Annotated in this window: 52 protein-coding genes and 1 pseudogene (1 of these 53 cut by a window edge); 29 read left to right on the top strand and 24 right to left on the bottom strand. The window is 58.0% G+C overall.

Annotated features, from left to right (window positions below; genetic code table 11):
* Window positions 1-559 carry the 3' portion of a TetR/AcrR family transcriptional regulator gene (locus CK911_RS16290; RefSeq protein WP_098971249.1) on the top strand. The gene continues 8 nt to the left of window position 1, outside the view, so 559 of the gene's 567 nt are visible here — the last part of the coding sequence; its start codon lies off the left edge, out of view; its stop codon occupies window positions 557-559.
* Between the two features lie 124 nt (window positions 560-683).
* Window positions 684-1,778 (top strand): porin OmpA, encoded by a 1,095-nt coding sequence (gene ompA / locus CK911_RS16285; RefSeq protein WP_098971248.1) that lies wholly within the window; start codon window positions 684-686, stop codon window positions 1,776-1,778.
* A 79-nt stretch (window positions 1,779-1,857) separates the two neighbouring features.
* On the opposite strand, the gene CK911_RS16280 is transcribed toward ompA, so the two are convergent.
* From CK911_RS16280 to CK911_RS16260, 6 genes are all read right to left on the bottom strand, one after another.
* On the bottom strand, window positions 1,858-2,967 hold the full coding sequence (locus CK911_RS16280) for a YeeE/YedE thiosulfate transporter family protein (protein WP_172954038.1): 1,110 nt from the start codon (window positions 2,965-2,967) through the stop codon (window positions 1,858-1,860).
* A gap of 123 nt (window positions 2,968-3,090) precedes the next feature.
* Window positions 3,091-4,710: a methyl-accepting chemotaxis protein gene (locus tag CK911_RS16275; RefSeq protein ID WP_098971246.1), complete on the bottom strand. Its 1,620-nt coding sequence runs from the start codon at window positions 4,708-4,710 to the stop codon at window positions 3,091-3,093.
* Between the two features lie 187 nt (window positions 4,711-4,897).
* Window positions 4,898-5,794, bottom strand: coding sequence for an EamA family transporter RarD (rarD, locus tag CK911_RS16270; protein ID WP_098971243.1), 897 nt, complete (start codon window positions 5,792-5,794; stop codon window positions 4,898-4,900).
* Between the two features lie 125 nt (window positions 5,795-5,919).
* A complete protein-coding gene (locus CK911_RS21390; protein WP_005341999.1) occupies window positions 5,920-6,090 on the bottom strand; it encodes a hypothetical protein in 171 nt (56 codons plus the stop codon).
* 125 nt (window positions 6,091-6,215) lie between these two features.
* On the bottom strand, window positions 6,216-7,712 hold the full coding sequence (locus CK911_RS16265) for an aldehyde dehydrogenase (RefSeq protein ID WP_098971241.1): 1,497 nt from the start codon (window positions 7,710-7,712) through the stop codon (window positions 6,216-6,218).
* Between the two features lie 124 nt (window positions 7,713-7,836).
* Complete coding sequence (locus CK911_RS16260) at window positions 7,837-8,379, bottom strand: cupin domain-containing protein (protein WP_068978255.1); 543 nt, start codon at window positions 8,377-8,379, stop codon at window positions 7,837-7,839.
* Between the two features lie 186 nt (window positions 8,380-8,565).
* On the opposite strand from CK911_RS16260, the gene CK911_RS16255 reads away from it, so the two are divergent.
* The 6 genes from CK911_RS16255 to CK911_RS16230 all read left to right on the top strand — a co-directional run bounded on the left by CK911_RS16255 (window position 8,566) and on the right by CK911_RS16230 (window position 15,178).
* Entirely contained in the window at window positions 8,566-9,897 is a 1,332-nt protein-coding gene (locus tag CK911_RS16255; protein ID WP_098971239.1) for an aspartate aminotransferase family protein, read from the top strand.
* A gap of 91 nt (window positions 9,898-9,988) precedes the next feature.
* A complete protein-coding gene (locus CK911_RS16250) occupies window positions 9,989-11,485 on the top strand; it encodes a CoA-acylating methylmalonate-semialdehyde dehydrogenase (protein WP_098971236.1) in 1,497 nt (498 codons plus the stop codon).
* 83 nt (window positions 11,486-11,568) lie between these two features.
* Entirely contained in the window at window positions 11,569-12,297 is a 729-nt protein-coding gene (locus tag CK911_RS16245; protein WP_098971233.1) for a glutamine amidotransferase, read from the top strand.
* A gap of 181 nt (window positions 12,298-12,478) precedes the next feature.
* Entirely contained in the window at window positions 12,479-13,450 is a 972-nt protein-coding gene (locus CK911_RS16240; protein WP_042018083.1) for a LysR substrate-binding domain-containing protein, read from the top strand.
* Window positions 13,451-13,555: 105 nt separating this feature from the next.
* Window positions 13,556-14,395, top strand: a complete 840-nt coding sequence (locus CK911_RS16235; protein WP_098971231.1) for a PfkB family carbohydrate kinase — start codon at window positions 13,556-13,558, stop codon at window positions 14,393-14,395.
* A gap of 330 nt (window positions 14,396-14,725) precedes the next feature.
* The gene (locus tag CK911_RS16230; protein ID WP_042018020.1) at window positions 14,726-15,178 is read left to right on the top strand and encodes an Rrf2 family transcriptional regulator; all 453 of its coding nucleotides are present in this window, start codon (window positions 14,726-14,728) and stop codon (window positions 15,176-15,178) included.
* Window positions 15,179-15,251: 73 nt separating this feature from the next.
* On the opposite strand, the gene CK911_RS16225 is transcribed toward CK911_RS16230, so the two are convergent.
* On the bottom strand, window positions 15,252-15,773 hold the full coding sequence (locus CK911_RS16225; RefSeq protein ID WP_068978258.1) for a ferredoxin-type protein NapF: 522 nt from the start codon (window positions 15,771-15,773) through the stop codon (window positions 15,252-15,254).
* A 140-nt stretch (window positions 15,774-15,913) separates the two neighbouring features.
* Here CK911_RS16225 and CK911_RS16220 point away from each other — a divergent pair, with 140 nt between their 5' ends.
* The 3 genes from CK911_RS16220 to CK911_RS16210 all read left to right on the top strand — a co-directional run bounded on the left by CK911_RS16220 (window position 15,914) and on the right by CK911_RS16210 (window position 18,706).
* Entirely contained in the window at window positions 15,914-16,129 is a 216-nt protein-coding gene (locus tag CK911_RS16220) for a hypothetical protein (protein WP_005339659.1), read from the top strand.
* On the top strand, window positions 16,126-17,466 hold the full coding sequence (rmuC, locus tag CK911_RS16215) for a DNA recombination protein RmuC (protein ID WP_098971229.1): 1,341 nt from the start codon (window positions 16,126-16,128) through the stop codon (window positions 17,464-17,466). Before CK911_RS16220 ends, rmuC begins: the two co-directional genes overlap by 4 nt.
* 205 nt (window positions 17,467-17,671) lie before the next feature.
* Window positions 17,672-18,706, top strand: coding sequence for a virulence RhuM family protein (locus CK911_RS16210; RefSeq protein WP_098971226.1), 1,035 nt, complete (start codon window positions 17,672-17,674; stop codon window positions 18,704-18,706).
* A gap of 91 nt (window positions 18,707-18,797) precedes the next feature.
* Here the strand turns inward: CK911_RS16210 and add are convergent, their stop codons facing one another.
* The 5 genes from add to glnA form a co-directional block, all read right to left on the bottom strand.
* Window positions 18,798-19,799, bottom strand: a complete 1,002-nt coding sequence (gene add / locus CK911_RS16205) for an adenosine deaminase (RefSeq protein ID WP_098971224.1) — start codon at window positions 19,797-19,799, stop codon at window positions 18,798-18,800.
* Window positions 19,800-19,940: 141 nt separating this feature from the next.
* Window positions 19,941-21,359, bottom strand: a complete 1,419-nt coding sequence (gene glnG / locus CK911_RS16200; protein ID WP_098971221.1) for a nitrogen regulation protein NR(I) — start codon at window positions 21,357-21,359, stop codon at window positions 19,941-19,943.
* A gap of 9 nt (window positions 21,360-21,368) precedes the next feature.
* Complete coding sequence (gene glnL / locus CK911_RS16195) at window positions 21,369-22,424, bottom strand: nitrogen regulation protein NR(II) (protein WP_098971219.1); 1,056 nt, start codon at window positions 22,422-22,424, stop codon at window positions 21,369-21,371.
* A 58-nt stretch (window positions 22,425-22,482) separates the two neighbouring features.
* On the bottom strand, window positions 22,483-23,085 hold the full coding sequence (locus tag CK911_RS16190; protein ID WP_098971216.1) for a DUF4124 domain-containing protein: 603 nt from the start codon (window positions 23,083-23,085) through the stop codon (window positions 22,483-22,485).
* A 115-nt stretch (window positions 23,086-23,200) separates the two neighbouring features.
* Window positions 23,201-24,610 (bottom strand): glutamate--ammonia ligase, encoded by a 1,410-nt coding sequence (gene glnA / locus CK911_RS16185; RefSeq protein ID WP_042018012.1) that lies wholly within the window; start codon window positions 24,608-24,610, stop codon window positions 23,201-23,203.
* Window positions 24,611-24,961: 351 nt separating this feature from the next.
* Here glnA and typA point away from each other — a divergent pair, with 351 nt between their 5' ends.
* Window positions 24,962-26,773, top strand: coding sequence for a translational GTPase TypA (gene typA / locus CK911_RS16180; protein ID WP_068978264.1), 1,812 nt, complete (start codon window positions 24,962-24,964; stop codon window positions 26,771-26,773).
* A gap of 219 nt (window positions 26,774-26,992) precedes the next feature.
* Here the strand turns inward: typA and CK911_RS16175 are convergent, their stop codons facing one another.
* The 5 genes from CK911_RS16175 to def form a co-directional block, all read right to left on the bottom strand.
* Window positions 26,993-28,435, bottom strand: coding sequence for a TrkH family potassium uptake protein (locus CK911_RS16175; RefSeq protein ID WP_068978265.1), 1,443 nt, complete (start codon window positions 28,433-28,435; stop codon window positions 26,993-26,995).
* Between the two features lie 90 nt (window positions 28,436-28,525).
* Window positions 28,526-29,902: a Trk system potassium transporter TrkA gene (gene trkA, locus CK911_RS16170; protein WP_042018008.1), complete on the bottom strand. Its 1,377-nt coding sequence runs from the start codon at window positions 29,900-29,902 to the stop codon at window positions 28,526-28,528.
* An 87-nt stretch (window positions 29,903-29,989) separates the two neighbouring features.
* Window positions 29,990-31,282, bottom strand: a complete 1,293-nt coding sequence (rsmB, locus tag CK911_RS16165) for a 16S rRNA (cytosine(967)-C(5))-methyltransferase RsmB (protein WP_098971213.1) — start codon at window positions 31,280-31,282, stop codon at window positions 29,990-29,992.
* A 50-nt stretch (window positions 31,283-31,332) separates the two neighbouring features.
* Window positions 31,333-32,277 (bottom strand): methionyl-tRNA formyltransferase, encoded by a 945-nt coding sequence (gene fmt, locus CK911_RS16160; RefSeq protein WP_098971211.1) that lies wholly within the window; start codon window positions 32,275-32,277, stop codon window positions 31,333-31,335.
* A gap of 12 nt (window positions 32,278-32,289) precedes the next feature.
* Entirely contained in the window at window positions 32,290-32,802 is a 513-nt protein-coding gene (gene def, locus CK911_RS16155) for a peptide deformylase (RefSeq protein ID WP_068978268.1), read from the bottom strand.
* A 109-nt stretch (window positions 32,803-32,911) separates the two neighbouring features.
* Between def and CK911_RS16150 the strand changes: the two are divergent.
* From CK911_RS16150 to CK911_RS16110, 9 genes and pseudogenes are all read left to right on the top strand, one after another.
* Window positions 32,912-34,002, top strand: a pseudogene (locus CK911_RS16150) (LysM peptidoglycan-binding domain-containing protein).
* A 1-nt stretch (window position 34,003) separates the two neighbouring features.
* Window positions 34,004-35,119 carry a DNA-processing protein DprA gene (gene dprA / locus CK911_RS16145; RefSeq protein WP_098971209.1) on the top strand — a complete coding sequence of 372 codons (1,116 nt, stop codon included), beginning with the start codon at window positions 34,004-34,006 and terminating at the stop codon, window positions 35,117-35,119.
* Window positions 35,112-35,585 (top strand): DUF494 family protein, encoded by a 474-nt coding sequence (locus CK911_RS16140; RefSeq protein WP_042018000.1) that lies wholly within the window; start codon window positions 35,112-35,114, stop codon window positions 35,583-35,585. Before dprA ends, CK911_RS16140 begins: the two co-directional genes overlap by 8 nt.
* A gap of 55 nt (window positions 35,586-35,640) precedes the next feature.
* A complete protein-coding gene (locus CK911_RS16135; RefSeq protein WP_042017999.1) occupies window positions 35,641-36,198 on the top strand; it encodes a topoisomerase DNA-binding C4 zinc finger domain-containing protein in 558 nt (185 codons plus the stop codon).
* 73 nt (window positions 36,199-36,271) lie between these two features.
* Window positions 36,272-36,778 carry a 5-(carboxyamino)imidazole ribonucleotide mutase gene (gene purE / locus CK911_RS16130; RefSeq protein ID WP_098971207.1) on the top strand — a complete coding sequence of 169 codons (507 nt, stop codon included), beginning with the start codon at window positions 36,272-36,274 and terminating at the stop codon, window positions 36,776-36,778.
* 140 nt (window positions 36,779-36,918) lie between these two features.
* Complete coding sequence (locus CK911_RS16125; protein WP_098971205.1) at window positions 36,919-37,479, top strand: Sua5/YciO/YrdC/YwlC family protein; 561 nt, start codon at window positions 36,919-36,921, stop codon at window positions 37,477-37,479.
* A 97-nt stretch (window positions 37,480-37,576) separates the two neighbouring features.
* On the top strand, window positions 37,577-38,485 hold the full coding sequence (hemF, locus tag CK911_RS16120; protein ID WP_098971202.1) for an oxygen-dependent coproporphyrinogen oxidase: 909 nt from the start codon (window positions 37,577-37,579) through the stop codon (window positions 38,483-38,485).
* Between the two features lie 103 nt (window positions 38,486-38,588).
* Window positions 38,589-39,410: a shikimate dehydrogenase gene (gene aroE, locus CK911_RS16115; protein ID WP_098971200.1), complete on the top strand. Its 822-nt coding sequence runs from the start codon at window positions 38,589-38,591 to the stop codon at window positions 39,408-39,410.
* Entirely contained in the window at window positions 39,407-39,667 is a 261-nt protein-coding gene (locus CK911_RS16110; RefSeq protein ID WP_042017991.1) for a DUF1488 domain-containing protein, read from the top strand. Before aroE ends, CK911_RS16110 begins: the two co-directional genes overlap by 4 nt.
* A gap of 775 nt (window positions 39,668-40,442) precedes the next feature.
* On the opposite strand, the gene yihA is transcribed toward CK911_RS16110, so the two are convergent.
* Window positions 40,443-41,099: a ribosome biogenesis GTP-binding protein YihA/YsxC gene (yihA, locus tag CK911_RS16100; protein ID WP_042017989.1), complete on the bottom strand. Its 657-nt coding sequence runs from the start codon at window positions 41,097-41,099 to the stop codon at window positions 40,443-40,445.
* Window positions 41,100-41,241: 142 nt separating this feature from the next.
* On the opposite strand from yihA, the gene CK911_RS16095 reads away from it, so the two are divergent.
* The 4 genes from CK911_RS16095 to hemN all read left to right on the top strand — a co-directional run bounded on the left by CK911_RS16095 (window position 41,242) and on the right by hemN (window position 45,138).
* Complete coding sequence (locus CK911_RS16095) at window positions 41,242-41,859, top strand: cytochrome c (RefSeq protein ID WP_162511937.1); 618 nt, start codon at window positions 41,242-41,244, stop codon at window positions 41,857-41,859.
* 837 nt (window positions 41,860-42,696) lie between these two features.
* Window positions 42,697-43,281 carry a Der GTPase-activating protein YihI gene (yihI, locus tag CK911_RS16090; RefSeq protein WP_098971193.1) on the top strand — a complete coding sequence of 195 codons (585 nt, stop codon included), beginning with the start codon at window positions 42,697-42,699 and terminating at the stop codon, window positions 43,279-43,281.
* 11 nt (window positions 43,282-43,292) lie between these two features.
* Window positions 43,293-43,733, top strand: a complete 441-nt coding sequence (locus CK911_RS16085; RefSeq protein WP_042018081.1) for a DUF2489 domain-containing protein — start codon at window positions 43,293-43,295, stop codon at window positions 43,731-43,733.
* A 31-nt stretch (window positions 43,734-43,764) separates the two neighbouring features.
* Window positions 43,765-45,138, top strand: a complete 1,374-nt coding sequence (gene hemN / locus CK911_RS16080) for an oxygen-independent coproporphyrinogen III oxidase (protein ID WP_098971190.1) — start codon at window positions 43,765-43,767, stop codon at window positions 45,136-45,138.
* A gap of 723 nt (window positions 45,139-45,861) precedes the next feature.
* Here the strand turns inward: hemN and CK911_RS16075 are convergent.
* The 3 genes from CK911_RS16075 to CK911_RS21385 form a co-directional block, all read right to left on the bottom strand.
* Complete coding sequence (locus CK911_RS16075) at window positions 45,862-46,230, bottom strand: hypothetical protein (RefSeq protein ID WP_042017982.1); 369 nt, start codon at window positions 46,228-46,230, stop codon at window positions 45,862-45,864.
* A gap of 1 nt (window position 46,231) precedes the next feature.
* The gene (locus tag CK911_RS16070; RefSeq protein ID WP_042012296.1) at window positions 46,232-46,879 is read right to left on the bottom strand and encodes an AAA family ATPase; all 648 of its coding nucleotides are present in this window, start codon (window positions 46,877-46,879) and stop codon (window positions 46,232-46,234) included.
* Between the two features lie 97 nt (window positions 46,880-46,976).
* Window positions 46,977-47,153: a hypothetical protein gene (locus CK911_RS21385; protein ID WP_172954037.1), complete on the bottom strand. Its 177-nt coding sequence runs from the start codon at window positions 47,151-47,153 to the stop codon at window positions 46,977-46,979.
* 748 nt (window positions 47,154-47,901) lie between these two features.
* Between CK911_RS21385 and arcA the strand changes: the two genes are divergently transcribed.
* The 4 genes from arcA (at window position 47,902) to CK911_RS16050 (ending at window position 52,724) form a co-directional block, all read left to right on the top strand.
* On the top strand, window positions 47,902-49,122 hold the full coding sequence (arcA, locus tag CK911_RS16065) for an arginine deiminase (protein ID WP_042017980.1): 1,221 nt from the start codon (window positions 47,902-47,904) through the stop codon (window positions 49,120-49,122).
* 62 nt (window positions 49,123-49,184) lie between these two features.
* A complete protein-coding gene (arcC, locus tag CK911_RS16060) occupies window positions 49,185-50,111 on the top strand; it encodes a carbamate kinase (protein WP_042017979.1) in 927 nt (308 codons plus the stop codon).
* Window positions 50,112-50,189: 78 nt separating this feature from the next.
* A complete protein-coding gene (gene argF, locus CK911_RS16055) occupies window positions 50,190-51,194 on the top strand; it encodes an ornithine carbamoyltransferase (protein WP_042017978.1) in 1,005 nt (334 codons plus the stop codon).
* A gap of 123 nt (window positions 51,195-51,317) precedes the next feature.
* Window positions 51,318-52,724, top strand: a complete 1,407-nt coding sequence (locus CK911_RS16050; protein ID WP_042017976.1) for a YfcC family protein — start codon at window positions 51,318-51,320, stop codon at window positions 52,722-52,724.
* 326 nt (window positions 52,725-53,050) lie between these two features.
* Here the strand turns inward: CK911_RS16050 and clpB are convergent, their stop codons facing one another.
* The 3 genes from clpB to rluD form a co-directional block, all read right to left on the bottom strand.
* Window positions 53,051-55,624: an ATP-dependent chaperone ClpB gene (gene clpB, locus CK911_RS16045; protein ID WP_098971188.1), complete on the bottom strand. Its 2,574-nt coding sequence runs from the start codon at window positions 55,622-55,624 to the stop codon at window positions 53,051-53,053.
* 171 nt (window positions 55,625-55,795) lie between these two features.
* On the bottom strand, window positions 55,796-56,533 hold the full coding sequence (gene pgeF / locus CK911_RS16040) for a peptidoglycan editing factor PgeF (protein ID WP_098971186.1): 738 nt from the start codon (window positions 56,531-56,533) through the stop codon (window positions 55,796-55,798).
* Window positions 56,534-56,665: 132 nt separating this feature from the next.
* Window positions 56,666-57,646 carry a 23S rRNA pseudouridine(1911/1915/1917) synthase RluD gene (gene rluD / locus CK911_RS16035; RefSeq protein ID WP_042017969.1) on the bottom strand — a complete coding sequence of 327 codons (981 nt, stop codon included), beginning with the start codon at window positions 57,644-57,646 and terminating at the stop codon, window positions 56,666-56,668.
* Window positions 57,647-57,671: the final 25 nt, after the last annotated feature.

Raw genomic sequence — 57,671 nt, 5'->3', positions numbered from 1 at the left:
GAAGCGTCAACAACTGGTGGCGACGGCCTACCGTCTGTTCAACCGTCATGGCTTCCATGCCACCGGCATAGATCGCATCTGGGCCGAGGCGGGCAGTACCAAACGCACCCTCTATCGCCACTTCCCGACCAAGGATGCCTTGATTGAGGCGGTGCTGCTCGCGCGTGACCGGGAGTTCTTCGCCCTGCTTGAGCAGCGGCTGGCCGGCGTGACCGGACGCGAAGCCCGCCTGCAGGGGCTGTTCGATGGGTTCGCAGAGTGGTTTGGCCGCAGCGATTTCTATGGCTGCAACTTCATCAACGCCAGCGCCGAGTTTGCCGAGCCGCGCCATCCGGTGCGCAAGCTGGTGATGGCGCACAAGCAGGCGTTGCTGAGCTGGGTGATGAACCAGCTCGAATGCTCTCTGGTTCAGGCGACCGCGCTTTGCTTGCTGCTGGAGGGGGCGATTGTGATGGCTCACAGCTATCAGCAGCCGCTGGCTCTGGAGCAGGCCAGAACGCTGGCAAAGACCATTTTGGCCGACGATGGCGCGATAATGCAGGCAGCTTCACACTCCTGAGCTGCTGGTCATTTGAGGCTGCGTTCGGATGAGATACTCTGGAATGCGGGAAGCTGCCTGACGGCTTCACACAGGGAGAGTGCGCACTCAGGCGCCCATAACGACTTATTGCAGAGGCGAAAATATGAATAAATCCATGCTTGCCGTATTGGTCAGTGGTTTGCTGGCGGCCGGGGCCGTACAGGCCGCCGCGCAGGACAACACCTGGTATGTCGGTGGCAAGGCCGGTTGGTCCAATTACTATGGCGTTGACCACAACCAGTATGCCGAGTCGATTGCCCAGACGTTGGGTAATACCAGCGAGAACACGGATGATCTGGGTCTGGGCCTGTTCGCCGGTTATCAGCTCAACCCCAACCTGGGTTTCGAGCTGGGTTATGACTGGCTTGGCAAATACGACACCACCTCGGGCACTGGCGCCAATACCCTCAATACCGAAGCCAAGAGCCAGATGATTCAGGCCACCATGAAGATCAGCTTCCCGGCAACGAATGTGCTCGATCTTTATGGCCGACTGGGCGGCGCCTATGCATGGACGGATAGCGAGATCAGCTTTGCCAATACCAGCGAGACCGGTAAGAAGCATGGCGCCGCATTCGTTGGTGCGCTGGGTGCCGAATACGCCATCGATCGTGACTGGGCTGCCCGTCTGGAGTATCAGTACACCACACCGCTCGGCGATGCGTCTCTCGATCGCTCCGGTATCGAGATGGATAACGGTCTGATTTCGTTCGGGATGCTCTATCGCTTCGGTCAGCAAGGTGGTGAGGTTGCCGCACCGGCGCCAGCACCAGCAGTTGAACCAGCTCCGGTAGCGGTGGTTGAGCCCAAGACCTTCAGTCTGAGCTCCGATGTGCTGTTCGAGTTCAACAAGGCGACTCTGAAGCCTTCGGCCAATCAGGCGCTCGACGCCCTGTTCAGCCAGATTGTGGCGGCCAATCCGAAGGATGGCGTCGCAACTGTCATCGGTTATACCGACCGCATCGGCTCCGACAACTACAACCTGGCCCTCTCCGAAAAACGGGCCCAGAGCGTGGCCAGCTATCTGGTCTCCAAAGGCTTGTATGCCGACAAGGTGCGGGTCGAAGGTCGTGGCAAGGCCAATCCGGTCACTGGCAGCAACTGCGCCAGCCGCTCCAAGCAGGAGCTGATCGTCTGTCTGGCACCGGATCGCCGGGTGGAGATCAATCTGGAAGGGGTCTCCCAGCCAGTCCAATAAGCAGAGCGACGGGATCGATAGATGCAACAACGGGAGGCCAGGCCTCCCGTTTTCTATGGTGTGCTTGCGATGTCGCGTGTCAGAGCCCAAACAGCGGGCGCAGGCGAATGCCGATCAGGCTGCCTGCCAGTGCCATCAACATCCAGACCCAGCCGTGCAGGCTGCCAGACGCTGTGCCATCAAAGAAGCCGCCGAGGTTGCAGGCGGCGTACATGGCCCCCATCCCCATCAGCAGGCCGCCAATGATGGATGCCAGACTGTTGCCGAGCCGCATCGGGGCGAAGTTGCCGCCACCGCTCAGGCAGCGCGCCAGCATGGCCCCCAGAATGCCGAGCCAGAACATGCCGACCATGGGGTTGATAAAGAGCGGCTGGGCCAGTTTCGGGTTCCCCTCGAACAGGCCAAACAGGGAGGCGCCGCGCAGCGCCATGTCATAGACGGCGCCGGTGATGGTCCAGGCCGAGCCGTGCAGGGCGACCACTGCCGAGTTGAGCAGGGCGATGATGATGCCGCCGGTCAGCACGGTGAAGCGGCCATCGCGCCAGAACAGATTGCCACCGCTGAAGAGAGGCTTGAGCTCGCCGGTGCGCTTGAGTTCGCTGTTGCGAAACAGCATGAACAGCACGGCGACCAGCGCCAGGTTGAGCAGCATGCCGCTCCAGATATTGCCGGTCAGGTCTTTGGCCAATACCACATGACTGGAGAAGGTGGCGGTCAGTTCAGGCCGGAACTGGTTGCTGATGAGGGTGCCGATGCCGTAGCAGATCAGCACCAGCCAGAAGCGGGGTTGCCCCTCGCCACAGCAGTAGAGAGTACCGGTGGCGCAGACGCCTGCCAGCTGCATGCCGATGCCGAACAGGAAGGCTCCGACGATGAAAGGAATGCCGATAGCCATCACGTTGCCCACCATGGCATCGCCAAACAGGGCGTGACTAAAGGAGAGGAAACAGGTGAACAGCAGAATTTCGATGGCGATGGTGAGCAGGTGAACCCGCACATAGTAACTGTTGCGCTTGGTCAGCATTTCGCGCCAACCGAAGACGATGCCGAAGCGGCTGAAGGAGAGGGTGAAGCCGAAGCCGAATCCGATCAGGGCCATCAGAGCCCATTTCATACCAAAGGTGTTGCCAAGCCAGAGTAACGCTCCCCCCGCGAGTGCCACGATGGGGAGCGACCATTTTCGATTCATGTCAGTTGATCCTTGCAGTTGGTTTTTTAGAGGGGCGGATCCTATTCCCTCATGGAGTCCAATGCTACCCATTTTGCTAACGCAGAGGAAAATGGCGGCGCTGACTCCCGTCAGCACCGGGGATCAGTGGCGGGTGGTGTCGAGATGGAAGTGGCGAGTCTGCTTGGTCAGGATGCGGGCGTGCTGGGCGACCATGGTCGCCTCTTCGGCGGCGTGACTGGCACTCTGGTTGACCTCGGCCGCCAGCCGGGACATCTCGCTGACCTGATGATTAATCCCCTGAATGAGACGGGTCTCATCGCTCATTAGCTGATCGACCTGGGCAATGCGCTGATTGATCTCCTCGCAGCTCTGTCCGATCCGGGCGACGCTCTGGCGCGCCGTCATCGCGTGGGTGACCGCCTGTTCGACTCGGGCCAGCTCGGCATCCATCTCGCTGGCGGCGCGCAGGCTGACATCCTGGATCTTGCCGATGATGGTGTTGATCTCGGTGGTGGCGCTGCCGGTGCGGGTCGCCAGCGAGCGGACTTCATCGGCAACCACGGCAAAACCACGCCCTTGTTCGCCAGCCCGCGCCGCTTCGATGGCGGCATTGAGCGCCAGTAGATTGGTCTGTTCCGCAATGCCGTGGATAGCGCCAGCCAGCCCGGCAATTTGCTGCGAGAGTCCGGTCAGATCCGAAATGGTGCGAGATACCCGCTTCACTCCCGCAGCTTGCTCCTCGATCACCTGTTCAACGGTGTGAATGGCGTGAGTGGCTTCTTGTGCGCGGGTGGCGGACTGCAGGGTCTGCTCCCCCACTTGATGCAGTTGGCTACCTGCCTGCTCGATGGCGTGGGTGAGCTGTTCGATGGCCTGCTCGATATGTTGGGCCGCCCCAACCTGTGCCTCACTGTCATCGGCATGGCGCTGTGCCATGGCTGTCAGGTTGGTGGCGCGATCATCCAGCGTGCTGGCGCTGCGCTGCAGCGACGCCACCAGAGTGGCAAGCTGGTCGCGCATTGCCCCGATCTGGCGGATCAGTTCACCGATGGCATCAAGACCCGGCTCCGGCATGGGGCGGTTCAGCTCTCCTTTGGCGATGGCTGCGGTGGCTTTGCCGGCGGCCAGCAGTCGCTGCTGGGTCGGCCGTCCCAGCCAGAAGATGAGCCCGGCACCCAGCAGTGCGGCGCACAGCAACAGGCCGTAACAGAGTTGGGTGGTGCTGGCGAGATGGACCATCTGTTCGGCGGCATACTGGTTGCCGCTGATGACGGTGGCATCCACTCCCAGCCGGTGGGCGTTATAGAGGGTGTGCAGGCGCGCGGCAATCGCTCCCGCTTGCATCAGATCGCCCGCCTTGATGGCGGGGACAAACTGGGCGTTGAGCAGTTGCCAGAACAGCTCCCCCTGCACTTTTTGCTCCCCCAGCAGCAGCTCCCTGAGGGGGTCGTTCAGGTTGCTCTCTTGCCAGAAGCGGTTGCGGCTCTCGAACTCTTGCTGCAGCCGTGCGAGGGTTTGCAGCAGTGCCTCCCGCTCCTCCGGTTTGGCATGGAGCAGGGTGTAGACCTGCAACTGTGATTCGATGAGGTAGAGGGGCGGCGGCAGAATATCGGCCACCACGTCCTTCCCCTGTCCCATCTGGTCTGCTGCGCTCCGGACCGAGTAAAGTCCGAAAAAGCTGATGGAGATCAGCGTGATAATGACCATGATCCCCAGAACCTGGCCAAAAAGCAGGGATCTGTCGTGAATTTGCTTGAGCATGCTGCCTCCATTCGGCTCCGTTCATGGATAGCATAGCTCTCTGTGAGGAGGATATGACTCGGATGTGGCCTTTGGATCGTCAGGTAGCTGGCTGTCGGCGCTGGTGCGCGGGAGGTAGTTGTCAGTAGGGGGCGGGTGGCACAAAAAAGAACCCCGGCAGATGAGCCGGGGCACAGGGTAGGTGGCGTTATGCCTGTTTTGGCACAGCTCTGCCTCGACGCAGGCCATCAAGGCTAAACAGCACCAGCGCGCTCCAGATGCAGGCGAAGGTGAGCTGCTTGTCTATCGCCAACTCTTCCCCGTAGAGGGTGACCGCGAGAATGAACATCAAACTGGGGCCTATGTACTGAAAGAAGCCCAAGGTGGAGAGCTTGAGCCGGGTCGCGGCGGCAGTGAAGCAGAGCAGGGGAGCCGTGGTGACGGCACCGGCGGCGATCAGCAGCAGATTGAGGTGCCAATCATTTTCTGTGAGATGGCTGGTGGGACTGTCGGCGAAACCCCACAGATAGATGGCCGCTGGCGGCAGCATGATCATGGTTTCGATCAGCAGACCGGTGAGGGCATCGAGGGCCAGTTTTTTGCGCACCAGACCATAGATGGCGAAGCTCGACGCCAGCACCAGCGCAATCCAGGGCAGGGAGCCAAAGGCGATGAGCTGGATCGCCACTCCGGCAAAGGCCAGTGCGACGGCCCACCACTGCAGGCGGCGCAGCTTCTCGCTCAGAAACACCATCCCCAGCAGCACGTTGAACAGCGGGTTGATGTAGTAGCCGAGGCTGGCATCCAGCATGTGGCCGTTGTTGATGGCCCAGATAAACAGCAGCCAGTTGCCACCGACGGTGACCGAGGTAAACGCCAGAGTGAGCAGCACTTTTGGCTGGCGCAGCACTGCCTGCACCTTGTGCCACTGGCGACCGAGCAGGGTCAGCACCATCAGCAAGGCGCAGGACCAGATCATCCGGTGGGTCAGGATCTCGGCGGCCGGGACGGCAGAGAGGGTCTTGAAATAGATGGGGGCTATGCCCCAAAGGGTATAGGCGCACAGGGCGTAGATGACGCCCTGACGCTGGATCTGTTGCGGCATGGGGATGACCTTTACTGAAGCGTTGGATGCGGGAAAACATCGCAAAAAATCAGTGTAGCGATCCTTTTGCGGGGAAAGAAGCGAATAAACGAAGTTTGAGGAGAAGGAAAAGCGTGGCTGGCCGGTCAGCCTTTACCGCGGCGGATCTTGTCGACGTCCATCAACAGCCACAACATCAGGGCGATGGCGGAGATCCAGGGGCCCCAGGTCACGTAGGCCTCGCCGTGCCCCAGCACGAAGAACAGCAGGGGCAAACCGATCACCAGAAAAAGTACGCTTCCCAGAAAAAATAGCATTTTGTCTTTATATTTAACATGTTGGCTTTTTTATCATTATAAGGATTGAGCTCTGTGATGGAAGGCCAAAAATGCAAAAGGGGGATTTCTCCCCCTTTTTGATCCGATAGCGCTGCTTTGTCGTGCTATTCCAGCTGAATCCAGGTGCTTTTCAGCTCGGTGTACTTTTCCAGTGCATGGAGCGACTTGTCGCGGCCATTGCCGGACTGTTTGAATCCGCCGAATGGCATGGTCATGTCGCCACCATCCCAGTTGTTGACGAACACGGTACCGGCGCGCAGGGCGCGGGAGCCTTTCACTGCCTTGTTGAGATCCGCCGTCCAGATCGCTGCCGCCAGCCCGTAGTCGCTGTCGTTGCCCAGTGCAATGGCCTCTTCGAGGGTATCGAAACCGGTCACTGCCAGCACCGGGCCGAAGATCTCCTCACGGAAGATCCGCATCTGCTGGGTCACGTCGTCGAAGATGGTGGGCTCGATATAGAAGCCGCCGCTCGCGCTGTTGGTGCGGTTGCCGCCGAGTATCAGTTTGGCTCCCTCCTGCTGGCCAATCTCGATATAGCGCAGCACCTGCTCCATCTGGATGTGGTCCACCATGGCGCCGATGCGGGTGGCTGGATCGAGCGGGTCGGCTGAAATCCACTCCTTGGCGTGGGCCAGCAGCCGCTCCATAAATTGCGGTTTGATGCTGTTTTGCACCAGCAGGCGAGAGGCGGCGGTACACACCTCGCCCTGGTTGTAGAAGATGGCGCCAGCGGCGCTCTTGGCGGCGGCGTCCAGATCCGGCGCATCCGCCAGTATGATGTTGGGGCTTTTGCCGCCGCACTCCATAAAGGCGCGCTTGAGGTTGGATTTGCCGGAGCACTGCACCAGATGTTTGCCGATCTTGGTGGAGCCGGTGAAGGTGATGCAGTCCACATCTATGTGCATGGCCAGCGCTTCGCCCACGGTATGGCCAAAGCCCGGCAGCACGTTGAACACCCCGTCCGGAATGCCCGCCTCTTTGGCCAGACCTGCGATACGCAGGGCGGTCAGAGGGGATTTTTCGGAAGGCTTGAGGATCACCGAGTTGCCGGTGGCGAGCGCCGGGCCCAGCTTCCAGCAGGCCATCACCAGCGGGAAGTTCCACGGCACTATGGCGGCGACCACCCCGAGCGCTTCGCGGGTCACCAGCGCCAGGGCGGACTCCTCCACCGGGGCTACCTGATCGTAGATCTTGTCGATCGCTTCGGCGTTCCAGGCGATGCAGTTGGCGGCGGCGGGGGCGTCATAGCCCATGGCATCGCCGATGGGTTTGCCCATGTCGAGCGACTCCAGCAGCGCCAGCTCCAGCTTGTTGAGGCGCATCAGCTCGGCGAAGCGCTGCATGATCAGTTTGCGTTGCTTCGGCGGCAGGCCGCTCCAGCGTTTGTCGTTGAAGGCATCACGGGCGGCCTGCACCGCCAGTTCGGCATCGGCAGCATCGCAGGCCGCCACCTTGGTCAGCAGCTTGCCGTTGGCCGGGTTGATGCAATCGAAGGTGGCGCCATTGACGGCATCCCGATAGCTGCCGTTGATAAAGGCTTGCGAGGGCAGGGTCAGATGGGCGGCCTTGTGTTGCCACTGGGCCAGGGTCAGGTCACTCATGTTCACTCCTTGAACCGGCAAAAGTCAGTTTCCGCGTATCAATATGCTAAACATCCTGCCGCTTGTAAATCCATCTTGTAACAATTCATTAAACATTGGCCCCCTGCCGACGCGCGTCCGAATGTCAGAAACTGGCGGGGGTGTTGGCTGAAATCAGCATGCACTCCTGCTCGCCACTATTGCGAAAACGGTGGGGGGTGCGGCTGTCGAAGTAGTAGCCATCCCCGGCGCCCAGCAGGTAGATCTGTTCGCCCACGGTCACTTCAACTTCGCCCTTGATGACGATGCCGCATTCTTCACCTTCGTGGCTCAGCATGTCGTCGCCGGTGTCGGCTCCCGGTGGCAGTACCTCCTGCAACATGCCGATGGCGCGGTTGGCACGGCTATGCCCGACCAGCCGGTAGCTGATGGGGTGAGTGCCGAGATCCGGCATATCGGCGGCACGGAAGATCACTTCGGTGCTCATTTCGGTCTCTTCGGTGAAGAAGCTGGCCAGCGACATGGGGATGCCTTCCAGCACCTTGCGCAGGGAGGAGACAGAGGGGCTCACCTGATTTTTCTCGATCTGGGAGATAAATCCGTTGGTCACACCGGAGCGCTTGGCCAGCTCGCGCTGGGAGAGGGCTGCCGTGGTGCGAACCGCCTTGAGGCGGTGACCGATATCCATCTATAGACACTCCTTGACTGTTTACTATTATTAAAATTGTGTTAAATATCTTATACCACCCTGTTGATGCGTCTAGCTAGGGGTGGCACCAGACAGGGCGATAACGAGCCCTTTTTTATGGATTCAGGTGTTTAATTTAATAGGCATTGGCCGACAGTTGCTAAACACCTTAAGGATGAGGTGACCATGAAACCGATCAGCGACATCAATACGCCCTCCGACATGTCCGCGTTCTGGATGCCGTTCACCGCCAACCAGCAGTTCAAGGCGGCGCCGCGCATCCTGAAGTCGGCAGAGGGGATGTATTATCACTCAGAGGATGGCCGCAAGATACTGGATGGCACAGCCGGACTCTGGTGTTGCAACGCGGGCCATGGTCGGCGCGAGATTGCCGAGGCGGTCTCCCAGCAGATTTCCCACCTCGATTTCGCCCCCACTTTCCAGATGGGCCACCCCCTGCCGTTCGAACTGGCCAACCGGCTGGTGGAGATTGCCCCCAAGGGGTTTGGCCACGTCTTCTATACCAACTCCGGTTCTGAATCGGTCGATACCGCGCTCAAAATCGCGCTGGCTTGGCAGCGGGCTCGTGGTCAGGGCACCCGCACCCGGCTGATTGGCCGTGAGCGTGGCTATCACGGGGTCGGTTTTGGCGGTATCTCGGTGGGGGGCATTCCCGGCAACCGCAAGTGGTTCGGCTCCCTGCTGACCGGGGTGGATCATCTGCCGCATACCCTCAACATCGCCAAGAACGCCTTCACCAAAGGGCTGCCTGAGGAGGATGTGGCGCTGGCCGACGAGCTGGAGAAGATCGTCTTCCTGCACGATGCCAGCAATATCGCGGCGGTGATCGTCGAGCCCATCGCTGGCAGTACCGGCGTGTTGATGCCGCCCAAAGGCTACCTCAAGCGGTTGCGGGAGATCTGTACCAAACACGGCATCCTGCTGATTTTTGACGAGGTGATCACCGGTTTCGGTCGCCTCGGCTCCCCCTTCGCCGCCCAAGAGTTCGATGTCATTCCCGACATGATCACCTGTGCCAAGGGGCTCACCAACGGCGCTATCCCGATGGGGGCGGTGCTGGTGCAGAAGCACATTTATGACGACATGATGGCGGCGGGCAAGGGGGCCATCGAGCTGTTCCACGGCTACACCTACTCCGGCCATCCGGTGGCTGCGGCCGCCGGGCTGGCGACCCTCGAGATCTATCGCAACGAGAACCTGCTCAGCCGCGCCGCCGATTTGGCGGGCTACTGGGAGGAGGCGGCCCATTCGCTGAAGGGCTGCAAGCATGTGAAGGATGTGCGCAACTACGGGCTGGTGGCGGGCATCGAGCTGGAATCCATGCCGGATGCGCCGGGCAAGCGCGCTTATGAAGTGTTTGTGCGCTGCTTCGAGAAGGGGGCGCTTGTCCGCGTCACCGGCGACATCATTGCCCTGTCGCCACCTCTCATCATCGAGCGCAGCCAGATCGACGATCTCTTCACCCTGCTGCAGGATGTCCTGCAGGCACAACCCTAACCCATTTGATGGCCCCGCACTGGCGGGGCCTTGCGTTGGCGCGCATCAGCAAGCGCAACGCAGTCACCACATCAGTCATCACGGAGGATACATGACATACAGGGTCAGCAACTTCATCAACGGCCAGCTGCAGGAGAGTCGCAGCGAGCGCCAGGGTGCCATCTTCAATCCCGCCTGTGGCAAGCAGCAGGGGAGTGTCGTGCTGTCGAGCGCCGCCGAGTGTCAGGAGGCGATCGCCATCGCCGAGCGCGCCTTTGCCGACTGGTCGCAAACCCCGCCGTTGGTGCGGGCGCGGGTCTTGTTCCGCTTCAAGGAGTTGATGGAGCAGCACAGGGACGAGCTGGCCCAGCTCATTAGTCGCGAGCATGGCAAGGTCTTCTCCGACGCGCAGGGTGAGCTGACCCGTGGGCTGGAAGTGGTGGAGTTTGCCTGTGGCATCCCCCATCTGCTCAAGGGGGAGCACTCCCTCAACGTTGGTCGCGGAGTAGACAGCTACTCCATGATGCAGCCGGTGGGGGTCTGCGCCGGTATCACCCCGTTCAACTTCCCGGCCATGGTGCCGCTCTGGATGTTCCCGGTCGCCATCGCCTGCGGCAACACCTTTATCCTCAAACCCTCCGAGAAGGATCCCTCCCTCTCCCTGCGGATGGCCGAGCTGCTCAAGGAGGCCGGTCTGCCGGACGGGGTGCTCAACGTGGTGAACGGTGACAAGGAGGTGGTGGATGTGCTGCTGACCGATCCGCGGGTCGGTGCCGTGTCATTTGTCGGCTCCACCCCCATCGCCCAGTACATCTATGCCACCGCCTCGGCCCACGGCAAGCGGGTGCAGGCGCTGGGCGGCGCCAAGAACCACATGGTGGTGATGCCGGATGCGGATCTCGATCAGGCGGTTTCCGCCCTGATGGGGGCCGCTTATGGGGCGGCGGGCGAGCGCTGCATGGCCATTTCTGTAGCGGTGGTAGTCGGTGACGAGACCGCCGATGCGCTGGTGGCCAAGTTGACACCGCTGGTGGAACAGCTGCGGGTGGGCCCAGGGCTGGGCCAGAGTCCGGAGAACGAGATGGGGCCGCTCATTAGCCGGGAGCATCTGGCCAAGGTACGCGGTTATGTGGATCAGGGAGTCGCCGAGGGGGCTGCGCTGCGGGTCGATGGCCGCACGCTGAACCACGAGGAGGGGTACTTTATCGGTGGTTGCCTGTTTGATGAGGTGACGCCAGAGATGCGCATCTACCGCGAGGAGATCTTCGGCCCGGTGCTTGCCATCGTGCGGGTGCCGGACTACGAGACGGCGCTGCGCCTTATCAATGAACATGAGTACGGCAACGGCACCGCCATCTTTACCTGTGATGGCGACACCGCGCGGGACTTCACGGCGCGGGTGCAGGTCGGTATGGTAGGGGTGAACGTTCCCATTCCGGTGCCGATGGCGTTTCATAGCTTTGGTGGCTGGAAGCGATCCATCTTCGGGCCGCTCAATATGCACGGGCCGGACGGGGTTCGCTTCTATACCCGGATGAAGACGGTGACGGCGCGCTGGCCCCAGAGCCTGCGCAGTGGTGCCGAGTTCTCCATGCCGACCATGAAGTGACGTGCTGGTGCGTGTTCATGGCCTAACCTTTTGCCCCCGCCGGTCGTAGATTGGCGGGGGCGAACTCTGTAAAGGAACAACAGATGCGATTGGGAATTCTCGATTGTGACCGGCTCGATCCCGATCTGGCGGATCGTTTTGGCCCCGTTTACTCCGAGATGTTTATCAGGGGCTTTGCGGCCCTGGCCCCCGAACTGGAATTTCGGGTCTGGTCGGCTCTCGATGGAGAACTGCCGGAGGATCTGCACGAGTGCGATGCCTGGCTCATCACCGGCTCTCGCCACGATGCTTACAGCGATATCCCCTGGATTCAGGCGCTGCGGGCGTGGATCCACCAGGCGCACGATGCCGACGTCAAGCTGGCCGGTGTCTGCTTCGGTCATCAGGTGATCGCCCAGGCGCTGGGCGGCGAAGTGGTGAAGTCCACCAAGGGGTGGGGGCTGGGGGTGGCGGTTCACCCCATGCTGGCGGATGCACCCTGGATGGTGCCGGCGCGAGATCAGATCCGCATTCTGGCCAGTCATCAGGATCAGGTAGCCCTGCTGCCACCTGGGGCAACCCGGCTGGCGGGCAACGATTTTTGTCCCAACTTCATGTTCTTGCAGGGGGATCACATCGTTGCCATTCAGGGGCACCCTGAGTTCTCGGTGGAGTACAACCGGGCGCTGATCGAGCGGCGCCGTGGCCTGTTGCCCGACGAGCGCTACCAGAGCAGCCTCTCTTCGCTGGAGGGGGAGGTTGATTCGGCGACCATGATGCAGTGGCTGCTACAGTTTTTGGGGATTTTGTCGCTGCAGGCTGGCGCGGCCTGAACCCGGTTTGTGGTTTGTCAGTCCCCTCTTCGGGTGCTAGATTCTGTAGCAAAATGAAGGACCAAGCGCTGCGATGTCGGGATCGGGTGATACACTGGCTGCCCTTTGTGGCGGCCAGTTTGTCTGGCTTGATCGCCGCACCAGTCTGAGCCAACCCCGCCTGAGCACAGAGAGTGAAGCCGTGAAACTACAGCAGTTAAAGTATTTGATCGCGATCCGGGATCACAACCTCAATGTATCAGTGGCATCTGATGCGCTCTATACCAGTCAGCCCGGGGTCAGCAAACAGATTGGCCTGCTGGAGAGCGAACTGGGGGTGCGGATCTTCGAGCGCCGCGGCAAGCACCTGCATCGCATTACGCCGGTGGGGGAAGAGATCATCAAGTGTGCCGAGGCGATGCTCAATATCGAGAGCAAGATCAAGGCGATCTCCCGCGAGTATCTGGACCCGACCGTGGGCACCCTCAATATTCACACCACCCACACCATCGCCCGTTACCTGTTGCCCAAGTCGGTCACCTACTTCACCAAGAAGTACCCCAAGATCTCGTTCCACCTCCATCCGGTGATGTCGGCGAGCAAGGAGCAGATCAGCAAGGGTTACTCCGATTTCTCCATCGTTGCCCACGAGATTGGCTGTGACAAGGAGCTGATCGCGCTGCCTGCCTACCTCTGGACCCTCTCGCTGGTGGTGCCGCAGGATCACCCGCTGGCCAAGGTAAAGAAGCCGACCCTGGAGCAGCTCTGCCACTACCCGATCCTCAGCTACGAGAGCGGGGCCACAGGCCGTCAGGTGCAGGACGAGGTATTCCATGCCGCCGGTCTCGCCCCAAGCTACTACATGACGGTGATGGATGCCGGGGTGATCAAGCGCTACGTGGAACTGGGCTTTGGCATCGGCATCATCTCCTCGCTGGTGGCCAACGACACAGATGCCCCGGGGTTGGTCTCCATCAATCTGGAGCACCTGTTCAAGCCCTGTCCGGCGCAGATCTGTTTCAGCAAGAGCATACTGCTGCAGAACTACATGTATGACTTCATCAGCTCCTTCTCGCCTCACCTCACCAAGGAGGTGATTCAGAGTGTGATGCAGCAGCCGACCCAGGCGCGCATTGACGAGCTGCTGGCCGGGGTGGAGTTGCCCATCTATTGATCCCGATCGGATTCCCGATCGCTGCCGGTTGTCTCTTCTGTCAGGCTGGGCTCTACTCGGGGTTCAGCCTTCTTTTCTGGGCTATCTCCATCGTCCGAGGTCTCTATGTCCCGCATTCTGCTGCTTGCCAATCTCAACTGTGATCATGTGCTCTCCCTCTCCGAACCGCTGGTGGCGGGGGCCCGGCTGCAATATGTGGATCAGGGACGCAGGCTGGGGGGCGGCGCCGCCAACACCGGCATCGGGCTGGTATGGGCCGGCCACGAGGTGACTATTGCCTCTCGCATCGGACTGGATGAGGCCGGTGACTGGCTGTTGGAGCAGGCGGCCGGTTACGGGCTGGATTGCAGCCATGTGGAGCGTTTTGGCGGCGAGACCGGCGAACTGCTCATTCTGGTGGACTCCACTGGGGAGCGCACCATACTGCGCCGCCCGCGGCGCCCCGATGTGCCGGGCGATTTGCCGCTGGAGGGGATCGACTGCCTCTATGTGAACTATCCCGGTACCGCCATCATCAGTTACATGCGCCAGATGCTCGGCAAGAGCTTCGTGGTGGCCCAGTATCCCAAAGGGGGGCAGGCCCGCCGCCCTTGCCATGTGCTGGTGGCCTCCCGCTCCGATCTCGGGGAGGTGAGCGACCCCTGGCAACATGCCCGCCAGCTGGCGGGGGAGCAGCTCGAATGGCTGGTGCTGACCGAGGGCAAGGCAGGGGCGGTCGCTATTCATGGTGATGAGCAGATCCGGGTCGCTGCCCGGCCGGTTTCGGTGGTCGATACCACGGGGGCGGGGGATGCCTTCGCCGGTGGCCTGATCCACGGTCTGGCGCGGGGCATGGCAATCAAGGATGCCCTGCAGTGCGCGGTGGACTGGGGGGCATTCGCCGTCGCTTCCGAGAGCTCCATCCCCTCGGTCGCCCTGAAAAACTGGCTGAAACAGCCCCACTGAGCCACCTCTCTGCCGGTCGATTCAGGATTGGAGCTCGGGCTATGCAGCGGTTCGTCGAGGGGGCTTGGCGAGGGGGACGGTTCGGGAGATTTACCCGCAATAAAGCGGGCAAACGCCGGGGTAACCCGGCAAGTTTGCGATCAATCAAAGAAAGTGTCGATTTATGTGCATCTTCATCGACACCCGCTGGTGCTGCTCTTAACCTGTCACTCCGCAACTCAGATTAAGAGACAGGCCCCCTGGTGAACAGGGACGAACCGGTTGTCTCCTGCCTCTTAGCTCAATGTTGTCGTCCTGATTCCTGGCTTGTAGTAAGAGGCAAGTGAGACCATGCAACTGACACGATTTACCGACTACGCCCTGCGTACCCTGACCTTTCTGGCGATTCAGCCAGGGGATCGCCTGTCGACAATTACCGAAGTGGCCGACACCTTTGCGATCTCGCGCAACCATGTGGTCAAAATTGTGCACCAGCTTGGTATCAAGGGATATATCGAGACGGTACGTGGCAAGCACGGTGGCATCCGCTTGGGTCGCTCAGCGGTCTCCATCAATCTGCGGGATGTGGTGATGGACATGGAGCACGTGCTCTGTCCGGTCGACTGCAAGCGCGAGAACTGCCGTCTCTCCGGTGGCTGTCGTATTCAGGGCATTCTGCGCCGCGCCATGAATGCTTTCCTCGAAGTGCTGGGTGAATACACACTGGCCGATGCGGTGCGTGATCCTAATCGTCTCTGCCACCTGCTGGGTATCGAGCAGGATCCCGTCGTGACCATGGCCTGACAGGGCGCGAAATAACGAATACGCGATAAAGGGACCTTGATTGGTCCCTTTTGCTTTTGTGCGCAGGTGGTTTTTAACGACTGCCCGGCTGGCGGATCAGGGTGATGGCGCCGTGCAGGCAGGCGAGGCCGCAGGCACCGCAGCCGTTGCAGGCATCCATGTTGACGTTGATGCCATCGGCGCTGGCCTTGATCGCCTGCTGGGGGCAGGCATCTTCACAGAGCAGGCAGTAGAAGCCCTGTCTGGCCTGACAGCTCTCCTCGATCTGGACCCGGGTCTGCACCTGACGACCCAGTTGCAGGTCGAGGGCGCCGGTAGGACAAGCTCTGGCGCAACTGCCGCAGTAGCTGCACTGGCCGCAGGCGAGATCGAGCACCGGCGTACCGGCGATGGGGCTCCCCTCGTACTCCTCTTGGGTGGCCGGCTTGAGCAGGCCGCGCGGGCAGGCCTTGAAGCACTCGCCGCAACGGTTGCAGAGGGAGAGGTACTGGGACTCCTCGATGGCCCACGGCGGGCGCGCTTCATGGCAAACTACGGCGGGCTTGCGGGAAGCTTGCCAGCCTTGCGTCAGCCAACGGAGGAAATAGTGAGTCATGCGCGCCCCTGATACCTATTAGGGGTTAATTTTATCGAAGTTTCGGCAAGCAGGCCAGAGAATAGCGGCCACCAGGATCGCAAGCGCAGTTGCCCTTGTGTAAGCTAGGCGGGTCTTTTTGCCTGGTTGAATGAAAACATATGTGGTTATTTCTCTGGCGTGCTTCCCTGCTCTACGTCTTTCCCCTGCTGATGTGGGCCTATTGCCGCATCAAGGATATCGAGTTCGCCGAGCTCGACACCGGCGTCAACACCCACAAGTGGGTGGTGCTGGCCGCCTACCTTATCTACGTGGTGCTCTGGATTTTGGTTAACCGTTATCTCGAGCTCTTCTTGCGTCAACGGAGTCGCAAATGATCGACCCCGGGCTCTGGGGGATCTTGCTGCCTGCCGCCGTGCTGGCCCTCGGGCTTGGTTGGCTGATCGGGCGGCGAGCGGCCACGGCGCAGGCTCAGGAACTGATGCTGGTGCAGGAGCGCCATCAGGCGCTGCAAGATCGCTTCGACGAGTTGCAGGATGAGCGGATGCAGGGCCAGCAGAAGCTGGATCAGCAGCAGACCCTGCTGATCAAGCTCACCGCCCGCCTCAAGGATGCGGAAGCAACCCTGCGCAGCGAGCGGCTGGCCGCCGCCGAGAAGCTGCAACTGCAACAGGAGGCGGAACAGCGCCTCAGCCAGCAGTTCGAGAACCTCGCCAACCGGATCTTCGAGCAAAACTCCGGTAACTTCCGCGAATTGAACCAGAACAGCCTGGATCTGCTGCTCACGCCGCTCAAAGAGCAGCTGGAGGGCTTTCGCCGTCAGGTGGGGGAGACCCACGCCCAGGAGACGGCCCAGCGTCACAGTCTCAAGTTCGAGCTGGAGCGCCTCGCCGAGCTCAATGCCCGCATGACCGAAGAGGCAGCGGCGCTGACCCGCGCCCTCAAGGGCGACAGCAAGCAGCAGGGCAACTGGGGCGAAGTGGTGCTGGCGCGGATCCTCAGCGAATGCGGCCTGCGCGAGGGCCACGAGTACCACACCCAGGTCAATATCGAGGTGGAGAAGGGCAAGCGCTACCAGCCCGACGTGATCGTCCACCTGCCGCAGGAAAAAGACATCATCATCGACGCCAAGGTATCGCTGACCGCCTACGAGCGCTGGTACAACAGCGATGACGAGCTGGAGAAGGCGGTGGCGCTCAAGGAGCACGTCGCCTCGGTGCGCAACCATATCCGCGAGCTGGGCCGCAAGGATTACCAGCAACTGCCCGGGGTGCGTACCCTCGACTATGTGCTGATGTTCGTGGCGGTGGAGCCTGCCTTTTTCACCGCGCTGGAAGCCGATCCCTCGCTGGTGCGCTACGGCCTCGACCATAACATCCTGCTGGTGAGCCCCACCAACCTGATGGTGGCGCTGCGCACCATCGAGAACCTGTGGCGCTACGAGCGGCAGAACCAGAATGCCCGCCAGATTGCCGAACGGGCCGGGCGCCTCTACGAAAAGCTGCGGCTGTTTGTGGAGGAGATGCAGCAGATGGGTGGCAGCCTGCACAAGGCGCAGGAGAGCTACGACAAGGCGATGGGGCGGCTGGTCAACGGCCGTGGCAACCTGATTGCGCAGGTCGAGCGTTTCCGCGAACTGGGGGTGGAGGTGACCAAGAGCCTGCCCGAGCCGCTGGTGGAGCGGGCGCTGGAACGCGATCAGGATCGGGAGTAGTTAGCCAGATGACGCTGCTGCTCAACTACCAACGTGGTTCCGTAAGCAGTGAAACAGGATGTGGTTAATACGCTACTGAACGAAGGTGACATCCCCCCAATTTTGCTGAACGTCACCATAGGTGATGGCAAGTTACATCGAGCTGATTTTTGACATAATGAAGCGGTGTAATAACGACGCCCCATAACGCAGAGAGGTTGATTGAATGGCAGATAACATCCCTCAGGCTCCTCAAGGCGAGTTGGTTCTCTTTACCAGTGCGGATGGTCACACCCGTGTCGAGTGCCGCTTTGAATCAGACACCTTGTGGCTTTCTCAAGCCGCGATGGCAGAACTTTATGACAAGGATGTTCGTACCATCAATGAGCACCTGATCAATATCTACAATGAAGGTGAACTTGTACAAAACGCAACCATCCGGAAATTCCGGATGGTTCGATTAGAAGGAACCCGCCAAGTATCTCGTGAAATCGACCACTATAATCTCGATGCAATTCTGGCTGTGGGATATAGAGTCCGTTCACTACGTGGCACACAATTTCGTCAATGGGCAACCCAGACATTAAAAGAGTATCTGATTAAGGGCTTCGTTATGGATGATGAACGCCTGAAAAACCCGCCGGTAGGTAATTCTGCGGTACCAGATTATTTTGATGAAATGCTGGAACGTATTCGCGATATCCGAGCCAGCGAGCGCCGTGTATATCTGCGGGTAAAAGAGATCTTCACCATGGCCGCTGATTACGAGCCATCAAACCAGGAGACAAACCGATTTTTTCAAACTATCCAGAATAAACTGCATTATGCCTGCACGCATATGACAGCGGCAGAACTTATCGCCAGTCGTGTTGATGCCAGTAAGCCTGATATGGGCCTGACCAGCTATAAAGGCGACGAAGTGCGCAAGACGGATGTCACGGTCGCCAAAAACTATCTGCGTGAAGATGAAGTCAAAGAGCTCAATCGCATTGTTAACATGTGGCTCGATTTTGCCGAAGACCAAGCACTGCGCCGCAAACAAGTATTCCTAAAGGACTGGGCTGAGAAACTCGATCAGTTCTTGAGTTTTAACGATCGGGATGTGTTGAGCGGAGCGGGCAAAGTCTCCAAAAAAACAGCAGATGAGAAGGCAAAACTGGAATTTGATCGCTTCGCAGAACAACGCCGACGCTTGAAAGAAGCTGAAGGGGCTTTGTCCAATATTGCCGCCCTAAGGGCTATGTTCAAAAAAGAGAAATAGCGATCCGAAGGATCTGCTCCATGTGTTTGCCTACGTAGAATAACAACGGCCCACCGAAGTGGGCCGTTGTTATTTTCAGTGCCGGTGTGGATCAGCGGCTGGCGGCGCGGGCGCTCAGCTCGGCTTTCTCGCTATCGCTCAGGAAGGCCAGGGTCAGGCCGTTCTGCTGGGCGGTGCGGATCTCGCTGGCGGTCATGCCAGCGGCCGGAGCGGCCACCTCATATTCGTGGGGCAGGTCGATGCCTTCCACTGCCGGATCGTCGGTGTTGAGGCAGGCCAGTACCCCGGCAGCCAGGAACTGGCGGATCGGGTGGTCGGTCAGGCTCGCTACCGTGGTGGTCTGGACGTTGGAGGTGAGGCAGGATTCGATGCCGATGCGGTGTTCGGCCAGATAGGCCATCAGGGCCGGATCCGCAATTGCCTTGACGCCGTGGCCGATCCGCTCGGCACCCAGCTCGCGAATGGCTTGCCACATGCTCTCGGGGCCAGCAGCTTCACCGGCGTGTACGGTGACATGCAGCCCTGCATCGCGCCCCTTGCGGAAGTGGTCGGTAAAGAGGGTGCCCGGGAAGCCCAGTTCGTCACCGGCCAGATCGATAGCCACCAGCTTGTCGCGAAGGGCCAGACAGGCGGCCAGCTCCTGATTGCATTGCTCGGTGCCGAAGGTGCGGCTCATGATGCCGATCAGGTTGGTCTTGATGCCGAAGTCACGGCTGCCAGCGGCCACGCCGTCGATGATGGCTTCCACCACGCCCTGCGGGTGCAGCTTGTGGACCATTGCCATGTAGGCTGGGCTGAAACGCAGCTCGGCATAGTCGATACCGGCCCGCAGCAGATCTTCCACGTTCTCGTAGGCGACCCGGCGGCAGGCGTCGTAGTCGGCCAGCACGGCAACGCCCCAGTCCAGCTTCTTCAGGAAGGCAACCAGGCTCGGCTCGTTCTCGACGATCTGCACGTGGGGGCGCAGCGCTTCCAGCTCGAAGGCGGGCAGCTGGATATTGTGTTGGCGACCCAGCTCGAGGATGGTTTGCGGGCGGATGTTGCCGTCCAGATGGCGGTGCAGGTCGGTCAGGGGGAGAGATCTGTCAATCATGGGGGCGCCCTCGTCGAGTCAGGTTTTAAAGCCTGCCATTCTAGGCGGGGCTTTCAAAAAAGATACCCCGTTTACGGCTAAACGGGGTTCTGGCGGGCGGTGATTTGTCAGGGCGTGATGGGAATCGTTTTTCCCCGGGACTCAGGAGAGATCGAGTTCCTTCAGCTTGCGGGTCAGGGTGTTGCGACCCCAACCGAGCAGGCGCGCCGCCTCCTGCTTGTGGCCATGGGTGTGCTCCAGCGCCGTCTCCAGCATGATCCGCTCGAACTGGGGCATGGCATCGGCCAGGATGTCGGTCTCCCCCAGCGCCAGCTTGGCGGCAATCCACTCCTGCAACTGCTGTTGCCAGCAGCCGGGCATCGCCGGTTGGCCCGGTTCGGCACTGTTGGTGATGGGGGTGAGCAGCTCGGCAGGCAGATCGCCGACCAGCACCTCCTGACCAGAGGCCATCACGGTGAGCCAGCGGCAGACGTTCTCCAGCTGGCGCACATTGCCCGGCCAGGGCAGGCGGCTGATATAGGCCTGGGTGTCCGGGTGCAGGCTCTTGGCCTCCACGTTCAGCTCTTTGGCCGCGCGCAGCAGAAAGTGATGGGCCAGCTGGGGAATATCCTCGCGGCGCTCCCTGAGGGCCGGAATGTGGATGCGGATGACGTTGAGGCGGTGGAACAGATCCTCGCGAAACTCGCCATCGGCGACCCGTTTCTCCAGATTCTGGTGGGTAGCGGCGATGATCCGCACATCCACCTGCACCGGCTGGTGACCGCCAACCCGGTAGAACTGGCCATCGGCCAATACCCGCAGCAGCCGGGTCTGCACATCCAGCGGCATGTCGCCGATCTCGTCGAGGAACAGGGTGCCGCCGTCGGCCTGCTCGAAGCGGCCGTGGCGGATGTTGTTGGCGCCGGTGAAGGCCCCCTTCTCGTGGCCGAACAGCTCCGATTCGATGAGATCTTTCGGAATAGCCGCCATGTTGAGGGCGATGAAGTTCTTGTGAGCGCGCGGGCTGTGCTTGTGCAGCGCATGGGCGACCAGCTCCTTGCCGGTACCGCTCTGGCCGTTGATCAGCACCGAGATGCTGGAGCGTGACAGGCGGCCGATGGCGCGGAATACCTCCTGCATCGCCGGTGCCTCGCCGATGATCTCCGGTGTGGCTGTGGTCTCCTGCTGGCGCACCTTGCGCTTGGTGCGCTGCTCTTTGAGGTGATTCTCGGCGCGGCGCACCAGGGTCACTGCTTCGTCGATGTCGAACGGTTTGGGCAGGTACTCGAAGGCGCCGCGCTGGTAGGCGTTGACCGCGCTATCCAGATCCGAGTGGGCGGTCATGATGATGATGGGCAGATCGGCCTGACGGCGGTGGATCTGCTCCAGCAGGCTGAGGCCATCGATGCCGGGCATCCGGATGTCGGAGAGGATCACATCGGGCGAGCGCAGCTCAAGGGCGTGCAGCAGCGCTTCGCCATCGGCAAAGCTCTCGCAGTTGAAGCCTTCGCTGCCGAGAGTGCGCTCCAGCACCCAGCGGATAGAGCTGTCGTCATCGACGATCCACACTTTGGCGGTCATGGGGTTCCCTTACTTGCGAAGCGGTAGAAAGATGGTGAATTCGGTGTGACCCGGCCAGCTGATGCAGTCAATCCGCCCCTTGTGCTGGTCGATCAGGTTCTGGGCGATGGAGAGACCGAGCCCGGTGCCCCCCTCCTTGCCGGTGATCATCGGGTAGAACAGGGTGTCGCGGATGGCATCGGGAATGCCGGGGCCGTTGTCGATGATCTTGATCTCCGCCGCCAACCGGTAACGCTGGCCGTGGATGGTGATCTGGAACGCGGTGCGGGTCTTGATGCGGATAAGCCCGGTCTGATCGCCCAGTGCTTCGGCGGCGTTGCGCACTATGTTGAGAAACGCCTGCTGCAGCTGATCCGGTTCCATCTCGAATTCCGGGATGCTGGGGTCGTAATCCCGCTCGATGCAAACCGAAGGTGGTAGCTCCAGCTCCACCAGTCGGCGTACCTGCTCCATCACCGAATGGACATTGTGCATCTGGTGGCGACCGGGACGCTGGGGGCCGAGCAGTCGATCGACCAGTACCCGCAGCCGGTCGGCCTGTTCGATGATGATGCCGGTGTATTCGCGCAGGGCCGGATCCGGCAGCTCTTTTTGCAGCAGTTGGGCTGCGCCGCGCAGGCCGCCGAGGGGATTCTTGATCTCGTGGGCCAGGCCGCGCACCAGCTCCTTGGCGGCTTGCTGCTGGGCATGTTGTTGCTGCTCCTGGCTGATCTTCTTCTGCTGATCGATCTTGCGCAGCTCCACCACCATCAGCCGCTGCTCATGGTCGGCGAGCGGGCTGACGCTGATCTCCACCAGTCTGGGTTCTCCCTCCACTACCAGGGTCACTTCGCTGTCGGTAAAGCCTTGCCCTGAAACGAGGCAATGCTTGAGCCGCTGCAAGTCGAGGGAGATATGCTCCAGCAGATGGGGCAGTTCGATGCCGATCAACCGGCGTTCACTGAGGGAAAGTAGCTGTTCCGCCGCCGGGTTGACGAATTGAATGCAGAGCCGCTCATCCATCAGGATCACGGCGGTAAATAAATTATCCAATAGGGTCTTGGCATTGTCCGAGCGGGTTGGCACAGGTTTCTCCCTAAAACGGTGCTATGCACCTGTAATGCACCGACATGGTGCATTGAGTTTACCCGCATCGGTGCGCTATATCACCCCTAGTCGGCCTTGGGGTGGGTGTGGGAGCCGGAGTCACGCTTGCTCTATGCAGGTAAAAGGTGACTGAGCTGGATTTAGCAAGGATCGTACCGTCTTTGGCGAGCAGCTCGAGCCGCGCCTCGTGGGCGCCACGATCGACGTTTTCTACCCGGATCGACAGGCTGTTGCTGACGATGGGGGCGGCTTTGCCATCCAGGGTCAGGCGCACATCGTACTGGGTGGGTGGTTTGGGGCTGATGGTGCCCTGAAAGACGATGTTGCCGGTGTTGTCGCGCAGCGTACTGCCCTGCTCAGGGGAGAGCAGTTCGATGGCCAGCTTGGCCGCTTCTTTTTCCTTCTTGGCATCGGCGCCGGTCAGGCTGTTGAAGTTGTCCACCTGTACCGAACGAGGCGAGCTACCGATGAGGGGGGCGACCCGCAGATCGACCTCTTTGGCACTCTTGCCCGGTGGTGGTGCATCTGTGTAGTGGGTGACGCCGTTGCCATCGACCCAGGAGTAAACCTTGGCTGCATTTGCAGCGAACGAGGTCAGCAACAGGAGGGCGAGAGTCCCTACGCCATGTTTGTTGTTCATCCATCTCTCCTTGACGGTATCTCGCTTAATCCTATCAGAGAAAAAACCCGCCAGATGGCGGGTTTGGTCACGATTAAGCAAGCTGGCCGGATTTAAACGGGCAGACTGTTCTGACTTAGACGGAGTAGTACAGTTCGAACTCCAGCGGGTGCGGGGTCATGCGCACACGGTCAACGTCATGCTGTTTCAGCTCCAGATAGGAGTTGATGAAGTCATCGCTGAACACGCCACCACGGGTCAGGAACTCGCGATCTGCATTCAGGGCTGACAGCGCTTCGTCCAGAGAGCCGGCAACGGTCGGCACTTCTGCGGCTTCTTCCGGCGGCAGGTCATACAAGTTCTTGTCCATGGCATCGCCCGGATGGATCTTGTTGATGATACCGTCCAGACCGGCCATCAGCTGGGCTGCGAAGGCCAGGTACGGGTTGGCGGCCGGATCCGGGAAGCGCACTTCGATACGACGGGCTTTCGGGCTCGGTACCACCGGGATACGGATGGAGGCAGAGCGGTTGCGAGCGGAGTAGGCCAGCATGACCGGTGCTTCATAACCCGGCACCAGACGCTTGTAGGAGTTGGTGGTCGGGTTGGCGAAGGCGTTGATAGCCTTGGCGTGCTTGATGATGCCGCCGATGTAGTGCAGAGCCATCTCGGACAGGCCGCCGTACAGGTCGCCCGCGAACAGGTTGACGCCGTTCTTGGCCAGTGACTGGTGGCAGTGCATGCCGGAGCCGTTGTCACCGAACATGGGTTTCGGCATGAAGGTGACGGTCTTGTTGTAGGCGTGGGCCACGTTGTGGATCACGTACTTCAGTACCTGTACTTCGTCAGCCTTCAGGGTCAGGGTGTTGAAGCGGGTAGCGATCTCGTTCTGACCAGCAGTGGCCACTTCGTGGTGGTGAGCTTCAACGACCTGGCCCATCTCTTCCAGCACCAGACACATGGCGGCGCGGATATCCTGGGAGGAGTCGACCGGCGCAACCGGGAAGTAGCCGCCTTTTACGAACGGACGGTGGCCCTTGTTGCCGTGCTCATACTCGGTGCCGGAGTTCCATGCAGCCTCTTCAGATTCGATTTTCACGAAGCTGTGGCCCATGGTGTTGGAGAAGGTGATGTTGTCGAACATGAAGAATTCCGGCTCCGGCCCGAACAGCACGGTGTCAGCGATGCCGCTGGACTTCAGGAAATCTTCGGCACGCTTGGCGATGGAGCGCGGGTCGCGGTCGTAGCCCTGCATGGTGGCAGGCTCGAGCACGTCACAAACGATGTTCAGGGTGGTCTCTTCAGTGAAGGGATCCAGCTTGGCGGAGGCTGCGTCCGGCATCAGTACCATGTCTGATTCGTTGATACCTTTCCAGCCGCCGATGGAGGAACCATCGAACATCTTGCCATCTTCAAAGAAATCTTCGTTGACCTGATGAGAAGGGATGGATACGTGCTGCTCTTTACCCTTGGTGTCGGTAAAGCGCAGATCAACAAACTTGACTTCGTGTTCCTGGATCAGGGCCAAAACGTTCTGGGCTGACATGCTAAGTAACCTCCGGTGTTAAAAATCTTTGGGTGAATGCGTCATCGTATTCACATAAGCCAGTATCGTGCCAAGTTTGTGGCAGCTTGATTTCAGCGTCATCCCGCAGGAGATGTGCCCCAAAATCAGGCGGTCATGACTGGTCACGCATCAAATTAGTGCAACGATGGATCGTTTTGGTGCTCTAAAGTGGTGCATATCATACGGTCACTTCCCATCTAAGCAGGGTTTGTCGGGGCGGTCTATGATCCAGATCTGTAGTTGTGCGTGAATGGGCTGCAATTCTGCTAGGCAGATCACAAAGGCGAGAGTACAATTAGCGCCCAATTTTACCCGGTGATTGAGGCGAGAATGTTAGAGAATTTACGCAATATTGCGATTATTGCGCACGTAGACCACGGCAAAACTACCCTGGTTGATAAGCTGCTGCAGCAGTCTGGAACCCTGGACCGTACCACTGATGGTCAAGAGCGTCTGATGGATTCCAACGACCTGGAAAAGGAACGTGGTATTACCATTCTCGCCAAGAACACCGCGATCCGCTGGAATGACTACCGCATCAACATCGTTGATACCCCCGGTCACGCCGACTTCGGTGGTGAGGTTGAGCGTGTTCTGTCCATGGTTGACTCCGTGCTGCTGCTGGTTGATGCCGTTGACGGCCCGATGCCACAGACCCGTTTCGTGACCCAGAAAGCCTTTGCCAAGGGTCTGAAGCCGATCGTGGTTATCAACAAGGTTGACCGTCCGGGCGCTCGTCCTGATTGGGTTATGGATCAGGTATTTGACCTGTTTGACAACCTGGGAGCCACTGATGAACAGCTGGACTTTAAAGTTGTTTACGCCTCTGCGCTGAACGGCTGGGCCTCCATGGATCAGGACGTTGAGTCTGACAGCATGGAGCCGCTGTTCCAGGCTATCGTTGATAACGTAAAAGCACCGAATGCCGATCCTGAAGGCGGCTTCCAGATGCAGATCTCCCAGATCGATTACAACTCCTACGTGGGTGTTATCGGTATCGGCCGTATCAGCCGTGGTCGCGTCAAGAGCAACCAGCAGGTTACTGTTGTTGGTGCTGATGGCAAGACTCGTACTGGTAAGGTCGGTCAGGTACTGGGTTACCTGGGCCTGGCTCGTACTGAAGTTGCAAGCGCGCAAGCGGGCGACATCATCGCTATCACCGGTCTGGGTGAGCTGAAAATTTCCGACACCATCTGTGATAACAACGCAGTTGAAGCCTTGCCTGCTCTGTCTGTTGATGAGCCGACTGTGAACATGACCTTCCAGGTCAACACCTCACCGTTTGCCGGTAAAGAAGGTAAGTTCGTTACTTCCCGTAACATCCGTGAGCGTCTTGACCAGGAACTGGTTCATAACGTGGCGTTGCGTGTGGAAGACACTGATGACCAGGACAAGTTCCGTGTATCCGGTCGTGGTGAACTGCACCTCTCCATCCTGATCGAAAACATGCGTCGCGAAGGCTACGAGCTGGCGGTATCCCGTCCAGAAGTTATCCTGCGCACCATCGATGGCGTGCTTCACGAACCGTATGAGACAGTCACTGTCGATGTGGAAGAAGCGAACCAGGGTTCCGTGATGGAGCAACTCGGCCTGCGTAAGGGTGAGATGACCAACATGACTCCGGATGGCAAGGGCCGTGTGCGTCTTGACTTCATGATCCCGAGCCGTGGTTTGATTGGTTTCCAGACCGAGTTCCTGACCATGACCTCCGGTACCGGTCTGCTGTATCACAGCTTCGACCATTACGGTCCGCACAAGGGTGGCAGCATCGGCGAGCGTCAGAATGGCGTGCTGATCTCCAACGCAACCGGTAAGGCTCTGACTTTCGCCTTGTTCGGTCTGCAAGACCGCGGTCGTCTGTTTATCGGTCACGCTACCGAAGTATACGAAGGCCAGGTGATCGGTATTCACTCCCGTTCCAACGACCTGACAGTTAACTGCCTGAAGGGCAAGCAGCTGACCAACATGCGTGCCTCCGGTACCGATGAAGCTCAAGTGCTGACTCCGCCGATCCGCATGACCCTGGAACAGGCTCTCGAGTTCATCGACAACGATGAACTGGTAGAAGTTACTCCTAAGGCAGTCCGCATTCGTAAGAAGCTGCTGACTGAGATGGATCGTAAGCGCGCAGGTCGTGCTTAATCCAACGGCTTGAGCTGTTGATGGTCGTCACCGACTGCTAATGGTTTATTGCAAAACGCCCCCAAGCCCCTGGCTTGGGGGCGTTTTTTCATGTCTGGCTATCAGGCGATGGCGCTCAAGCCAGCTGGCTGTCAGCCGGTGGGTCGATGGTTCTGTGCCCGATATGAAAAAGCCGCAGCGGGTGAACGCTGCGGCTTTTTGCTGGTACGCAGAGAGGCGTTACTGACGCCAGAAGGAGGGGAAGAACAGCACTGCGACCGTCAGGATCTCCAGTCGGCCCAGCAGCATGCCGAACGACAGCAGCCATTTGGCCGAGTCGGGCAGGCTGGCGAAGTTGGTGCTGGGGCCGACTACAGGGCCCATACCCGGCCCTACGTTGGCGACGGCGGTGATAGAGCTGGAGATGGAGGTCAGGGGGTCGAGTCCGATGGCCGCCAGCAGCGCCGCAATCACCAGAATGATGGCGAAGTAGGCCAGCACGAAGGAGATCATCGAGCGGATGATGGCGTCATTGACCGTCCGGCCGTTGTATTTTTGCGGGAACACCGCAGAGGGGTGCATCAGCTGGCGCATCTGTTTTCTGAACAGGGCAAACGCCACCTGTACCCGGAAGATCTTCAGACCGCCCGCGGTGGAGCCGGAGCAGGCGCCCAGTGCCAACAGCACGATGAAGACGATGCTGGCCAGTGGCCCCCAGGTGCCGAAGTCACCGAGACCGAAGCCGGTGGTGGTGAGTACCGAGACGATGTTGAAACAGCTGATGCGCAAGGCATCCATAAAACTGAACAGGTCCCGCTGCCACAAATAGAAGGTCATGATGGCCGTCACCCAGACTACCAGCCAGAAAAAGCCGCGTACCTGGGCATCCTGGAACAGGCTGTAATCCTTGTGGTTGAGGCTCTGCACGTAGAGCAGGAAGGGCAGGCCGCCGAGGAACATGAACAGGGTGCCAATCCAGTGCGCCGAGTTGGAGAAGTGGGACATGGATTGATCGGAGGTAGAGTATCCACCGGTACTCAAGGTGGTCATGGCGTGGTTGATGGCCTCGAACATGTTCATGCCGCTGGCCCAGTAAGCCATGAAGCAGAGCATGGAGAGCACCAGATACACCACGACTATGTTGTTGGCCACCGTCTTGGCTCGTGGCGCGCTCTTGTCAGACCAATCCGAGCTCTCGGTCTGGAACAGCTTCATACCACCCACGTTGAGGTAAGGCAGGATGGCGACCGCCATTACGATAAAGCCAACGCCTCCCAGCCACTGCAGGATAGATCGCCATAACAGGATGCTGTGGGCCATATTGTCGAGCCCGGAGAGCACCGTAGACCCGGTGGTGGTCACCCCTGACATGGTCTCGAAATAGGCATCCGCAAAGCCGATGTGATTGATGAAGACAAAAGGCAGGGCGCCAAAGATACAGGCCACTACCCAGACGGAGGTGGTGAGCAGGAACATCTCCCGCACCCCCAGATGAAATTCTGCCTTGCGGCCATAGTGCAGGCAGAGCAGCGCGGCACCATGAGTGATCAGCACCGATTTGAGAAATTCGATGAATCCTTCAGAGCCGGTGAGCAGCGCCAGCAAGGTGGGCAGCCACATGAAGAGCGCCAGCTTGGAGAGCACCAACCCGAGGGTGAAGATAATGGGACGCAGCTTGATCATGTTCGATAACCTGGTCGTTGATTAAAAAAGACCCGGACAATTCCCTTCAGGGAGCCGGGTCTGGTTTGACAGCCTGTGCGCATCAATACGTTACAGGAAGAAAGGACTTGGCTGAAACAGCCGTTCCACTTCAGGGATGTACTTCTTGTCCACCAGGAACATGACTACGTGGTCATCCTGCTGGATTTTGGTGCGATCGTGGGCGATCAGCACCTCATCTCCCCGAACGATAGCACCAATGGTGGTGCCTGGTGGCAGCCTAAGTTCACCCACAGTCTTGCCGACCACCTTGGAGGTATTCTCGTCGCCATGGGCGATCGCCTCAATGGCCTCGGCAGCGCCGCGGCGCAAACTGTAGACGTTGGCGATGTCTGCCCGACGCACGTGAGTCAGCAGGGCCGAGATGGTGGCCTGCTGGGGTGAGATGGCGATATCGATCGGGCCACCTTGCACCAAATCCACGTAGGCACCGCGCTGGATCAGCACCATGGTCTTCTTGGCACCCATCTTCTTGGCGAGCAGTGCCGACATGATGTTGGCCTCGTCCTCGTTGGTCACCGCGATAAAGACGTCGATCTGATCGATATGCTCCTCGGCCAGCAGTTCCTGGTCTGACGCATCGCCACAGAAGACGATGGTGTTTTCCAGCAGCTCGGAAAGCTGCTCTGCCCGCTTCTGGTTGCGCTCGATCAGCTTGACGCTGTAACGCTTCTCCAGCTGGCGCGCCAGACCGGCCCCGATATTGCCACCGCCGACGATCATGATGCGGCGGTAGGGGCTCTCGAGGCGTTGTAACTCCGACATCACTGCGCGGATATGACCTGCCGCCGCCACAAAGAACACCTCGTCATCCGCTTCGATGATGGTGGTGCCTTGCGGACGGATCGGGCGCCCCTGACGGAAAATGGCCGCTACCCGGGTCTCGATGTTGGGCATATGTTCGCGCAGGGTGGAGAGGGCATTGCCCACCAGCGGACCGCCGTAGTAAGCCTTGACCGCCACTAAGCCCACTCTACCACCCGCAAAATCAACCACTTGCAGGGCACCCGGATATTCGATCAGGCGACGGACATAGTCGGTGACCAGTTGCTCGGGGGCGATCAGGTGATCGACCGGAACAGATTCAGGCAGGAACAGGCGGTCCCGCTCGCTGAGATAGGCAGGGGAGCGGATCCGCGCCACCTTGTTCGGAGTGTTGAACAGGGTGTAGGCCACCTGACAGGCAATCATATTGGTTTCGTCACTGTTGGTGACAGCTACCAGCATGTCAGCATCTTGCGCTCCCGCTTCTCGCAGTACCTTGGGGTGAGCACCGTGACCGTTGACCACCCGCAGGTCAAACTTGTCCTGCAGCTCGCGCAGGCGTTCACTGTCGGTATCGACGATGGTGATGTCGTTGTTCTCCCCGGCCAGGTTCTCGGCCAGGGTGCCGCCGACTTGGCCGGCTCCCAAAATGATAATTTTCATAGGGAACGTCTACTCACATTGGTGCAGTAAAAGGGGCAGCCAGCGGATGTCTGGCTGCTTTCCTGAACGAGGGGCGTCATCTCAGGTTCAGAGCTTGATCAGTTTGGCGTAGTAGAAGCCATCCATCTCGGCTTCACCCGGCAGGAACTGGCGCCCTGGGCACTCCGGGGTATCTTGCGGGTGCAGCGGTACCAATTTGGCACCTTTGGTCGCCGCAAGGAAGGTGCGGATCTGCTCGCGGTTCTCTTCCGGCAGTACCGAGCAGGTGGCATAAAGCAAGGTGCCGCCGCTTTTCAGCTTGCCCCAGAGGGCATTGAGAATGCGGCGCTGCAGTTCGGCCAGCTCACGAATGTCCTGATCCCGGCGCAGCCACTTGATGTCGGGATGACGACGGATCACGCCAGTGGCGGAGCAGGGGGCATCCAGCAAAATGCGATCGAACTGGCCTTCTGGCCACCACTGATCCGGGGTGCTGGCATCGCCATGGATCACCTGAGCAGTGAGGCCGATGCGAACCAGGTTCTCTTGCACCCGTTTGAGGCGGTTTTCGTCAGCATCGACGGCAACCACGCCGGCAAGCTTGGGCTGACGCTCCAGCAGGTGAGCGGTTTTACCACCGGGGGCGGCGCAGGCGTCGAGTACCCACTCACCCGGTTGTGGGTCGAGCAGCTGTGCGGCCTGCTGTGCGGCACCATCTTGTACCGAGCAGTCACCTGCCTCGAAGCCGGGCAGCTTGGTCACATCGCAAGGACGCTCCAGCAGGATGCAATCCTCGCCCTCTTCACCGGCTACCGCATTGATGCCCACTTCGGCCATGCGGGCCAGCATCTGCTCGCGGCTCTGGCGCTGGCTGTTGTTGCGGATCCACATTGGCGGACGCTGGTTGTTGGCCTCCATGATCAATTCCCACTGATCAGGGTAAGCCTGGCGCAGCCGTTTGGTCAGCCACTCTGGATGACCAAGGCGAATGTTGGGTACCCGGTCGATGCGCAGCAGGATGACTTCAGCGCTGCGCTGGAAGTTGCGCAGCACGCCGTTGATCAGGCCACGCAGGGAGGTACCCTTAAGCAGTTTGACGGCATTGACCGTCTCGGCCACCGCGGCGTGGGCCGGAATGCGGGTATAGATGAGCTGATAGAGGCCGACCAGAATGAGGTAATGAAAGATGCGGCTCTTGTTCTTGAGCGGCTTGTCCATCATCTCGCTCACCGCCGCATCGAGGCGGGGTAGCCAGCGCAGGGTGCCATAGCAAAGTTCTTGCAGGAGGGCGCGGTCGCGAGGCGCAACCTTCTCCTGGGCAGCAGGCAGAACAGCGGAGAGAGATTGACCCTGATCCAGCACCTGTTGAATAACGAGAGCAGCCTGTGCGCGTGTTTTCATAATGTTACCTTAGATGCGCAAGTCGGGGCCTGGGCCCCGCTTGTGTCAATTCAGTTCAATTGCGTGCCGGGTTCAAACCAGTCGCGGCGAGAGTTCAGCAGATCTGCAACCGACATGGCTTTTTTACCGGGTGGCTGCAGGGTCAGCAGGCGCAAGATGCCTTGGCCGGTGGCGATGTCGATCCCCTGTTTGTCAGCGTTGAGCAGGGTGCCGGGTTGCTGACCGTGCTCGCTGGCGATGACCTCTGCTTGCCATACCTTGATGGTTTGGTCAGCCACCTCAAACCAGCTGATAGGCCAGGGGTTGAAGGCACGGATACAACGCTCAATCGTCACTGCGTCCATTGACCAGTCGATGCGAGCCTCCTCTTTGGAGAGCTTCTCGGCGTAGTTGGCCAGCGCATCATCTTGCGCGTCGGCGGCGGTTTCACCGGCAGCCATGGCATTGATGGTATCGACCAGTGCCTGCGGGCCCAGTTCCGCCAGCTTGTCGTACAGGCTGGCCGAGGTGTCGTTTGCCGAGATGGGGCAGTTTACTTTACGGATCATGGCGCCGGTATCGAGCCCCACATCCATCTGCATAATAGTGACACCGGTTTCGTCATCGCCAGCCCAGATAGCGCGCTGGATCGGCGCAGCACCGCGCCAGCGTGGCAGCAGCGAGCCATGGACGTTGATGCAGCCCAGCGGGGGGGTATCAAGCACAGCCTTGGGCAGGATCAGGCCATAGGCCACCACCACCATCAGGTCGGCACCCAAGGCGGCCAACTCGGCTTGCGCCTCTTCTTTGCGCAGGGAGGCTGGTTGGTAAACCGGCAGATTGTGGGTCAGGGCCAGCTCTTTGACTGAGCTGGCGGTGAGCTTCTGACCGCGACCTGCAGGCTTGTCAGGCTGGGTATAAACGGCAACGACCTCGTGGTCGGAAGACAACAACGCCGCCAAGTGACGGGCGGCGAAGTCGGGAGTACCGGCAAAAATCAGTTTCAGTTTCTTCAATGCAACAGGTCCTCAGAGGGCTTTGCGATCTTCACGGGCCATTTTTTCCAGCTTCTGACGAATGCGCTGGCGCTTGAGTGGGGACAAGTAATCCACAAACAGCTTGCCGACCAGATGATCCATCTCATGCTGGATGCAGATAGCGAGCAGATCGTCCGCTGCCAGTTCGAATGACTTGCCGTGACGATCCAGTGCTCTGATGGTGAGCTGTTCGGCGCGAGGTACCAGGGCACGATGTTCCGGGACGGAGAGGCAACCCTCTTCAATGCCGGTGCTGCCGCTCTGCTCGAGGATCTCCGGATTGATCAATACCAGAGGATCTTCACGGTTTTCAGAGACATCGATCACTATGATGCGCTGATGAATGTTGACTTGAGTTGCGGCCAGGCCAATGCCTTCCTCCGCATACATTGTTTCGAACATATCATCTACAATGTGTTGTAACTCGGGAGTAAAGGTCTCGACAGGGGCTGCTACAGTGCGCAGACGTTCATCGGGAAAGCGCAATACATCTAGAATGGCCATAGTTTTTTCTTTCGTTTCGTATAAATGCAGTCAAATATTGGCGTAATTCTAGTCATTTACGCCGACAAAAAACAGCAACACTTTGCGTGCAGAAGTAACAGGGAGTGTTATGTATCTGAAGCAAACCATCTTCGCCTGTTTGTTGGTGACCGTGGGCCAGTCTGCCCTGGCCGACCAGTTGAAGCTGAAGCAGGGTTATCCCGACAGTTATGTGGTGCAAAAAGGCGACACCTTGTGGGATATCTCTGGCCAGTATCTGGCAGAGCCCTGGCTGTGGCCGCGCCTCTGGAACATTAATCCGCAGATTGCCAACCCGCACTGGATCTATCCCGGCGATGTGCTGCACCTGACCTGGGTCAACGGGGAGCCCCGTCTTGGCAAGGAGATGCAGGGGGGCAAGCAAGTTATTCACCTTAGCCCCAAAAACCGCTATGAGAACAAAGCCAACCCTATTCCAACCTTGCCCATCAGCGAGATCGGCCCTTTCTTGCAAACCGACCATATTCTGGCAGACAGCCAGCAGCAGAAGACTCTGCCTTATCTGCTGGGATCGGACCAGAAACACATAGGCATGCTGGAGGGGGATACCCTCTATGTGCAGGGTTCACTGACGCCGGGGCAGGTCTATGGCGTCTATCACCCCGGAGTGATCTACAAGGATCGTGAAACCGGTGAACTGCTGGGCCAGGAGGCAATCTTTGCTGGTGTGGTGCGGGCTGTAGCGCGTCTTGATGGCGACCGGACCAAAGTAACCTTGACCCACAACCAGCGCGAAGTGCTGCAGGGTGACAAGGTGATGCCATTACCCGCGCAGGAGAACATGCCTGCTGTATTTATGCCCCGAGCCGCGCCTGCTATTACCCCCGGTTACATTATCGGCTTGCCAAACAAGACCCGTGGGGGGGCAAGTTTGATGTAGTGCTGATCAATCGGGGTGCCCGTGATCAACTGGTCGCTGGGGATGTGCTGGATGTCAAACGCCCTGGGGCCGCTTTGGTAACCAAAAATGGCAATGTGCAGTACAAGGAGCTGTCGTCGGTCTTTAACCGGGTGTTTTACAGCAGTAATAACAAGGCACCACTACCTTCCGAAGCGATTGCCCGGGTCATGTTGTTTAAGGTCTATGACAAGCTGAGCTACGGTCTCATCATGCAGAGTAATGACATGGTGAGCTCGGGTTATCAGGTCACTCATTTCTGACGTGACTTATCCAGATGAGCGTCTGGCGCTCTGGCTGACCCTGGATGCCGTCGCCGGTATTGGCCCGGTGACTGCTGCCCGCTTGCTGGCGCGGGTTGGGGGTGACATTCATACCCTGTTCCAGAGTGATGAAGCGCAACTGCATGGCATAGGCTTGTCGTCAGAGCAGATTAAGCAACTGCGCTGGCCATCGCCGGTTGTTGAGCAGGGCCTGGCTTGGGCCGCGTTGCCCGGCCACTTCCTTATTCCGCAAGACCATCCGGTTTATCCATCCTTGTTGCGGGAAATCCCCGCCGCCCCTTTGCTGCTCTACTGTCGCGGCGATCTCACTGCACTGTCACTGCCTCAGTTGGCGATGGTCGGGACGCGCCATCCCACCTATGCCGGCAAAGACAATGCCTCTCGCCTCAGTGGTGAGCTGGTCGCCTGTGGGTTGGCTATTACCTCCGGGCTGGCACTGGGCATTGATGGTGTTTGCCATCAGCAAGCGCTGGCTTGTGGAGGCATCACCCTTGCAGTGTTGGGCTCGGGTCTCGACAGCCTCTATCCCAAGCGTCATCAGGGGCTGGCAGGACAGATTCTGGAGAATGGTGGTTTGCTTATCTCCGAGCTGGCGCCGGATAAGGGGCCGCTCGCTGAACATTTTCCTCGGCGCAACCGTATTATCAGTGGTCTGTCGTTGGGAACCCTGGTGGTGGAGGCGACCGAACAGAGCGGTTCATTGATCACCGCCCGTTATGCATTGGAGCAGGGGCGCGAGGTGTTTGCAGTGCCCGGCGCGCCGCAAAATGCCCAAGCCATAGGGTGCAACAGATTAATTCAGCAGGGGGCCAAACTTGTGCTGAGTGCGGCCGATATAGTGGAAGAGCTGCCTGAGTGGAGCGTTCGGCCGCAGTGGCCGGCTGCATCATCTGAGCAACAGCATAATAGCGAATTGCCTTATGCCGATTTGTTGGATAACGTAGATTATGAGACCACGAGCGTGGATACCGTTGCCGAGCGGGCCCAGCTTCCTGTTGAAGTGGTATTAGGCAGGTTGGTAGAGCTGGAGCTGGCCGGTGCAGTGATGGCGGTAGCCGGTGGATACGTCAGAGCGAGGAGGGCGAATCATGTTTGATGTATTGATGTACCTTTTCGAGACCTACATCCACAGCGATGCAGATGTGATGGTCGAGCAGGATGAGCTAAGCGATGAGTTGACTCGGGCCGGTTTCGATAAAGATGAAATCGACAAGGCACTGAATTGGCTGGAGCGACTGGCCAACTTGCACGATAGCGAGCGGGAGATCTATGTCACCGCCAGCGCGCAAGGCTCGATGCGTATCTATGCCCCGCAGGAGCTGGCTCGCCTCGGCACCGAGTGCCGTGGTTTCCTGCTTTTCCTGGAGCAGGCTCAAGTCTTGAATGCCGAAACCCGCGAGATCTGTATCGAGCGCCTGCTCGAACTGGATAAACCGGATATCGAGCTGGATGACCTGAAGTGGGTCGTTATGATGGTGCTGTTCAACGTACCGGGCAGTGAAAATGCCTACCAGCAGATGGAAGAGCTGGTGTTTGATGAGTCAGACGGCGTCATTCACTGACAGTCCGGTGCCGCGCTGGTAGAATTCAGGCCATCTGGATTTCAAGGCGCGGCCCATGTCAAAAATTGATCATCACCTCTTTTCAGCCCACGAACATGCCTTCGAGCGCGAGCCGTGCCCGCAGTGCGGGGCCGAACTGGTGATGCGCCAGGGCAAGCATGGCCTGTTTCTTGGCTGCTCCACGTACCCTTCCTGTGATTATATCCGCTCCCTGACACCATCCGGCCGCGACATCGAAAAGGTGCTCGAAGGCTCTGCTTGTCCCGATTGTGGACAGCCGCTGGCGATCAAGAAGGGGCGTTACGGTCTGTTTGTTGGCTGCACCCACTATCCGGCCTGTCAGCACATCGCATCCTTGCAGGAGAGTGACGATACCCAGATCCTCTGTCCCGCGTGTGGCAAGGATCATCTGGTGAGCCGAACCTCCCGCTACGGCAAGCAATTTTACTCCTGTGATGGCTATCCCCATTGTAAATATGTGGTGAACGACAAGCCGATCCCCATGCCGTGCCCAGCGTGTGGTTGGGGCATTATGGTCGAGAAAAAAGTGCGGGGAAATCTGCGCTGGGTCTGTCCGCAAAAGAAATGCGGCCACCAAAGTGAGCAGGTATAATCGCGCCGCCGCAAGCAGATAAAAACGTTTTCGGTGAACATCATCCCCCACTTGGAGTAAGGACATCTTCACCATGAGTAAACCCTTTGTTGCCGTCTTGATGGGCTCTGATTCTGACTTTCCGGTGATGCAAACCACTCTTGAGGTGCTCAAGTCGTTTGATATCACCGTAGAAGTTAAAGTGACCTCTGCGCACCGTACTCCGGCAGCAACCCATCAGTATGTGACCGATGCCGAGGCCCGTGGCTGCAAGGTCTTTATCTGTGCTGCCGGTTTGGCTGCTCATCTGGCTGGTGCCGTTGCTGGCATCACCACTCGCCCGGTGATCGGCGTGCCTATCGATGGCGGCCCGCTCAAGGGGCTGGATGCGTTGCTCTCTACCGTGCAGATGCCGGGCGGTGTACCAGTGGCGACGGTGGCAATCGGCAAGGCCGGTGCCAAAAACGCAGGTTACCTGGCCGCGCAGATGCTGGCGGTGGCTGATGATGAACTGGCGGTCAAGGTTCGTGCCGAACGGCAGAAGAATGCCGAAGAGGTAATGGCCAAAGATGCCGCCCTGCAGGCTCTACTACTCAAATAAGTCGGTCGGTCGCGATCTGAAGTGAAGATGACGTATTTTGCCTGCGCTCCAGCCAGCACGTCTATCCGCCATGATCGCTGCCACCTTGATTCAATTTGCAACCAAGTGATGAGGCGGCAGCCAGACTGCCGCATTTTTATATGCCAAACAAATTTGAACTCGCAGTTACCGCTCTCCAGCAGGATGGGGTGATTGCCTACGCAACCGAGGCCGTGTTTGGCCTGGGTTGTGATCCTGACTCCGAGGTTGCGGTGCAGCGGCTGCTGACCATCAAGCAACGCCCGGTGGAGAAGGGGCTGATCCTGATCGCGTCGGACCTGGAACAATTGCAGGATTATATCGATCTGAGCCTGCTCACCAGCGAACAGCTGGCACGGGTTGAGGCCAGCTGGCCCGGCCCTTTCACCTGGATCATGCCGGCCCGTGCGACGACACCGGCCTGGCTGACCGGACAGTTCGACACCCTGGCGGTGCGAGTCACTGCCCATCCTCAGGTACAGACGTTGTGCCGCGCCTTTGGCAAGCCGCTGGTCTCCACCAGTGCCAACCTGACCGGTGAGGAGCCTGCCCGTCGGGTGGCCGATATCGGTGAGCTGCTGGCAAGCAAGCTGGCCTATATCCTGCCCGGCGAAGTCGGAGGGAATGCCAATCCGTCCGAAATCAAGGATGCTCGCACTGGTTCCATTATTCGCCCCTCCTGAGGGGGATGCTGATTTACCGTCATGGTGATGAGACCATGGCGTGATACCACAACAAAAATGGACAGGACGTTCAAGATCCTGCCTGACTGGAGACAAGATGAGCAAACCGGATGTGGCCCAGGTCAAGGCCTTCCTGTTGCAGTTGCAGGATGAGATCTGCCGTGGTCTGGAGCAGGCTGACGGCGGTGGACACTTTGTGGAAGATAGTTGGAGCCGTGAGGGTGGTGGTGGCGGCCGTACTCGGGTGCTGCGTCACGGTGTTGTGATCGAACAAGGGGGCGTCAATTTCTCCCATGTCTATGGCGATGCCATGCCTGCCTCTGCTACGGCACATAGGCCCGAACTGGCCGGTCGCAAGTTCGAGGCGATGGGCGTGTCGCTGGTGATCCATCCGCACAACCCCTATGTGCCGACCAGCCACGCTAACGTCCGTTTCTTCATCGCCGAGAAAGAGGGTGAAGAGCCGATCTGGTGGTTTGGCGGTGGTTTCGATTTGACGCCTTTCTACCCGTTTGCCGAAGATGTACAGCACTGGCATCAGATCTCCCGTGATCTTTGCCTGCCTTTTGGTGATGAGATCTACCCCGAGTTCAAATCCTGGTGCGATCGCTACTTCTTCCTCAAGCATCGCAACGAGACACGGGGGGTGGGTGGTCTCTTCTTCGACGATCTGAATCGCTGGCCCTTTGCTGACTGCTTCGCCTTTATGCAGGCGGTAGGTCGGGGTTATCTCGATGCCTACCTGCCGATCATCGAGCGACGCAAGGCGCTGCCCTATGGCGAGCGGGAGCGGGAGTTCCAGCTCTATCGCCGCGGTCGTTATGTGGAGTTCAATCTGGTGTATGACCGGGGCACCCTGTTCGGGTTGCAGACCGGTGGACGTACCGAGTCGATCCTGATGTCGATGCCACCGCTGGCACGTTGGGAGTATGACTGGCAGCCGGAGGCTGGCAGCCCGGAAGCCTTGCTCTACAGCGACTACCTCACGCCCCGCGAGTGGCTGTGACCCAAGGGGCCATGATGGCCCCTTTTTGCTGGCTGATATTCGGCTTGTTCCCGAGTGCGAAAACCCGTTAAATCGGAATATTGCCCTCTGATGGAACTCTTTGATGGATCGTTATCTGGTTTTTGGCCACCCGGTGCGCCACAGCAAGTCCCCCTTCATTCATACCCTGTTTGCCAGACAAACCCAGCAAGAGCTGGAGTATGGGCTGGCCGAGCCCGCCGTCGACGAGTTTGCTGACACCCTGTACAGCTTCTTTGCCGAGGGAGGGAAGGGGTGCAATGTCACAGTGCCTTTCAAGGAGCAGGCATTCGCACTAGTCGATCAGTTGAGCCCGAGGGCCACGCGGGCGGGCGCAGTCAATACCATCAAGCTGACCGATGATGGCGTACTGCTGGGCGACAATACTGATGGCGCAGGACTGGTAGCGGATCTTAAAGCTCATGGAGTGACGTTGGCGGGCAGCCGGATCTTGCTGCTGGGGGCTGGTGGGGCGGCCCGCGGTGCGTTGGCTCCGCTGCTGGCCGAGAAGCCGAGTGAGCTGGTGATTGCCAACCGCACGCACGGAAAAGCTCAACAACTGGCTGCCGAATTTCACGATCTGGGTACGGTCTCTGCCGAGGCCTATGAGTTATTGACAGGACGGTTCGATCTCATCATCAACTCTACTTCGGCCAGTTTGCAGGGTGAGCTACCGCCGCTGGCCCCCGCCATTATCCATGCGGATATTGCCATCTACGACATGATGTACGGCGCAACGCAGACCCCTTTTATTAGCTGGGCCAAACAGCATGGTGCCCGGCTGGCCATGGATGGACTCGGCATGCTGGTGGAGCAGGCTGCTGAAGCCTTTACCGTGTGGCGTGGAATTCGTCCAGGGACTAAACAGGTATTGAGAGAGTTGAAACGTAATCTGGGGATCCTATGAACCAAAGTATTTTGTTTCCTGACCTGATGGAGTGGCAGGCTAGCGAACAGCGGGTGCGTTTTCCCGCCCAGCAGATGGGGGCGCTGATAGATTGTTACATCAGCCAGCGGCGACTGGAGAAAATGACGGGCCTGGTGCTGACCAGGGAAGATGACATCGTCAGAGCCTTCGAAAGTGTGCGCTTTGACATCGAGGATGCTGCAGAGAAACTCATTGAAGAACAAGAGTTTGCTGAGGATGGCGCCATCTATCTCTGATTATTCGAAGTTTTTTTGTCTTGTGGCGGAACTACTTTGAAATGGTGCTGACTAACTAGATAGTTGAGGTAGTGCTAGCTAGTCACCTTTATAACTCCCCGGTATTCGTACTGGGGATTTTTTTATCTGCATGAAAATAAAAGATTTTTTCTTAACCTATGAGTTGTGAAACTAAATTACAGAAATTACTTTCACTTTCTGCTGCTTTGTCGTACAGTTCTCTGCGTAGGGTACAGAGGTAAGATGTTCTATCTTTCAGACCTTTTATTTCACGTAATTGAATGTAGCTGAATAGCTGCCCCGGTGAGGTTCTCGTCGGGGTATTTTTTTATGGGTGGTGTTTAGAGTAAATGCTTTAAAATACTGGTGCGTTTGATAGAATAAGGCTGCTGCTTGAGGGATACCTGTCGTCTGGTACTCAAAATTCAGCTTCTTCTCAATTTTTGAACTTATTGTTTCAGGCTGGATGACATCACTGTCGTCCAGCCTCATTTTTATCCATCGCTTTAAATTGTGTAATTTAATTTCATATCTTCAGCTTTTTTGTTATTTAGCGTGGTGTTAAAAGAACAAAATTGAAAACGGTATCAGCATCAAGTTATGTTAATTCTCGATGCGAAGTTTAAGTATAACCATATGAAAAATATGAATTAATTTGTTTTTTATTGGGTTTTGGAATTGAGATGATGCCGCAATGACAATGAAAGCGGCAATCTGAAACCCTTTCAATCAGCGGAGGAGTACTCCGCCAATTGCAAGGATGGCGAGGAGTAGATTATTCCCCGGCAGGTTCGTGTTGATCGGCGTCTGCGAGTTGTTGATCATCACCGCTGAGATACCATTCGGTGAGAGTTTGTTCCAACTTGTCCAAACCAATATTGGTAGTAGACGAGAAGGCGGCCACCTGGATCTGTGAGCCCAGATTGGCAACGGCTTGGCGCACCTTGATCACCTGATTATTGCGCGGACCCGGACTCAGTTTGTCGGCCTTGGTCAGCAGCAGCATCACAGGTAGATCTCGGTGGGAGCTCCACTCCAGCATGTTCATGTCGGTATCTTTGAGCGGGTGGCGAATATCCATCAGGATCACCAGACCTTTCAAGGATTCACGGCACTGCAGATACTCTGCCAGTGACTTTTGCCACTTGAGCTTCATTTCTAGCGGAACTTGCGCATAACCGTAACCCGGCAGGTCGACCAGGCGCTTGCCCGGCTCCAGTTCAAACAGGTTGATTAGCTGGGTTCGACCGGGTGTTTTACTGGTACGAGCCAGGTTCTTGTGTTTAGTTAAGGTGTTCAATGCAGATGACTTACCGGCGTTGGAACGGCCGGCAAACGCGATCTCGACACCCCCATCATTTGGCAGGTGGCGGATGTCGGGTGCGCTGGTCACAAAATGCACCTTATTGAAATTCAGAGTTTGTGTATCCAACGTAAATTCCCCATGGAGATAGAGGGTTATAGAGTTACTTTTTTGTAAAATGGTGTAAAATAGCGTCGCTTAAACGCGTTTATTTTAACATGCCTTCAGCGGCATGGGATCTGGAAGCCTAATAACGAAAAGTTGGAACGCCATGAAGAACCTAGTCATTACTCTTGCTCTGATGGTTGGCGTAACGGGGATGGCACAAGCCAAGGGCGATGCCGCTGCGGGACAAACCAAGGCTGCCGTTTGTGCGGCGTGTCATGGACCGGACGGAAACAGCCTGATTGATATGTACCCCAAAATTGCTGGTCAGCATGCATCATATATCAAAAAGCAGTTAGTTGAACTGAAGGCTGCCGCTTCTGGTCAAATTGGCCGGGTTGCACCTGTGATGGGGCCCATGGCATTGCCCTTGTCGGAACAGGACATGGACGACCTGGCGGCGTACTTCTCCAGCTTGAAAGTCACCCCGATAGCCGTGCCTGATGACGTGGTCGAAGCCGGCAAGGCGCTCTACATGGGCGGTGATATGAGCCGTGGTTTGGCGGCCTGTACGGCTTGCCATGGCCCCCGAGGCTCGGGTGTCGAACAGGCCAAGTATCCAAGCCTGTCCGGCCAGCACCCTGCTTATATCAAAGCTCAGCTCACCGCATTTCGTGCAGCTGCGCGGGATAACGACCCCAATGGTATGATGCGGGACGTTGCCAAGAAGCTGACTGATCAGGATATCGAAGTCTTGTCTAAATATGTGGCGGGTCTGCACTGATACCGCCGATATGGTCGATTTGAGTTGAAACGGGGAGCTTTGGCTCCCCGTTTTTTATGGCTTGGCGATAATGCTCGCTTTAATCCCCCCGTTCTGTAAGAGATCTTCCATTATCGCGGCAGGCCAAGGCTCATTAAATTGCATACAATTTGAAATATTTATTATTTATCAATTGATTATGTGCAATTTGATATTTTTCGGCATATTGAGAATGTTTTGAGTGGATTGAGCCACCTTATAGAGTTGATACAGTAGGCTCAATGGATTCACCCACGGATTGGGTGGCGGTTTTCACAACGGGATGTTGTGAGCAGAGGATGGCAGGCGTGGCGGGATGCCATGGGCTCGCATGAGCTGGCAAGGGATTGAAGGATCAGGATGGTGACCATCTCCGGAGCGGGATGGGTTGCGGGATGCAGACTCCCCGGCACGATGGCAGGATGCGGTCGAGGCGGGTCAAACAGGCACACGCACATTCAGGAACGACTTAACATAAGGTCAGGATGACCACACCAAGATATGACGTGATGAGAAGTCTTAAGCAGAAAGGGTAAAGCGTACTGTTTTGCTCTTCGGGATCTACTCGCATAAACATATCAAGGCAGCTTCGGCTGCCTTTTTTCGTTGGGGTCATTAACCCGATTAGCCATTCTGTGTCAAAATACCAGCAACATGCCCAGAGGATACCGATCCTGCGGTGTTCAGTGGTCACTTTTGGCCGAGTTGGGGCGAGATCCTGTTCTTGTTCCAGCCTTACTGTTCCTCGCATCGTATCCCACCGGGTCAGATCATCCCGGGTTCGGGTTCAATCCAGTTATTTTTCGGAGTTAGCCATTCATGTCTGCTAAACAACCCACTCGCAAGCCTACCGGTAAGCGCCAAGAATCTGATGTCAGTGCTCAGGAAGGTCGTGAGCGTAAGCGGGCTGCCAAGCGCAAGGGCCTGAAGGCAGGTTCTCGTCAGCAAGCCGAGCAACAAAACAATAACTCGAATAAGCAGCCCAAAGATCCAAGGATCGGTTCACGCAAGCCGGTTGTATTGGTGCTGGATGAAAAGCAGAAAAAGCCGACGACGACCAAGCCGGTAAAAGAGAAGAAACTGGCGATGACGCCTGAGCAGGAGCTGGCCTCTATCGAAAATGATGATCGCTTGAATGATCTGCTGGATCGTCTTGATGCCGGTGAAACGCTGGAAGCTGCCGAGCAGGCCTGGGTTGATCAGCGTGTTGACCGTTATCAGGTGCTGATGGATGAGCTGGGGATCATCGATAACGATGAAGACGAAGATGACCTCCCGTTCGATGGTGATGATGATGGCGGGTTCGACGAGCCACAACAGCCTGCTTCCGAAGAGGAGCTGTGGGATCGTTTCACTCAGGTTGATTACAAGCCTGAGCCAAAACCTGAGCCGAAGAAAAAGTGATGAGTGAGTGGATGCTGGCCGCCCTGTTGGGCGGCCTGATTTTGTCAGGCTTGGCCATCTATGCCGGTATGCTGCTAGCCAGGCTCAAACGACAGCAAGGGATGCAGTCGCAGGCGATTGCTGCCCGCAATGAGCTAATTCTGGATAGTGTGCGAGTCATTGCCCATGCGGTGCAGGAGGGACAGTGTGACTATTCCGAAGGTGCCATTCGACTGACCAACCTGTTAGATGCGTTGCAGATCAAGGGTGGGCGTGTGTTTGCAACCGAGTTCCCGGGTCTGTACGGATTGTATGAGAAGGTGAAAGATATGCCGACGCATGAGGCCAGGCGAGCCCTCAAGCGCAACCAAGTGATGAGGATGGATCTCGACCGCAGTGGCTACGAGGCAGAGCTGGAGGCTCAGATCCTCAAGGATGTGGCCCAACTGAAGGATTTTCAGTTAGGCCGATGAGCCGTCAATAACAACAAGAGAGGAAGCGAGCGTGCAAGTAGAACAGATTGTGTGGGATCAGGCCCTGATCGAAAAGTATAACTACAGCGGCCCGCGATACACCTCTTATCCCACCGCGCTGGAGTTCAACGAGAGCTTCGGCTATCCGGATTTTGTCCGCGCTGCAGGCCAGTATCCCGAGCGCAATCTGTCGCTCTACGTGCATATCCCTTTCTGTCACAAGCTCTGCTATTACTGCGGCTGCAACAAGGTCATTACCCGTCATCAACACAAGGCTGACGAGTACCTCGACTACCTGGAGCAGGAGATCAAGGCGCAGGCCCCGTTCTTCAAGCATCGGCTGGTCACCCAGCTGCACTGGGGCGGCGGTACGCCCACCTATCTGGATGAAGCACAGACGCGCCGTCTGATGGGCATGCTGCGTGAGAACTTCCACTTCGCCGAAGAGGGGGAGTTCAGTATCGAGGTCGATCCGCGCGAGATCGCCATTACCATGCTGGATGTGCTGCGAGAAGTCGGCTTCAACCGTATCAGCCTTGGGGTGCAGGATTTCAACAAGGATGTGCAGGTCGCGGTCAACCGCGAGCAGGACAACGACTTTATTAAAGCCATGTTGGAACGGGCCCGCGAACTGGGTTTCCGCTCGACCAACCTAGACCTTATCTATGGCTTGCCGCATCAGGATCGTGCCAGCTTCCACCATACGCTGGAAGAGGTGCTCAAAACCGATCCTGCCCGCCTCTCCATCTTCAACTATGCCCATCTGCCGAGTCGCTTTGCTGCCCAGCGCAAGTTGAAAGAGGCGGATATGCCTGCTCCGCAGGAGAAGCTGGCCATGTTGCAGGATACTATCGCCTTCCTCACCGGTCAGGGTTACCAGTTTATCGGCATGGACCATTTTGCCAAACCTGATGACGAGCTGGCGGTGGCGCAGCGCGAGGGCAAGCTGCACCGCAACTTCCAGGGCTATACCACCCAGGGTGATTGCGATCTGCTGGGGCTGGGGGTCTCCTCCATCAGCATGATCGGTGATGCCTATTCCCAGAACCAGAAAGAGCTCAAGGCTTATTACGCACAGGTTGCAGAGCTGGGCCATGCTCAGTGGAAAGGTTGCTCGCTCAATCAGGATGACCTGATCCGCCGCGAGGTGATCAAGCGGCTCATCTGTGATTTTCGCCTTAACTTTGCTGTTGTCGAGCAGATGTTCGGTCTGAACTTCAAGGAGTATTTCGCTGAAGATCTCAAGCTGCTGCAGACCTTCATTGACGATGGTTTGGTGCGCATGGCAGATGCTGGGCTGGAGGTTTCGTCAACGGGGCAGCTGTTGATCCGCAATATCTGCATGTGTTTCGATGTCTATCTGCGCAACAAGGCGCGCCAGCAGCAGTTCTCCCGCGTGATATAAGTTGTGTTTGTCGATCAGAAAACAGAAAGGGGCGTCATCGTGGCGCCCCTTTCATATGTATTTTTGCTTAAGCAGCGGGTCTGGAAGGTTCTGGCAAGAAGGCACTGCGCTGAGGCAAGCAATGGGGCGGTGAAACGCAGATAAAAAGATGGGGGCGACTTGCGTCGCCCCCGGTAGTCGTATCGCTCATATCCTTGAACGAAGTTGCTCCCTGCAATCCCTGACTGTTTACCTCTTCCTTTAGGTTTCCCCTTCCCAATCCTTTGGGGTGTCCTTTAGCCATCTTGGCCTGACGAGTCATCCTGTCCCGTCGCACTTTCTCCGTCCTGGGAGGTGTCCTTTACCACATCCTGTGGTGAGTCCATTTGCCTAACCCTGGCAGCCAGTCTTCCTGACCGACTTCATTGCGTCCGTGCATGAGTAACTATAAGGATTTTCTTACCGGCTACAACGTTAGATTGGAAAACGTTTTTTTCATTAGCTGTTTAGAAAGCAGGGCGTTTCTATTTATTCATTTATAAACATGATGTTAAGTGTTCTGTTGTCATGTTTTAAGATCCCATCTTCCGATTATCTCGGGGATCTTTTCGGCGGTTGGCTTACATATGGAATGGCTGATCTCTTACGCGGCTTTTTGGTTACTTTGGAAACAGATTTTGCGGTCTGATGATGGTCATTCTGAGTCGATTGGTGAGGCACAAAAAGATCGGTTTAATGGGGAAATTATGAGCGCTGGTTGAGCCGCTCATAGATGGTCTGACGCTCTTCCGGAGTGAGCGAAGAGAAGTAGTGAGTGAAAAGGCGCAGCAGCAGGGATTTGTTCATACCATCTTGCTGGGTCAGGTTGCCCAGTTCATCAATGGCCACCGCGCTCATCGAGAAGGTGGCCTTCTTATAGCTGGGTTTAAGGTGCTCACCACTCTCGATAAAGGCCAGTGCGGACAAGGCTTCATCCCTATGCTGGTTCAGTTCCAGGCTGACCACCTTGGGGGTGCCTTTTGCGTAGAACTCCGCATCTTCGATAAACTCGTCAACGGTGAACTTCTTTTGATGATGTAACTGGTGCTTTTTTTTCAGATCAGCCAGGCCCATCTCATACCCCCACTTGCAGGAACTCTTTGGCGATGGTCCTGATCTCTTCGGCAGATTTGCCGTCAGGCTCGATCTCCATCACTGATAACCCCTTTTCCTCGCTGTCATCGTAAACATTGCGGCCGTAGGTGATGGCATTCAGCACGTCGACACCGAATGAGGAGCAGACCTCCTTCGCCTCCAGAATGCGTTTTACCTGATTGGGCAGGGCCGGGCACTGGGTTAGCACCACGGCTGCATTGAGCGTTGGATTGACCATCTTGCAGGTGGTGATGAGATCTTCCATATGGGGCAGGGTCTTGAGGTCGCGACGCTTGGGGCGCAGGGGGATCAGGGCGTGAGTGGCGACGGCCATGGTGGAGCGCAGCGCCCGGTTGTCTTGCCCGCCGCAATCGACGATGACGTAGTCGTAGCGGTTCTTCAGGCTGAGCAGGTCGTTGCGAATATTGCCATAGAGCTGAACGCAGTTGATTTGTGGCAGCTCCGGGTTGTCATTGCGTTCCTGAATCCAGTCAGAGGTGGTGCGCTGCGGGTCGCAATCAACCAGCAATACCTCCCCCTGAAATTGGGATCTGAGGTAGACCGCCAGATTTTGTGCCAGGCAGCTCTTGCCACTTCCCCCCTTCTCTCCACCGACCAACAAGATCATGACGTTCCCCTATCCATGAGAAAACTGCTGATTTCAGTATAGGAGGAGCCTGCTTCATCACAAGGCGAGAGGAGTGATGCTCCTCTCGCTGTTTTGACTAGTAATGCACGCTGCCTCCATGCCAGCGGCAGACATAGTCGGGCACCAGCATTTGCGGGGCTTTGTCGACATGGCAGACCACCATGGGCATGGCGGGAGCTCCTTCGGCCTGGCTGAGGCCCGGTAGAGCAGTCAGGAACAAAGTGGCGAGCAGCAGCATGGGCTTCATCTTCATAACAACTCCTTGGTTGAACCATCCATATGTGATCTGGATCACTGTCTGAGTTAAGTCGAGGTTGGTGGTAGTGCAAGGTGAGACCAATAAATTCAACTAATGAAAAAAGTATCAAAAGGCGTTGTGATGATTCGCCGGGATAGTTAGCTGCCTGGATGCGTGCTTTGTGCATATTGAGTTGAATCGGATCGGGAAGAGTATTGCGTGCAGGGCAGGGCGCTAAGGGGATTGCATCACTGCCATGATCTGGGACAAGAAAAGTTTTATGCAATGAAGTGTGGGGATATGAGTTTTTATTTCTCCTCCGATCCGCTGGTCATGCTGATGTATTCAATAGCGAGACGGCAATATTCACTACTCCTGTTCAAATATTTACATTTAATTGATTTTAAAGGTTTTATTGTTTTCTTGTTTAATCCAGCCATTGACCATGAATGAATAAAAAACGAATCAAACTGAAATATAGCAGGGTGGTTGTGCATGGCTATTCAGCATGGAGTGTTTGGAAAATGTGCGATTTGCTACCGGGGTCATAGATTGAGCGGTGAATATATTCAGTTCTGAGTGAATGTGATCAATGTCTAAGTTTGCGTTGGTTTGCAGGTCTAACCTCGGTCTCGAAAGGCAAGGGCAGGATAGAACATAAGCCGAATACCCTACATAAAGAATATCCCGCCTTAGCCACGAGCATGAATAGAAGGAATCTATTCAATCACTCGCAGGGACCACTGCTAGACGGAATTTAATCATGAGCAAATTTAATGTAGGTTCTGAAGTTGGCCAATTGCGCCGAGTCATGTTGCACCGCCCCAACCTCAGTCTGAAGCGTCTGACCCCTTCCAACTGCCAGGACCTGCTGTTCGATGATGTCTTGTCTGTTGAGCGTGCCGGTCAGGAGCACGACAAATTCGCTCAGGTACTGCGCGATCAGAATGTCGAAGTTTTCCTGCTGACTAATATGTTGGCCGAAACCCTGGATGTGCCGGAAGCCAAAACCTGGCTGCTGCAACATCAGGTCTCCGATTATCGCCTCGGCTCTTCTTTGGCCAACGATGTGCGTTGCTTCCTGGCTGATATGCCGCACCGTGAACTGGCCCGGATTCTGACGGGTGGCCTGACCTACTCCGAGATGCCCCACCGCGGCGTCAACATGGTAGTGGGCATGCACACCCCTACCGATTTCATCATTGAGCCGCTGCCTAACCACCTCTTTACCCGTGATACCTCTTGCTGGGTCTACGGTGGCGTCTCCATCAACCCGATGGCCAAGCCGGCCCGTCGCCGCGAAACCAACCATGTGAAGGCCATCTACCGCTGGCACCCGATGTTTGCGGGTCAGGACTTCATCAAGTACTTCGGTGACGAAGACCATGACTACGACAACGCCACCATCGAGGGGGGTGACGTACTGGTCATCGGTCGTGGTGCTGTGCTCATCGGTATGTCCGAGCGTACTACGCCACAAGGGGTCGAGCATCTGGCTCGCAGCCTGTTCAAACATGGTCAGGCCAAACAGGTCATCGCCATGGAGCTGCCGAAACACCGTAGCTGCATGCACCTGGATACCGTCATGACTCACATGGATATAGATACCTTCTCCGTTTATCCAGAAGTGGTTCGCAAAGATCTGCAGTGCTGGAGTCTGACTCCGGGCGGCGCCACCGGCATGAACATCAAGGAAGAGGGTTACTTCGTTACTGCCATCGAGAAAGCGCTGGGTGTGGATCAGCTCAAGCTCATCACTACTGGCGGTGACAGCTTCGAGGCCGAACGGGAGCAGTGGAACGATGCCAACAACGTACTGACCGTACGTCCCGGCGTGGTGGTGGGTTATGAGCGCAACACCTACACCAACGAGAAATATGACAAGGCCGGTATCACAGTTCTCTCCATTCCGGGTGATGAACTGGGCCGTGGCCGCGGCGGCGCCCGCTGCATGAGCTGCCCGATGGAACGCGACAGCATCTGATGAGACGGCGTGGCGCCGGCAGAGGCTGGCGCCACACAGACCCAAAATCGAGATTAACCACTATGAAAAAACCAACTGTCGTCGTCGCTCTGGGTGGCAATGCACTGCTCCGTCGTGGTGAGCCCCTTGAGGCGGATATCCAGCGCAAGAACATCGCCACTGCCGCCAAGACCATCGCCCTGATTGCTCAGGAGTACAACGTGGTGCTGGTGCATGGCAACGGCCCGCAAGTCGGCCTGCTGGCCCTGCAAAACAGTGCCTACACCAAGGTCTCTCCCTATCCGCTGGATGTGCTGGGTGCCGAGTCTCAGGGCATGATTGGCTACATGCTGATCCAGGAGCTGAAAAATCTGATGCCGAGCCGCAACGTCACCGCGCTGCTGACTCAGGTGCAGGTTGATCCCAAGGATCCGGCGTTTGCCAATCCGACCAAATTTATCGGCCCCGTCTATGAAGAAGCCGAAGCCCGCGCTCTGGCAGAAGAGAAACACTGGGTGGTCAAGGCTGATGGCAAGTTCTTCCGCCGCGTGGTGCCGTCCCCACTGCCCCAGCGCATCATCGAAGGTGATGCCATCGAAACCCTGATCGCTCAGGGCCACCTCATCATCTGTACCGGTGGTGGTGGCATTCCGGTGACCTGGGATGGCCAGAGCCTGACCGGTATCGAAGCTGTGATCGACAAAGACATGTCTGCTGCCTATCTGGCCAAGCAGATCAAGGCCGACGCCCTGCTGATCCTGACCGACGCCGATGCCGTCTATCTGGATTGGGGCAAGCCGACCCAGCACCCGCTGCGGGTCACCAGCCCGGATGAGCTGGCCGGGGTCAAATTCGATGCAGGCTCCATGGGACCGAAAGTCGAAGCCTCTTGTGAATTTGTCAAAGCGACCGGCGGCATGGTCGGGATCGGTTCTCTGGAAGATGGCCTCGCCATCCTCAAGGGCGAAGCCGGTACCAATATCGTCGCCACTCGCACTGAACATGCCTAGTTACTGAATCTGTACTGAGAATGCGTAGTCAACACTACTGCCCGAATTGGTCTGAAACAAATATAGAGAGAACTCATCATGGCTTTTAATCTGCGTAACCGTAACTTCCTGAAACTGCTGGACTTCACCCCACGCGAAATCCAATACATGATCGACTTGGCCATCGACCTGAAAAAAGCCAAATACGGTGGCTATGAGCGTAAACACCTGACCGGCAAGAACATCGCCCTGATCTTCGAGAAGACCTCTACCCGCACCCGCTGTGCGTTTGAAGTGGCGGCCTTCGACCAGGGTGCACAGGTCTCCTACCTCGGCCCAAGCGGTTCCCAGATCGGTCACAAGGAGTCCATGAAGGACACCGCCCGTGTATTGGGCCGCATGTATGACGGCATCGAATACCGCGGCTACGGCCAGGAGATCGTGGAAGAGCTGGGTGCTTACGCCGGTGTCCCGGTTTGGAACGGCCTGACCAACGAATTCCACCCGACCCAGATCCTGGCCGACTTCATGACCATGCTGGAGCACGGCAAGGGCAAACGTCTGGATCAAATCAAGTTCGCCTACCTGGGTGATGCCCGCAACAACATGGGTAACTCCCTGATGGTCGGTGCCGCCAAGATGGGCATGGACATTCGTCTGGTCGCGCCGAAAGCCTTCTGGCCGGAAGAGGATCTGGTCGCCAAGTGCCGCCTGATCGCCGAAGAGACCGGCGCGCGCATCACCCTGACCGAAGATGTGAAAGAGGGTGTACTGGGCACCGATTTCCTCTACACCGACGTCTGGGTATCCATGGGTGAAGCGAAAGAAGCCTGGGATCAGCGGGTGAAACTGATGACCCCCTATCAGATCAATATGGATGTCATCAACGCCACCAAGAATCCTGACGTGAAGTTCATGCACTGCCTGCCGGCGTTCCATAACGACGAGACCACCATGGGCAAGGAAGTGGCTGAAAAATATGGCATGAAAGGCCTGGAAGTGACCGAGGAGGTGTTCGAATCCGAGCACAGCATCGTGTTCGACGAGGCCGAAAACCGGATGCACACCATCAAGGCAGTGATGGTTGCTACGCTGGGCGACTAAGGTCGCAGTAGTGGTGCCGGGGGGCAACCCCCGGCTTTTCGACCATGTGACAGCGGCATAATACCTCTAACCCTACGACCCGCAGCCTGCATGGATACCACACCCACAGAAGGAAGCTGGACCATGACCAAATTCAAGTTCCCGTCAGCCTACACGATACTGTTTGTGCTGATCGCCCTGGTGGCCGCCCTGAGCTGGATAGTGCCGGCCGGCAAATACGAGATGACCATGAACGAAGCCCTCGGCAAAGAAGTGCCGGTGGCGGGTACCTACAAGCTGGTGGAGGGGAATCCCCAGGGGATCGTTGACGTGCTGCTGGCACCTATCGATGGCCTCTACAACCACGAAACGTATGAGGCAGGCGCCATCGACGTCTCCCTCTTTATCCTGATCATCGGTGGTTTTCTTGGCATTGTGACCAAGACCGGTGCCATTGATGCCGGTATTGAACGTGTTACTGACCGCCTGCGCGGCCGTGAAGAGTGGATGATCCCGATCCTGATGGCGCTGTTCGCCGCAGGCGGCACCATTTACGGCATGGCCGAAGAGTCGCTGCCCTTCTACACCCTGCTGGTGCCGGTGATGATGGCTGCCCGTTTCGACCCGGTCGTCGCTGCGGCAACCGTGTTGCTGGGGGCCGGTATCGGTACCTTGGGCTCTACCATCAACCCGTTTGCGACTGTGATTGCCGCCAACGCGGCCGGTATATCCTTTACCGACGGTATCTGGCTGCGTGTCGCCATGCTGATAGCTGGCTGGCTGCTCTGTGTTGCCTACGTCATGCGTTATGCCAAGATGGTGCGCAGCGATCCCAGCAAATCCCTGGTGGCTGACAAGTGGGAAGAGAACCGTGCCCACTTCCTCGGCAACAAGAGCGACCAGATGCTGGAGTTCACCCTGACCCGTAAAATCGTGCTGGGTATCTTCGTTGCCGCCTTTGCCGTGATGATCTACGGTGTGGCCGTGCTGGGCTGGTGGATGGCGCAGATCTCCGGTGTGTTCCTGGCCGCAGCCATCATAGTCGGTGTCATCTCCCGCATGAGCGAAGAGGAGCTGACCACCAACTTTATCGACGGTGCCCGCGACCTGCTGGGTGTGGCGCTGATCATCGGTATCGCCCGCGGTATCGTGGTGGTGATGGACAACGGCATGATCACCCACACCATTTTGCACAGTGCAGAAGGGATCGTGACCGGTCTTTCTACCGTGGTGTTCATCAACGTGATGTTCGTGCTGGAATTGGTGCTCTCCTTCCTGGTGCCGTCCTCCTCTGGTCTGGCCGTACTGACCATGCCGATCATGGCGCCGCTGGCCGACTTCGCCAACGTGGGCCGCGATCTGGTGGTGACTGCTTACCAGTCAGCCTCTGGTCTGGTGAACCTGGTGACCCCGACCTCCGCCGTGGTCATGGGTGGTCTGGCTATCGCCAAGGTGCCCTATGTGCGCTGGCTGAAATGGGTGGCTCCGCTGCTCGGTATCCTGACCGTGCTGATTGTGGTCTGCCTGAGCCTGGGGGCGCTGCTCTCCTAAGATGACTCGCAAGATGTAACAACGGCCCGCAAGGGTGAATGCCAGTCAGTTAGCCTGACTGGCATTATTTTTTGAATATCCCCGCTGCGTGGTTGATGGGGTAGTCCAGCAGCCACTCTCTGCGCAGAGGGAGCGCGAGAGTAAGCGAAGAGGGGAGAGTCCGAAGTACTGAGCGCCGTGACAGGATGAATGAAGTCACGAACGACAGTGATGGCGATAAAAACCCCGAAACCATTCCCATGGTTTCGGGGTTTTTTACCTCTTGCACACCGAGTGATGGCGTCTTGTCAGCAGCAAGGCGTGACGGGGTGGCCTTTCATACCCGATTACTGGGTCATGGTCAAGCCGTTGCTGTCGGCCCCGAGTACCAGGGTCTTGCCGGGCACGATGCGGCCGGAGAGCAGGGCCTGCGCCAGCGGGTTCTCCACTTTTTGCTGGATTGCCCGTTTGAGCGGGCGTGCTCCGTAGACAGGATCGAACCCTGCGTGTACCAGCTTGTCGAGCAGCGCTTCACTCACCGTCACCTCGTAACCCTGTGCCTCCAGTCGGCCCATCAGGCTCTTGAGCTGGATCCGGGCGATGGATTTGATGTGATCCTCGCCAAGGGGGTGGAACACCACTGTCTCGTCGATCCGGTTGATAAATTCCGGCCGGAAGCTGCGGGTCAGCACCTCCATCAGCAGGGCCTTCATCTCCTCGTAATCCTTCTCCGAGTGGTGCTCCTGGATCAGATCAGAACCCAGATTCGAGGTCATGATCACCACAGTGTTGCGAAAATCGACGGTGCGGCCCTGACCATCGGTCAGGCGGCCATCATCGAGCACCTGCAACAGGATGTTGAACACATCCGGGTGGGCTTTCTCCACTTCGTCGAGCAGGATCACCGAGTAGGGGCGACGGCGTACCGCTTCGGTCAGATAACCGCCCTCTTCGTAACCCACATATCCGGGAGGCGCCCCCACCAGACGGGCCACGCTGTGTTTCTCCATGAACTCGGACATGTCGATCCGCACCATGGCATCCTGGGTATCGAACAGGAACTCCGCCAGCGCCTTGCACAGCTCGGTCTTGCCCACCCCGGTTGGCCCCAAAAACAGGAAGGAGCCGATAGGGCGGTTGGGATCCGACAGTCCGGCACGGGAGCGGCGAATGGCGTTGGAAACCGCTTCAACCGCCTCTTCCTGCCCGATCACCCGGCTATGCAGTTGCTCTTCCATCCGCAGCAGCTTGTCGCGCTCCCCTTCCAGCATCCGCGCCACCGGAATGCCGGTGGCGCGGGCCAGTACGTCGGCGATCTCCACATCGGTGACCCGGTTACGCAGCAGGCTGGTCTCCTGCATCTCGGCCTGAGTGGCGAGATCCAGCTGTTTCTCCAGCTCTGGAATGCGGCCATATTGCAGCTCGGACATCCGCCCCAAATCGCCAGCACGGCGCGCTACTTCAAGATCCTGACGGGCTTGCTCCAGTGCCGCCTTGATATGCTGGGTACCGGCAAGGGCGGCCTTCTCGGCCTTCCACACTTCGTCCAGTTCGTTGTATTCCCGATCTTTTTCGCCAATCTCCTGATTGATCAGATCCAGCCGTTTGCGACTGGCATCGTCGTCCTCCTTCATCAGCGCCTGCTGTTCGAGTTTCAGCTGGATGATGCGACGCTCGAGGCGATCGAGGGCTTCCGGTTTGGAGTCGATCTGCAGCCGGATGCTGGCCGCCGCCTCGTCGATCAGGTCGATGGCCTTGTCCGGCAGCTGGCGATCCGCAATGTAGCGGTGGGACAGCTGGGCAGCCGCCACAATGGCGGGGTCGGTGATCTGCACATGGTGGTGCAGCTCGTAACGCTCTTTGAGGCCGCGCAGGATGGCGATGGTGTCCTCCACGCTCGGCTCTTCCACCAGCACCTTCTGGAAACGGCGCTCGAGGGCGGCATCTTTCTCGATGTACTGACGGTACTCATCCAGCGTGGTGGCCCCGACGCAGTGCAGGTCGCCACGGGCCAGTGCCGGTTTCAGCATATTGCCGGCATCCATGGCCCCTTCGCCCTTGCCGGCGCCGACCATGGTGTGCAGTTCGTCGATAAAGAGGATGACGTTGCCTTCCTCTTTGGCCAGATCGCTCAGCACCGCTTTGAGCCGCTCTTCAAATTCGCCACGATACTTGGCACCGGCTACCAGTGCCCCCATGTCGAGGGATAGCACCCGCTTGTTCTTCAGCCCTTCCGGCACTTCGCCGTTGATGATGCGCTGGGCCAGCCCTTCCACGATGGCGGTCTTGCCGACCCCGGGAGCACCGATCAGCACTGGGTTGTTCTTGGTGCGGCGTTGCAGCACCTGAATGGTGCGGCGGATCTCGTCATCACGACCGATCACCGGGTCCAGCTTGCCGAGTTCGGCCCGCTCGGTCAGATCTATGGTGTACTTCTCCAGCGCCTGACGGTTCTCTTCGGCATTGGCGTCTTCAATTTTTCTGCCGCCTCGCACCTTGTCGATGGCAGTTTCAAGCTTCTCTTTACTCAGGCCCTGAGCGCGCAACAGCTCACCCAGATTGCCTTTCTCGTCGAGGGCCGCCAGTACGAACAGTTCGGATGAGATGAACTGATCCTTGCGCTGCTGGGCCAGTTTGTCGCAGACGTTGAGCAGGCGGCCGAGGCCGCTGGAGAGCTGAACATCCCCCTCTACCCCGCTGACCTTGGGCAGTCGATCCAGCTCTTCGCCAAGGCGCGAGCGCAGGGTATTGATGTCCATTCCGGTCAGGGTAAGCAGTGGACGGATTGATCCGCCGTTCTGATTGACCAGTGCGGTCATCAAGTGGACGGGTTCGATAAATTGGTGATCACGACCCAGTGCAAGTGACTGGGCATCGGAAATAGCAACCTGGAATTTGCTGGTCAGGCGATCGAGACGCATCGCACTCCCCCTTTGAGGCAGACGCCGCTTGCGCGGCAAACAACATAACTTTCTGACAAGAAAGATGCGGCCCGTACGGGTTATTTCAAGGGGCAGGGCTGGTTATTTTTTCTGCAAAACGGGGAGGGGGCAGGATCCCCGTCCTTTTGAGCCAAAGGACGGGGATCGCAATCAGGCCGTCAGCCAGATAAGGGAGGCCATCCGGCCGGTCTGGCCATCGCGGCGATAGGAGTAAAACTGCTCGCCATTGCTGAAAGTGCAGTGCTCACCGCCGTACACGGCGTTCACCCCGGCGCGGGCCAGTCTCAGCCGGGCCAGCTGGTAGATATCCGCCAGCCACTTGCCCTCGTTGGGGGAGGGCACAAAGGCTGCCGCTGCCTCGGCCTGCTCCGCCATAAAGGCATCGCGCACCTCACCACCCACTTCGAACGCGGTGGGGCCAATGGCCGGGCCAAGCCAGGCCAGGATATCGACAGGATCGCAAGCCATGGCGGCGATACTCGCCTCCAGCACGCCCTCTTTCAGTCCACGCCAGCCAGCGTGGGCGGCGGCGACCACGGTACCGGCCCGATCGCAAAACAGCACCGGCAGACAGTCGGCGGTCATCACGATACAGGCCTGCTCCACTTCATGGGCGCAAGCCGCGTCGGCGTCCGGTGCCTGCTCATAATGGCAACTGACCGGATGAACGATGGTGCCATGTACCTGATTAAGCCAGTTGAGGGGGGCAGGAATGGCCGCTACCCGTTGCAGGTGGCCACGATTGGCCTCGACCCGCACCTGCTCATCCCCCACATGGGCACCCAGATTCAGCCCGGCGAAAACCCCCTCGCTTATCCCACCATCCCGAGTGGTTGACAGGGCTCTGACGTTGGCCGGAGCAGGCCAGTCAGGTTCGATCCATTTCATCTGTGACTCCTTCAATTCACCGATATAAAAACGGGGCGCCTTAGCTGTCATCAGTTAAGGCGCCCCGTTTGGGGTGTCAGACATGCTTGATGGCGGGTTACGGCAAGATCGGTCGCATACCCGCCTTGCTCATCAACTCCAGACGATGTCATCCGGATTAACGAGGGTATCGGCACGCAGCACTTCCATCAGCTCCACCATGTCTTGCGGGGTTGGGGAGTGCCACTGCATCACTTCACCCGTGATGGGGTGAGCCAGTTGCAGCATGGTGGCATGCAGCGCCTGACGGTTGAAGCTACGCAGCATCTGGGTCAGTTCAGGGGTAGCATTGCGCAGCAGGCGCAAACGGCCACCGTATGCCGGGTCACCCACCAGCGGGTGCTTGATATGTGCCATGTGGACACGGATCTGGTGGGTACGGCCGGTTTCCAGGCGCAGACGCAGACGGGTGTGACCACGGAACTTCTCATGTACCCGATAGTGAGTCACGGAAGGTCGGCCATTGGGCACGACATCCATGTGGGTACGCTGGGTCGGGTGACGCCCAATCGGCGCATCCACAGTGCCGCCTGCGGTCATGTGACCGATGGCGATTGCTTCGTACTCACGGGTGATCTGGCGCGCCTGCAGTGCTTCCACCAGATGAGTCTGGGCTGGCACCGTCTTGGCAACTACCATCAGACCGGTGGTGTCTTTATCCAGACGGTGCACGATGCCGGCACGGGGCACTTCGGCAATGCTGGGGTAACGGTGCAGCAGGGCATTGAGGATGGTGCCATCCGGTGTACCTGCACCCGGGTGAACTACCAGTCCAGCCGGTTTGTCGATCACCAGAATATGCTCATCTTCATAAACGATGTTGAGCGCGATATCCTGGGCATCCCAGCGGGTGTCATCTTCCAGCTCGACATCCACATGCACCTGTTGCCCGGCAATCACTTTCTCGCGCGGGGTGTTGGCAACCTGACCGTCCAGGGTCACTCTGTCCTGTAAAATCCACTCCTTGATACGGGTGCGGGAGTAGTCTGGAAACAATTCGGCCAGGGCCTGGTCGAGTCGCTGCCCGAATTGGTGATCCTGGAATTCGCCTGTCAGTTCAATATGCTGGCTCATGTATGGTCTCTTGAGCGGGGGGTAT

The sequence above is a fragment of the Aeromonas sp. CU5 genome, from assembly GCF_002586745.1.
In the GTDB taxonomy this organism is placed as follows: Bacteria; Pseudomonadota; Gammaproteobacteria; order Enterobacterales; family Aeromonadaceae; genus Aeromonas; species Aeromonas sobria.
The sequence above is the reverse complement of the archived record's forward strand: the minus strand, read 5'-3'. Positions and strand labels throughout refer to the sequence as shown.

Bases quoted from the DNA above. Each gene is read 5' to 3' on its own strand.
- argF (WP_042017978.1), top strand. From the start codon at position 50,190: ATGGCTTTTAATCTGCGTAACCGTAACTTCCTGAAACTGCTGGACTTC.
- CK911_RS16230 (WP_042018020.1), top strand. From the start codon at position 14,726: ATGCAACTGACACGATTTACCGACTACGCCCTGCGTACCCTGACCTTT.
- yihI (WP_098971193.1), top strand. From the start codon at position 42,697: ATGTCTGCTAAACAACCCACTCGCAAGCCTACCGGTAAGCGCCAAGAA.
- CK911_RS16235 (WP_098971231.1), top strand. From the start codon at position 13,556: ATGTCCCGCATTCTGCTGCTTGCCAATCTCAACTGTGATCATGTGCTC.
- rmuC (WP_098971229.1), top strand. From the start codon at position 16,126: ATGATCGACCCCGGGCTCTGGGGGATCTTGCTGCCTGCCGCCGTGCTG.
- CK911_RS16275 (WP_098971246.1), bottom strand. From the start codon at position 4,710: ATGCTCAAGCAAATTCACGACAGATCCCTGCTTTTTGGCCAGGTTCTG.
- arcA (WP_042017980.1), top strand. From the start codon at position 47,902: ATGAGCAAATTTAATGTAGGTTCTGAAGTTGGCCAATTGCGCCGAGTC.
- CK911_RS16135 (WP_042017999.1), top strand. From the start codon at position 35,641: ATGTCAAAAATTGATCATCACCTCTTTTCAGCCCACGAACATGCCTTC.
- typA (WP_068978264.1), top strand. From the start codon at position 24,962: ATGTTAGAGAATTTACGCAATATTGCGATTATTGCGCACGTAGACCAC.
- rsmB (WP_098971213.1), bottom strand. From the start codon at position 31,282: ATGAAAACACGCGCACAGGCTGCTCTCGTTATTCAACAGGTGCTGGAT.
- pgeF (WP_098971186.1), bottom strand. From the start codon at position 56,533: ATGAAATGGATCGAACCTGACTGGCCTGCTCCGGCCAACGTCAGAGCC.
- hemF (WP_098971202.1), top strand. From the start codon at position 37,577: ATGAGCAAACCGGATGTGGCCCAGGTCAAGGCCTTCCTGTTGCAGTTG.
- CK911_RS16125 (WP_098971205.1), top strand. From the start codon at position 36,919: ATGCCAAACAAATTTGAACTCGCAGTTACCGCTCTCCAGCAGGATGGG.
- CK911_RS16190 (WP_098971216.1), bottom strand. From the start codon at position 23,085: ATGAACAACAAACATGGCGTAGGGACTCTCGCCCTCCTGTTGCTGACC.
- CK911_RS16110 (WP_042017991.1), top strand. From the start codon at position 39,407: ATGAACCAAAGTATTTTGTTTCCTGACCTGATGGAGTGGCAGGCTAGC.
- CK911_RS16280 (WP_172954038.1), bottom strand. From the start codon at position 2,967: ATGAATCGAAAATGGTCGCTCCCCATCGTGGCACTCGCGGGGGGAGCG.
- CK911_RS16050 (WP_042017976.1), top strand. From the start codon at position 51,318: ATGACCAAATTCAAGTTCCCGTCAGCCTACACGATACTGTTTGTGCTG.
- CK911_RS16265 (WP_098971241.1), bottom strand. From the start codon at position 7,712: ATGAGTGACCTGACCCTGGCCCAGTGGCAACACAAGGCCGCCCATCTG.
- rarD (WP_098971243.1), bottom strand. From the start codon at position 5,794: ATGCCGCAACAGATCCAGCGTCAGGGCGTCATCTACGCCCTGTGCGCC.
- CK911_RS16255 (WP_098971239.1), top strand. From the start codon at position 8,566: ATGAAACCGATCAGCGACATCAATACGCCCTCCGACATGTCCGCGTTC.
- CK911_RS16250 (WP_098971236.1), top strand. From the start codon at position 9,989: ATGACATACAGGGTCAGCAACTTCATCAACGGCCAGCTGCAGGAGAGT.
- arcC (WP_042017979.1), top strand. From the start codon at position 49,185: ATGAAAAAACCAACTGTCGTCGTCGCTCTGGGTGGCAATGCACTGCTC.
- CK911_RS16075 (WP_042017982.1), bottom strand. From the start codon at position 46,230: ATGGGCCTGGCTGATCTGAAAAAAAAGCACCAGTTACATCATCAAAAG.
- CK911_RS16260 (WP_068978255.1), bottom strand. From the start codon at position 8,379: ATGGATATCGGTCACCGCCTCAAGGCGGTTCGCACCACGGCAGCCCTC.
- add (WP_098971224.1), bottom strand. From the start codon at position 19,799: ATGATTGACAGATCTCTCCCCCTGACCGACCTGCACCGCCATCTGGAC.
- CK911_RS16175 (WP_068978265.1), bottom strand. From the start codon at position 28,435: ATGATCAAGCTGCGTCCCATTATCTTCACCCTCGGGTTGGTGCTCTCC.
- glnA (WP_042018012.1), bottom strand. From the start codon at position 24,610: ATGTCAGCCCAGAACGTTTTGGCCCTGATCCAGGAACACGAAGTCAAG.
- rluD (WP_042017969.1), bottom strand. From the start codon at position 57,646: ATGAGCCAGCATATTGAACTGACAGGCGAATTCCAGGATCACCAATTC.
- purE (WP_098971207.1), top strand. From the start codon at position 36,272: ATGAGTAAACCCTTTGTTGCCGTCTTGATGGGCTCTGATTCTGACTTT.
- ompA (WP_098971248.1), top strand. From the start codon at position 684: ATGAATAAATCCATGCTTGCCGTATTGGTCAGTGGTTTGCTGGCGGCC.
- aroE (WP_098971200.1), top strand. From the start codon at position 38,589: ATGGATCGTTATCTGGTTTTTGGCCACCCGGTGCGCCACAGCAAGTCC.
- CK911_RS21390 (WP_005341999.1), bottom strand. From the start codon at position 6,090: ATGCTATTTTTTCTGGGAAGCGTACTTTTTCTGGTGATCGGTTTGCCC.
- CK911_RS21385 (WP_172954037.1), bottom strand. From the start codon at position 47,153: ATGAAGATGAAGCCCATGCTGCTGCTCGCCACTTTGTTCCTGACTGCT.
- CK911_RS16085 (WP_042018081.1), top strand. From the start codon at position 43,293: ATGCTGGCCGCCCTGTTGGGCGGCCTGATTTTGTCAGGCTTGGCCATC.
- CK911_RS16095 (WP_162511937.1), top strand. From the start codon at position 41,242: ATGAAGAACCTAGTCATTACTCTTGCTCTGATGGTTGGCGTAACGGGG.
- CK911_RS16225 (WP_068978258.1), bottom strand. From the start codon at position 15,773: ATGACTCACTATTTCCTCCGTTGGCTGACGCAAGGCTGGCAAGCTTCC.
- CK911_RS16220 (WP_005339659.1), top strand. From the start codon at position 15,914: ATGTGGTTATTTCTCTGGCGTGCTTCCCTGCTCTACGTCTTTCCCCTG.
- clpB (WP_098971188.1), bottom strand. From the start codon at position 55,624: ATGCGTCTCGATCGCCTGACCAGCAAATTCCAGGTTGCTATTTCCGAT.
- glnG (WP_098971221.1), bottom strand. From the start codon at position 21,359: ATGACCGCCAAAGTGTGGATCGTCGATGACGACAGCTCTATCCGCTGG.
- CK911_RS16210 (WP_098971226.1), top strand. From the start codon at position 17,672: ATGGCAGATAACATCCCTCAGGCTCCTCAAGGCGAGTTGGTTCTCTTT.
- trkA (WP_042018008.1), bottom strand. From the start codon at position 29,902: ATGAAAATTATCATTTTGGGAGCCGGCCAAGTCGGCGGCACCCTGGCC.
- CK911_RS16070 (WP_042012296.1), bottom strand. From the start codon at position 46,879: ATGATCTTGTTGGTCGGTGGAGAGAAGGGGGGAAGTGGCAAGAGCTGC.
- CK911_RS16140 (WP_042018000.1), top strand. From the start codon at position 35,112: ATGTTTGATGTATTGATGTACCTTTTCGAGACCTACATCCACAGCGAT.
- CK911_RS16245 (WP_098971233.1), top strand. From the start codon at position 11,569: ATGCGATTGGGAATTCTCGATTGTGACCGGCTCGATCCCGATCTGGCG.
- def (WP_068978268.1), bottom strand. From the start codon at position 32,802: ATGGCCATTCTAGATGTATTGCGCTTTCCCGATGAACGTCTGCGCACT.